This is a genomic window from Methanococcus maripaludis (assembly GCF_002945325.1).
GTDB classification, from domain to species: domain Archaea; phylum AGJL01; class Methanococci; order Methanococcales; family Methanococcaceae; genus Methanococcus; species Methanococcus maripaludis.
Map to the genome: position 1 here is coordinate 632,856 of NZ_CP026606.1, position 55,781 is coordinate 688,636.

The window sequence follows — 55,781 nt, forward strand, 5'->3', positions numbered from 1 at the left end:
CCCATAACACGCATTTGTAAAGCGTTTGTTCCAAGAGTTTCCCCTGACATAAATTTAATAGTAATATCTGTTGGAACTGATATATCCCCAATTAAATATCCGCCATTTACATACGGTATTTGAGTATTACTTGAATCTCTAACATCTAATACCTCTTTTCCTGAAAGATATATCTTAGTTGAACTTGACATAGCTTTTGGGCTAATTGTTACAGTTACAGGAACCTCTGAGTTTTTGAAAGTGTTAATATCTGTTGGAACTTGTATTGAATACATAACAGATAACGGATAAAACCGGATATCTAATGAATCAAATGATTCATCAATATTTAATGTTCGAGTTTCATTCCAGTAGCCTGATTTAACGAATTTAAATAAGTGTGAACCTCTTGGCAATTGCACGGTTTGCCCATTTGAAACCGTATTAACTAATTCATCATCGATATACATCGATACACTCGCTAATCCGCCCTCTGAATTTGTTAATGTTAATTCAACAGGTAAATGAGTTGTTTCCATATCTACTGAAACCGTCAAATCAGAACCATCTACAATTACAGTTTGGGTTACGTTATAATAACCATCTTTTAAGAAAGTCAAATAATGCGTTCCGTCAGTCAAATAAGCAGTACCTAAATTATCAAACGTACCGAGGGAATTTCCAGAATCAAATACTTCAATTCCATCTACATTTGAATCAAATGTAGCCACATACCGAGCAGGAGGCGTATATATTTCAGATATAGTAAAATCAGTCCTATTGACTGCGGAGTAAGTACTGTAATCTACATAATCAAATAATACTATTGAAGTAGTTGTTTTTTGATATCCATGTAAGTTAGTCCAAGCAATTCTCATAGTGCTATCCGCAGGAAAAACAGCCGAATCATAATAATAAGTCGTTGATTCTCCACCCGCATAAAACAACTGAACCCCATTAAGCGATATTTTCAGATAATTTCCACCGGAATAATCAGAATGGACATAAGAATACATATAACCATATTGAGTTTTGGAAGTATCAATATCAAAATCTTGATACATATCTGACGCATAAGGAGTGTAAGCCTGACCGTCAATTAATAATACCGTCATAGGAGTTAATATTCCATCAATATATACATCAAAATCCCCATTAAAAGGAATAACCTTATTTGTATAAGATACAACGGAACAGAAACGAGCCAAATCGTTTTTAGATGCAAAATACATTTTTGGGCCGTCAATTCCAGTTATGGAAGGTGCATAAACACCAAAATCATAAGCGGACATTGTAGAATTTATCAAATCCCAAGTAAGTGTATCATCAGCAAATAAAACATAATAACCAGATGTAGACCCAGTTTCGGGAATAGTACACGTTACCGCAGAAACAGAACCAATACACCCGATTAAGAGCAATAAAAAAAGGAAAAAAGATTTTTTCATGTGTTTTCCCCCTTATTCTTTAAATATAATTCCGCAGAACCAAGCACCGATCACTAATAAGCCTATCCAAATGTAATTTTCATACATATTGAAAAATCGAGTAAATTGTTCGGTTAATCCATCACCGGTGATAATTCCAACAATAGCCCCATCATCTGAGGAGTCATCTGTTGTATCATCGGTAGTGTTTGTATCATCTAAAGTTGAATCTGTTGTATTAGTATCATCAGTAGTTGTATTCTCTTCTACGGTTTCGTTAACCGTATCATCAGTAGTGTTAGTTTCTTCGGTAGTGTTAGTGTCTTCTACGGTTTCGTTAACAACCGTTTCAATCATAGTTATTGATATTGAGGAATTTTCATCGATAATCTCGAATGTATCCGTTAAATTATCGTATCCATCTTTAACAAAAGTTAAAGTTACGTTTCCAGCATCTAAAGTGATAGTTTCTGAATTGTTAAAAACTCCAATTGACGCACCATCTTTTATGATGTCTACTTCATCCACGTTTGACGTGAAAGGAATTGCTAAAGCAGATACAGAACCTACCAATAGCAAAAGCAGTATTCCAAAAATACCAAATTTTTTTACGTTCATATAACCACCAGTTAATCATTAAGAGCTAATACAATTATTGCAAGTGCATTTACGACCAAAACAGCCTTTTGGAGTGTTGGGTCTGATAAATAGCCTATTGAACCGGCTAAGAATGAATATGCCAAAAATGAAACTGCACAAACTAAAATAGAGCCAACCTCTTGGGTTTGGTAACTGTATTTGTGGGCATTTCTTCTACCTGAAAGGAGAACCATTGCAAGACCTAAAGGTCCGACTATTGTATAGAATGTTTGGCTAACGAATTGAATGTTTAATAACATCATTTTGCCAACCAAACCAAGCATAAAGAGAAAACCGCCCGTCATTTCGTAACGGTCAATCCTTTTTCCAGCTATAAAGATTTCATCACTCATTTTATCACTCAAATTTCAAAATTGTTAAGCAAACAACGTCAATTATTAAATATATCATTCCAGTTCCTGAAACGAGTAATCCACCAATTAAAGGAATCTGTCCGATTGTTGCGGTAATTATTGCTTCCGAAAGAGTCAATAATAGAACAATCATAGCACAAATTTTTACAGGACCTATTCGTTCAGTTGTTCCAAAGAGAATAGCCCCGATGACAACGCAAGAGGCCCAGCCAAATGTTGAATAAGCCGATGCAACCAAAGGACCAACACCGGGAATAAAACTCAAGAGATTAATTCCTTGACCTGAAAAAGTAATTACAATCCCAGCGAAATAGAGAAGTAAAGTTCCTTTTTCTTCGTCAATAAGTCCAAAAAGTTTTTCCTGAGTCATGATATCATCTTATTTGTATTTCGAGTATAACAGGTATCCAACAACAGCCAATAATATCATAACGGCAAGACTCACGTTATTTGGTTCCCACATACTGAAAAATGGGAACTGCAACAGATAGTTAATAATCTGCAATTTTAAATCTGCAAATGGGGTAAAACACCCAGCTAACACAAGCAGGACAACTCCGGCAAGTGCGTATTCCTCTTTTTTAGTCATTTAACCACCAGTTTACCAGTTGGATTTTTAAAAGCATACATAAAGGCAAGAACAACCAAAATTACCGCCCCATATGTCGAAAGTACCTCATACGGAATCCCTGAGAGTAGCGGAAAGCAACTCACAAGTAATGCAGTAAATTTTTGTTGAACAAGCGAAGTGTTTATCAAAATTCCCCCAGCAAGGAGAAAAATTGAAACCTCGTTAAAATCTACTTTTGACACACAATTTACACCTAAAAAATTTTTAAGGACTAAGAAATTTGAGTTCAGGCGATGATTGTTAGTGTCTTAGTCCCATAGTAATAATAATGTAAAAATAGCCTTTTATAGGTCAGTTTAAACCAGTAAAACAGAGTTTTAGAAATTTAGAAAAAAAGAAATTCAGAAAAACAGAAAAACAGAAAAAAAGAAATACTTTTATTTCTTCTTAGAACCTAATTTAGCGGATAATTCGACCTTTATATTATCAACAATACGATCGAACTCATCACTTCTGGTATTATGTTCTTTATTTTTCATTTCCATAAAGTATTCAAAATCAGGGGCCTTAACTGAAAGATTGAATATAGGGGTCATAATCGTTCCTTTTCTTAAAATAGTTGCAGGAATAAAATATTCCCTTATTCTCTTATCTACACCCTTTTCTTTTGGAGTTGTAGCAAAAACTAAAGGAATCTCAGTTCTAATGAACTGTAAAAGTTTTCCAAATTCTTTAGAAACTTTTGTTCCAAAATCCCTGGCATCAAACCATTTTCCGATATCTTCAATAACTAACATGTCGCATCTTCTAAGATCCGCAGGAGATAAAGCTAATACTGTATCATAACCTAATTTATCAAAATAATTACATAAAGCAATAGAGTGAGTTGTTTTCCATGAACCTCTTCGTCCAGTTAGTAAAAAGGCAGTATGCCCTTTTATTGGCTTATTCATTTTCAATATCATTTCGGGGTCTTTTTCCATAATAGAAGGCTTTGCTAAACTATAATCAAATCCCAAAATATTATCTAACTGATGCGAATCTTTGTTACCAAAATCATAACTTCCAAACAGGCCCATGTTAACTATAAAACTCACCTTTTACTCTTCTTTATTCATACTAAATTCTTCAAGCATTGCTTGAAACTCTTGCCAGGTTTTTTCATCCCCAATCATTGAAAGGAGAAGAGGATATTTCACAGGTTCAAAAGCAACAATCCTTTTAGCCCTTTGAACGAGCCAGTATCCATTTAATTTAGGATTACATCTCGCCATAAAGAACATGAGAACATCGGTATTAGGTGTTAGATTCTCCGGACCCACTATCTGATTGATTAGTTTCCTCATTTCCAGGTCCATCTCTGGATTCATCATCTATTTTCACATCCATCGATTTATTTTGTTCTTCGGTTTTTTTCAGTAAATCCTTAATATTTCGCATTGCAAGAGGATATACATCTCTCAAGACTTGTTCCATTGCAAGTGCCATAAGTTCTTGAGCTTCAACTCCCATAAGACCGGCTTTTTCATAGTACATACCAGCCCATTTTTTGACTGATTCGGTTATTTTTCCTAAGTTATCAGATAAAAACACGCATTCCGCAGTCGTTTTATCCATAATACAGGATTTATTTATCCAAATCTCACCGGTTACTTTGCCTACTTTTCCCATGAATAGAGTTTTTACCCACCTAAATAAATTATAAACCGTTTCTCCTATCGATTTAGATTGTTTAAGTGCTTGTTCAGATTCTTCAAGGTAATCTATAACTTGATAATCAGTTATAATTTTACATTTTCCTTTATAGTCTTTTAGAGTAGAAACGAAGTTCCATTCATCGACTTCATCATATTCTATATGCTTGTAAGTCTTATCGTGCCAAAGCACTCTTTTTTTCTCTCCATCTTGTTCGTATGGAACAGAAATATCGTACACGGTTTTATTTGCAAAATCAATACGAATATATGTTAGTAGCTTCTTAGTGTGGACGTAATAAGCCACCCGCGATGCAAGATACGGTATTAGAAAGAGATAGAAGTTATAATAAGACCAGATGTATTTAAAATCCCAGGCAAATTTTAACCAGGGAATAGTTAAAGATTTTGAATTAAATACAATAAAATCTTTCCAGGCAGTTGCTTCAAATGGAAAACCATACTTATAAAACAAGAATAATAACGCCAATCCCACATTTAAACGAGTAATAGGTAGGATTGATTGTTTAAACCTGATTAATAAGTTTTTTTCGATATATTTGTTTTTTACATGAAACATGACTAAAACAAACAAGATAATCGAAAGGATTGCACGGTCCCAGCCCATTTTTGAAATGGCCCCTTTTGTTGCATATAACAACTCATCGGGTAAATTTCCAGACTGTAAAACATCTTCAATTTGACAGAATTTATTATCATAGAGGAAAATATAATTTATATATCCGTAACTTGTGTATGGATTTGTAAAATTATATTTGTGAGTTCCTGTATCTATTCTAACCTCTGAAAACCCCGATGCACCTCTTGTGTATTTGTACTTATATCCATCATAGACAGATACCCACTTAGGATTTCCTGAATTAGTTATTTCAAATATCAAGGTCTTAGAAGTCTTATTATAGTAATAAGAATCTATTACCATATCAGAAAATGAAGTTAAACTTCCTTTTGTCATATATTCCGCAGTTAACGGATCCGCAGGTTCTATATTTTCCGCATTCACAAAAGGAATGCAGCAAATAATTAATAACAATATTATGATTTTATTCGGCATATGTTTCATAAAACAACCTACCATCGTTATTCTCAAAATCTCTCATTATTTCGGAAGAATGAACAGAAACAAGTACATACTGAGGAATATTATGTTTTGTAAGAAGTTTAACCTTTAAAGCAAGATGCTTTTTTCTTTTAGTTTGAACTCTTAATCCAAATATACCGCATTTCCAACCTTTTTTTAAAAGATACTCTTTTAAATCAACTTTTTCTATAACTTCACTCGCTCTCTGTTTAGCAATTTCGACTAAATCCTTATTTTTGACACCGTAAGTAATGTCTGAATGGATTATCAGACCGGGGTCTACCTTTGAGGTTTCTGCAATTATCACCTAAAACACCCTAAAAAATTAATAAAACAACGCAGTGTTTATTTCATCTGCAAATTTACTGATGACGGATTCACACTGCAACATTTTCTTAGGATCAAGCATTTTTCCCTCAGATGAAACTTCAATAATTATAACAACTTTTTCTTTTCTCGAATCATGTCTAACGGATGAATAAGGCTCTACTGGAGGAAAATTATTTTTCACGACCATCACCCCATTTATGGCTTTTTTGGAACGTCTTTAAACGCTTTTGATAGTATTAGTATCATTTAATCACTCTCCAACACAGAAACATTAAACGGAACATTCCTTTTGACACATTCTCTTTTCAGCATTGGAGCAACCATTTTTAAATCAATTACATACTGGCTTAATTCTTCATCCGAAGCTTCAGAAAGTATTCTTTGACGGTCATTCCGACACACATTTGCTAAATAACAGCTTCTGTAAGTCTTACCAAATTTTTTAATATTCCAAATCACTTTTTTAACAAGTTCAAATCTCATTTTCCTCACGTTCGAGCAATTTCTTCGTAGTGTCTTTTCGTTTCCTCAATATGAAGCATTATCAAAGTATGATCCATATCAAAACTAACAACATTAGGTTTTAAATGATATCTGGCATCTAACTCAACCAATACCTTACCTGCTTCTTTTTCATCCTTAACAATCAATACGACAGTATCAAAATGTTTTGTTTTACTATGACAGCCCATTCCTGCAATTATTTGATCTGGTTTGTAACCTAACTCATTAAGAGCAGCAGTTATTTCTTCCAATTCTTCTTCTGAATTGTAAATAATATCCAACATTTTTCTATCTTCGATACCCATCACTTTTTTAAAATCAACTGCAACAACTTCCATTTTAATCACCATTTAAACTTCAATTCTAAATCTATCGCTCATTATCATACAATTATGATAAATTACAGTTTTTTCTTCATTATTTGCGTGAATACAAAGCCATTTACCAGTTTTACTTACAACCGCAAGGACATTTTTGTTAATTTCGCCTTTTTCTTTCAATTGCTTGATAACTGATTGTAACTCTGCATTTTCTTTAGAAAAATTTCTTTTTCGAGTTTTTTTATTTTTAAAATGTTTTTTAGCCATTTTTCACCTACATATATGGAATATGCGAATTTTTAGAACGTGCATCATTAAAAATCCGATTTAAAACTTCAACAGGAACACCTTCTTTTATTAACTCAAACTGGAGTTTTTGTTGTTCATCGGTAATTCTCTTGTATTCTTCAAGTTTTTCGCTCGATTCCATTGAATTTCCCTCCTTAACTTTCGTCTAAACCGATTTTTCTTCTGCATTTTTCACCAGCTCAGCTTCTTTAATTATTTCTTCTGCCCAATCAGGAAATCTTTCTTTATATGTTTCAGCGGTGTCTTTCTGTTCCTGATAACTTTCAGCACCACTCATGGAGCCATCTTCAAGGGCTAACATCCAACCGCCCCAAAGTCGATTTTCATCCATAACTTTCAAGAATTCTTCTCTAGTTCTAATTTCAGGCATTTCACCACCATTTTAAACGCTCTTTATTTCCTCAAAAAGTTCTTTTGAAATCTCAATGAGTTTCACACCTTTTTCCCTAAATTCTTCAACCGTAACATTGAATAGTAAGGGCGGTAAACTGGACTCGTGAAGACAGAATATTTCAATTTCACCATCATAACGTTTTAATCCTAAATAATATCGCATTTCACCACCATTTAAACTTCAATTCTAAATCTATCGCCCATTATCATACAATTATGATAAATTACGGTTTTTTCTTCATTATTGGCATGAATACAAAGCCATTTACCAGTAGAACTCACAACAGCAAGGACATTTTTGTTAATTTCGCCTTTTTCTTTCAATTGCTTGATAACTGATTGTAACTCTGCATTTTCTTTAGAAAAATTTCTTTTTCGAGTTTTTTTATTTTTGAAATGTTTTTTAGCCATTTTTCGCATCCCCTAACGATTTAAAACCGATAACTTCAAACTGTTCATTTCCAATTGAAAATCTTGAATAGTCGTCAATTTTTCCACATTTTTCACAGATGTGCCGGTATTGGTGAGAATCGTAACGCATTAAAGAACCACATTCACAGCGGTAAACACCTTGATAAAATAATCTCATTCCCTGTACCGTATCATTCCAACGGTAAACGCCTCTTTTTCCGCCCAATTCTTTTTCAAGTGGTTCAATCAAATTATTAGCCATTAATCGCTCTCGAAGTCCTTTTGTGTGGAAATCAAAAGTTAATGAATAAGCTTTTCCAAAAAGTATAGTTTTCGCAAGGTCAAGGGAAACGTGCCACCATTCAGCACATGTTTGAACAACACTTTCCCCTTTCAACTGCAACGGCTTTAAATTCTCAAAATTGTACCCAAAATGTTTATATGACTGGTGAACTCCGTGTATTATAGAATGGTAAAGATGTTCAGGGTCTCCAACAAGCCACTTTCTAGAAATATCTCCATTCCACGTAAACTCGTGCCTGTTGATTCCTGCCCCTTTTTGGTATCTTTTCCACTGTATCGGGTTTCTTGCACTTGGTGTAGTATAATATTCAGTTTGAGTTAAATCTCCGTACACTTTGAGGTGGTTCGTCTTTCGTTCATCCGTAATAAACTGGAATTGTAAAGATTCGCAATTTAACCATTCAATATCAATTTCAGCACTTTGAACGGAAACATCCACGAGACTGTAAAGGTCTTCCATTTTACCGAGTTTTCTTGCAAGCTCTAAAACATCGAGTCCAAAAGCATTTTTCAGGTAATGAATATATTCGAACTTGAATTCTTCGATTCTTTCGCAGAACAACCTACAATACTCTTTTAAGAGAGTTCCTTTGTCGTCTTCTTCAACCCATATCGGAAGAACATTATCATCCCGAAATGAATCTTCATAAGGATCGATGCCTTTTTTTAAGAGGTAAACACGGTTCATGTTAAAATAACCCCTTGCAATATGGGGGCTTTTCATGGATATTGCGATTGATGCAACCTCTTTTCCGTCCAAGTCTTCTTCTACTGGTTTTCCGCTTCTCATTTCAGTTGGAACTTGAAAATGAAATGTCGCAGTCTTTTTAGTTCCGCTTTTTTCCACCATTCTTTTAACAAACTGGGGAAATCTGTGGTTTAAATCTTCATAAATGTCTTTTCTAAAGTGGTTTCCAAGAATCGACCAGAGAAAAGGAATTTGTAAAGTTATGTAAACTCGATCAATCAGGATTCTTCTTTTCGGGTTTTCAACGTACTTATCGGAAAGAGGACAGAACGTTTCATACATATTCTCCACCGAAAACAGCTTCGATAGTTTTATCATCGAGTTCTAAATCCCTTCCATACATTTGAACAGTTGAAAATCCTGCTCCAGTAGATTTTACTTTGATAAGTTCGTCAATTGCGTTTCTTCTAGCACCTTCAAGAATCGAATTTCTAAAGTTTTTGTTAGTTTCAAACCCTTTTACTGCATTTTTAAAATCCATATGGGTTAAAAAAACTTCTTTTGAGTTTTCTCTTGAAGGACAGTTCGCATAACTTTGAATATGAACATATCCTGTTCTTTTGGGGTCAAAAGAATGAATTACTCTTGCATCGTCTTCCTTCACTGAAATGTGGGGGTAAGATGTGATGATTGAATAACCTAAATTTATTCCTTCAGGAGTTGGTAAATTATTCAAGTCCATTACAGACATGATTTAAGCCTCCTGAGATTTTTCATTGACAATGGCGTATGCTTTTTCGATAACTTCTTCTGAAAGTCCTAAATCTTTTACATAGCCTTTTACAGTGTTTTCAGAACTTCCTTTTCGAATCATGCTTACGATTTCCCAAACTTTACCGTTTGCAACACATTTATCAAACATACTTCCGAATCCTTCTTCATTCGAATTTTTAGCATTGATTAATTCGTTTAATAATCCAATTGGCAGATTTACAATGTATTTTACCTCTCCAGTCTGTTTGTCTTTGAAGTCTTTTACCTGGTCGAGGAATAGTGTTACTTTTCCTTCCTTGTCTTCGTCGTAAACGTAATTGTTACCTTCTTTTTTCTGACCTTTTTCAACGGTTAACTGGACGTTTCCTTTGAAAATTTTTCCGTAAAATGTAGCTTTATCTTCTGTGATTTTAGCCATTTTTATCAACCTTTTTTACTTTGTAGTCTCCGTTTTCGAAGTAGACTTGAATTTTATCCCCTTCTTTGAGACTGTTTGATTTTGTTTTTAGTTCGTAGACTCTTTCTGAGAAATCATCTTTTACATAGAACTGATTTTTTAAAATGTAATTGTTCGATATTTTGTTAAATTTTGAATCGTAAATTGTTACATTGCAGTTTTCTTGCTGCCGTCTCATGACTACAGTATATTCTTTTATTTTCGAGGTCTTTGGAAGCTCAGGATACATTTAATCATCCTTGTTTTCACCTTGAATTTTGATTATAACCTTCTTACCTATCCAGCTCTTAGGTACTGTTACGTGTCCGGTGTTTCCGGAGGGTTTTACCTGTTTTATGATTGTTTTTTCTTTCATTATCGCCTCTTTTTTATTTGAAAATTTTATGAGGGAGGGTATTTTTGTTACCAAATAATTAACCGTTTCCAGTATTGGTAACAATAATAACTGTGGATATCCATCTATATAAATGTTTCCAAAAATAGTAACGGGCAGTATATTGATAATATTATAATTTATTCAAATGGGAACATAAAATACAACATTGAATAATTATGGAACTTAAAAAGGGGAAAAAATGTTCCTGAAAATTTTATCCAAATCCAATGCAAAAGAAATTTTAATGCTTTTGAACGAATATGGCGAGTTATATTTCGGGCAAATTCATAAAGAATTAGATAAACCAAAAAGTAATTTAAGCAGAGTTATATCTGAATTACAGGAAGAAGGTCTTGTAAACAAAAGAACCGAAGAAACAGACGAAGACGGAAGAATACCTAAGAATTATTATAGTTTAACCAATCTCGGTAAGATTGCTATTGAAATATATCAAAAAGAAGACAAAATGTTAAAAGAAAAAGAGTCTGGAAACGTAAATATCAATGTTGAAAATAATCATGGAATTATCGCAAACAATATTCAAAATTTGAACGTAAAAAAGTAATAAGGGTTACTATTAATTATAGATTTTATTTTTGAGAGTTTAAAGGGTTATTCAATAATTATATTTAAGTTATTTATGTTTATTGATTGAGGGAAATTTTATTAAAGGTGGGGAAATGGGAAAACTTCCAGATAATGAAATGTCTAAAATTATTAACAAAATTTTAGATTTAACTTATATTGATGAAAATAAGCTCAAAATTAGAAAAAATAAAAGCCTTTTTGAATTTGAAACTTATTTATCATTATTAAATTGTGAATTACTCAAAGATGAAAATATTTCTAAAAAAATAACGGATTTAAAATACTGTACGATGATTTCAAGTGATATTAACAATTTTGAACTTATTCTTGATGTTTTAACTGAACTAAAAACTAAAAACTTGAATAATTATAATGAATTCAAAAATATTCTTGATTTAAAAATTAAATCGTTAAAAAGTGAGTTTAAGCAGCATACCCTGTATGAAATGTACATTCCACTAAATTTAAAAACTGAATTCACCATTGAAAAAATAAAATGTAGAAATTTTTGTGCAGAAATTGTGAAACATAGAACGATAAAAGGAATTATAAATCAGCCAAAATTAAACGAAAGTATCAAAAAAGCCCATGAAATAGACTCACAATGTGAAATAAATGTGAATTTCGAAGAAAGTGAATTTTTAAAAATAACTGTTAATAGTCAAACAGATGCCCATGCATGCCTAACTGCACGTAAAATTCAAAATTTATTCATTGGCATGGTTGCATATGTTATTACCAAAAATTCAAGCTACAGAACACTTAAAGGCCCAACCGAAGCCATATTCCCAATATATCCGCAAATAATGATAGAAACAATAGGTACCCAATTTGTTACTGTATTTGTGGGAGACATAACCCGTAAAAGAATACCAAAAGACTGTATTATACCTATTGAAAAGTTTTATGAAACAGAATTAAATTATTTAATCCAATTCTATAATTCAAAACATCCTGATATTCAAAAAAAACTAGAAGAAATATTTACAAACTATGCTTGCGGGGTTTATCAAGATAAAAAGACGGATTCATTTTTTAATTTATGGGTGGCATTGGAACGAGCAACAATGGTGTCCGATATAGGAAAACATGACATGATCCCTAAAATTTCAAAAGCATTATTTAATGAAAGAAATCCATTATATGCCCACGTTATTGAAAATCTGTATAATGTTAGAAACAATTTTATTCATGAAGGCGGATCTATTTCCCAATACGATAGAAATGCATTAAAATACTGTGTTGATAATCTGATTGAATTTTTAATAAATGAGTTAAATTCGTATTCCCTTAACGAAATAAGAACAATTTATGAATATTTAACCAAAAATGGTGATAATTTAGAAAACATTCAAAAGACCATTGAACATGTCATAGAATTAAAGAATAATTGGAAAGGGGAAATTTCAGAAAAATAACCCCATTTTTAAATTTTAATAACCATTCCCATTAAATTTTAAATTACTCTTTTTAAATTGATTGAAAAAAGAAAAGAGAATATAATTTTAAAAATTATAATCCTAACGCTGATCTAGGCAACACTCGGAGCTTATTAGTTTCACTTTTAACAGAATTTACTACATTTTTTTCAAGAATGTCTGTTAATGTTTTAAGTTCTTTTTCTGACAACGTGCATATATCTGACTGGCTATTTTCTGAAAGATAAAACTTGACATTACACTTATTTTCATTATTTAATTTACCAATAAGAACTTTTGAAACTTTTTCCAATTCAATATATTTAGTATCATGTTCATTTTCAATTTTAAATAATTTCATTTTTTTCACCGTCATTTACTTCTTTTTATTATATTTCACGATAGTTTCTTTGTTTGTTCGTGTAACCGTTCCAATCTTTTTATTTTTTCTAATTATCAGAGTCGTTTTTTTCGTCATTAAATAACCTCCTTTATTTTAAGTATAAGCTTCGCTAACTTGTTAAACAACAAAATTAGGCGTAATTAGTCCCCAATATAATGAAAACTAATGAGTAATGTATAAATACAAATTTTCAAAAAGAGATATACGGGATCGATCAAAATCCGCATATCAGAATATGTCTTTTTACAATGGCATCACCTCTGATGTAAATACCTTTTTTAGATAATTTTATAGGTATTTGATTTTCTGATAAGATAAATATTATGTTAATAATTTATATACTTGTCTTTAGTGCCCTATATATACTAAACTAAACAAGACGATAGAGCTTTTTTCAATAACTGCTAAATTGCATATGAATAATGCTTTTTGCAGTAATCTACTTTTAACCCCAATCTAATTAAAAAAAGAGTTATTTAAATATTATCGTAAAATGTAAAGTAGATTAAAAATTCAAAAAATAGCCTTCTTTTTTAATTTAAAGCATATTACCCTCATTAAATTCAATTAAAATAATTATTCTTCGATAAAATATTAAACTTGCCATTCTGGTTTTAACATTAAATTTACAACATAATTATAAAATTATATATACGATTTTTAATAAATGGATATCCATTTGATTTAAAAAAGAGGGGAGTATATGTTAGGAATTATCAAATCAGCAGTTTCAAAACTTATGGATGCATTTACTAAAAAATCAAGATCTGAAAAAATCGATGAAATTAGAGAAGAAATTAAAAAAGATCCAACATCATTTGAAAAGGGAACAGCTTTTGAATTATGTTGTTTGGACATATTTTCAGAAAAGGACTTTGACTTACTTGAAATGACACATAATCCGGATTCTGCAAATGGCAGATTTGTTAAAAGTGATTTAAACCCGGATTTACAGTTTAAAAATAAAAAAACAGATAGTGTTTTTAGTGTTGAATGCAAATACAGAAGCAGTTTATATAAAGGGGCTTTTAGCTGGGCTAAAAATAAAGCTCAAGCTGACAGATACAGAGAATATGAAAAAGAAAATGAAATTTCCGTATTTGTTGCAATGGGGTTAGGTGGAACTCCTGAAAAACCAGAACAAATTTTCTTAATGCCTTTAAAAGAAATAAAATATAATTCACTCTACCCTAGTGTTTTAAACGATTATGAAATAAAAGAAGCTAAAGATGTATTTAAAATATTAAACTAATCCAAATAATTAATTATTTTTTTAATTTTTACAGTTATCTGGTGGATAAAATGGACGGCCCACATAAAATGCTCATTTGTATAGTTGTAATTCTCTCAGCATTCAGTCCTTTTATAGAAGATGCAATTTACAACTATTCTCATGACGTTAATATAGAAGAAATCAGGTTTTCATACCATCCAAATAGTGAATATTTTAATGGAACAAGCGGTGAAATGGATGAAAACGGAACTTTAAGGTTAATTGTTACACCTACCGATAAATTTAGAAATTTAACGTATGATGAACAGGTTAAATGGATGAATCGGGCAGGAAATGCATTAAGAGACGATGCAATTTTAAAAAATACAATTGAAAAGGATACTCCAGTATTTGTAACATTTGAAAGCGAGTGCTATCAAGACGGAAAAGACTGTAAAATAGATTATTTTGGAAATTGGAGTTTTGAATAAATTTTGATTTAAATTACTTTTTTTAAATTGATTGAAAAAAGAAATATTATTCAATTCTAAAAATTAAAATTAGGTAAATTAAACTCTTACCTTAGAGTGAGTTTCATATTTATTTCCCGAATGTTTAGATTCCAGATAATCATCATCCAGTATTTTAATAACTGTAGCATAGTTTTTGCTATTAATTATTAAATTATCATTCTCATCAAATTCAATTTCATCTAATTTAAATTCCGATTTTGTATCAGATATTGAATTATGATCCCAAGTTTTGTAACTTTTAGTATTCAATACCGTAGCAAATTTTTTAGTAAGATCTTTATTACGTTTGGATAAACTTACCAGTACTTCAAGATTATCTTTATCGATAATTTTTTGCTCAACCAATTTATCTTTTTTATCATCAATTTCTTTTTTGTATCCTTCATGGAAATCAAAAAATAATTCAATACCATTTTTGTTAAATACATACATAATTTCAGAGATATCTTCAGAAGCCATCTCTTTACCCTTATAAATCATTCCATCAAATTTATCTTCAAGTGCAAAAATACTATCTTCGATTTTATCGAATTTACCATTATTTCTATTAAATACCATGTTTAAAGTGCCTTTTCCAAGCAATTTAAGAGGAGAATGTTTTTTAATAAATATCAAATTTTTAGATATTTCTTTTTTGTTATCAAAGATATCAATGGTTACAATATATCCCCAAATTTTTTTTATGTTTTTTAATGCATTGCTATTTAAAAACTCGGGATCCCCGTAAGTTTTATCATAAATATCTTCAAAATGGGGAATATCTTCTGCAGACATGACTTCAATAACTTTTTTATCATATTTCGCCATTGGAGAATATTTTGGGTAAAAATATTCATCACCACATCGAATTCCCACTTCAAGTTGGGCAATTTTCAATAATTCCTGCTCTATTGCGTGATTTGAATTAAATTCTGTTCTCCAAATTTTATGTGTTATCAATTCTTTCTTTTTAGTTCGTTCTACAAAATTCAAAGTTATATTACCCAAATTAAGATTTTCGTCTTTTAACATCTTGTATATATCAGGCATTTTTAATATAGTAGCGACATTTATTTCCATAATCTACACTTCTTTAAAGATATTATTTCCATACATATGTTTTAATTGTAATTTATCATCGATTTTCAGATCTTTTTTAGTGATTATCAAAGCATCTGAATAAGTTTTAGGATTTGGTGACATATTGGCTCCTTTTTTAATGGATGCACGATACATTTTGTATCCAAAAGACGTTAAAACAGGATTTATAAACACTAAATCAGTAGAAATTGCTACCGAACGCATAATTCCTAAAAATAATATAAAAGCTAAAATATTTGTGAATTTACATAAATCAAATCCCATAAATGCAATCATATATGGCACAAAATAATCCAGCGCATCTTTTGTACGATTTTCAAAATCTACCACCACATATTCTTTTGCAGAAGTAGTTCTTGTACAATACCAAAATAAAGCCCAAAATATCAATGTAGGAGTAAAAAATACAATAATAAAAACTATTCCAATAGTTAAAGGAATTGAAACATTTCCCATACCCACAGTTTGTGGAATTGTGGAAGTACAGTTTATAAACGGCATTTCTATACAAGAGCACGTTTCTGTAAAATAAATTGCGGAAAATATCAGAAATAATGGCAAATAAGAAAACATGAATAAACCGGTATTTATGGTCCAGCCTATACTCCAGCCTATAAGTTTATCCCAACGATTTTTTTGATTTTTCCCCTCAGTCCCCATGAAAACACCTAAATTGTACCGAAGAGGTCTTTATCTCTTCATATATATGATAGTTTTCATGACGTAATATTTTAAGAATTAGTTGTACGATTGTAAAAATAATTTTAAGATAGCATTAATTTATCGAGGACCGATAAATCTATCCCCATTATAGTGTATCATGTGATCAGGATTTTCTGAAATCCAAACTTCAGTATCCCATGCAATATCTGCAACATATTTTTTGAAAGTAGCTTTATCCCTAAAGCAGCTCACATATATTTTTCCACACTTACAGTCTTCAAGCATTTCTTCAAGTTCATAGTACCGTTTATCTGAAACTGGGCCATGAGAAGTAACTGCTTCAATTAAATAAATCCAGTTATTCTTTTCATCATACAAAACAACATCTGGAAGCTTATCATGTTTAGTCATTGGAATTCCAAGCTTTTCAAGTTCTTCATCCAATTTATAAAGGTTTTTATGTGCGGTATCCCCAACATAAAGAACTTTTGAACCACCTGCAAATCTAGGTCCAAATTCTTCAATAATTTCTTTTTGTAATTCATTATGTTCTCCAGAAGAAAATTCAAGTTCCGTATCATCAACTTTAACTGAAATTTTATGAATTTCCCTAATTCCCTGATATTTTTCAGAAAGTGAAGTTTTATTCTCTAAAAACCATTCAACAGACTTTTCAAAATCATCAGTTTCGTATGTTTTTAAAACTTCTAAAAATTCAGGAGTTAAGGAATAAACTGTTTTACCACTGTTTGTAGGTCTTTTTGGATCATCTCGATTCCTTTCAACAATTCCAGCATGTTCAAACTGGTGTATTGTCTGCCGCCTTATTGTTTCCCTGCTATTTTCAGCATAAGTATATCCATAATTTTCAGAAATAAACAATAAAATATCATGAATTCTAACTAAATTATCTTCTGAATCTTTCCAATCACTGTTTTCTTGGATATTTGCAAGTGCTAAAAGAGTATATGCACTTCTATTATTTTGCTGCTTCACTGGAAGCTCAAATTTCTTTAAAATAGTTAAAGCTTCGTCTAACTTTCCCATACTACCCTTCCACAAAATTAGATATTAAATATATTATTGACAATATCATTACATTTATCAACACTTAAATCATTTTCTTTTAGAATTAAGTCTCCAATTCTGACAATGAGTTCTTTTTCGGGAAGAGGCATTGAATTTACTTCTGTAGCATTTACCTGAGTAGATCCATTTACAATTCTATAATATTTATCTAAGATATCACAATTAAAGAGAGCATAGAGACCAAATAATTCGTTTAATTCCATATTACCTGATTCTTTCACAATATAATTAAGATGATTTTCAAATCCAATCTGTGGATAATTAAATTCTTTTGAAGAATAAATTGCAGCTTGAAGCCTTCTTTTCTCTTCTTTTGAAGTAAACCGTTTCAATAATAAATAATCCTTATTTTTCAAAAGTAACTTTTTAGATTCAGAATTATTCAAAATATACGGGGGTTTTCCGTCCTTTGTAACTGGAAATCTTATTAATCCGTCATTAAAATTATGTAACCACAAAAGAGGAACAGTTTCATTCGAGGGTTCATTTTTTAAATATTCTAATGATCGAAAATCGACTACAGGCCCGGTTTTTAACTTATATCCTAGTTTAACTAAATTATACTTCCAGTTTGACATTAAATTCATGATTTTTACGTCTTCTTCGTTTGTAGGTAACAATATGAATTTATTTTCATTTTTCGTTATTACTGTATCATAAGGCATGTAAATTTGAAAAATATTTTTGGATAAATCAGAATCTGTACTTTCTGAAATACACATCATATCTTCATTTAATCTTGATTTTACAGCTTTTAAAATAATTGTTTCCTGCAATACCTGATCGTTTCCAAACACGTTTTTCCTTGAAACAAACAAATGTATTCGAGAAATATTTACATTTTCAAGGAACCATGTTCTAAATTTTTTAAAATAAAGACCCGATGTAAAGCTTCTTGGATTAATAAATATGAACTCTCCATTTTCCTTTAACAATTTTAAAGCCATTGCCATGAATAAAAAATAAATATTGGGCTGACCGTGCACAATAGAATTCATAGCTACAGCTTCTTCGCAAGACTTGCTTATTTTTTTGTAAGGTGGATTAGAGATTACAAGATCGTAACGCCCAACAGAGTCTGAATTCCAGTTATCTACATTCAATGTTACAAAATTGCCATGTATAATTTTATATGTGAATTTTATGGGCGAATTTTCTAATTTATGTTTAATATATTCCATTGATTTAGTTAAAATGGGTAAAACATCAGAATCTACTTCATAAAGATCAATATGGAGTCTTTTTAAATTTTTATGGGTTTTAAATTTATCAACAAGTGCTGTCGCTAAAATACCGGTGCCTGAACCACAATCTAAAATATTTAATTCTTCAAAATTTTCATAGTCGCCGGATAAACTAGCCATAAAGTCGGCAACAGCTGCAGGTGTAAAAAATTGGCCTATTTTCTTCCTATCTTTCTTAGACTTCTTTTCCAAATATTTATTCGTGTATTCTTGGACTTCATTTACAAGTGATTCCTGCATAATTAGACCCCATTTTAAAAATCATTTCTTATTATTCATAACTCGTAAATACTCTTTTTTCCTTGATTCCTTGTTCGAGTGAACGTATCCCGAAGTAGTATTCAAGTTTGAATGACCCATTATTTTTGAAAGAACAATCAAGTTCATTTCATCTTCACAGGCTAAAGTTCCAAAGGTATGCCTGAAAACGTGTGGAGTAACATCAAAAGGAATTTTATCTTTTGTAACTTCCTTTAAATAGTCTCTAAATTTATCTATTGCGTAATTTGTAACCTTTTTACCATTCTTAGTTACAAAAAAGCAGTCTGTTTTTAAATTTAAATTCTCTCTGTATTCGATATAATTTTTAAGATATCCTAAAAGTTCGTTATCGATAAATACATATCTATCTTTTCCGCCTTTTCCATCCCGAATGTAAATTGAGCGGTCTTCTAAATCTACATCATTTAAAAGTATGTTTTGAAATTCAGAAATCCTAACACCCGTTTTTAAAAGAAATAGTGTGTAAACATAATAATCATAGTCCATTACTTTTGCTAAAACTGTTTGAACTTGTTTTTCACTTAAATTCAATCTCTCCTTTTTTTCAAATTTGAGAGTTTTTACAAAGGTTTTCACTGGATTTTTAAATAAATACTGATGTTCTACCGCCCATTCATAAAATCGATTAACATCATTTAATCTTTTGATTTTAGTATTCTTATTTACAGGCCTTCCATCTTCGGCTTTGTTATATCCATTATAGAAGTTTATTGCATCTTCTATTGTGATATTTTCCCAGGTTTTATTTTCGTCAAAATATCTTGTAAATGCCTTTAAACCGGATTTATAGTATTTTACAGTATTTTGACTGTGACCTGAATGAAATTTTAAGAATTTTTCAACAAGTTTTTCTGAAGATTCATCCATGGTATCCCTTAATTTCTAGTAATTATTTCGTATTCTTCACCCATTGGAAGCATTACTTCCCTAAGTCTAAAATATACTTTACCGTCTTCAACTCTTTGCTCTACAGTGGCCCCAAATTCTCTATGATTTGCTAAAATATATTTGAAAAGGTTAATTTTACGATCATCAGTTGCATAATTTAGTACAACAAGAATTTCATCCCAAGCTGTCCATACATCGTCATCTTTACTTCTTAAATAATCCTTAATTTTTACGTACATATCTTGAATTTCAGTATCAGTATAAATTGATACTAAATAATCAGATAGATCTTGTAAAGCAGTTGTAACTTTATCGTTTGATTCTTTTGTTGCAAATTGTGCATTTTCTAAAAGTGAGATAATTTTATCTAATTTTGAATCGGTACTTTCGTTACCTTTTTCATAAATTCTATCTACCATGTTCATGCAAAATTTTGCATATGATCCAACACTTGAAAAACCCTTTTCTTTTGCCATCTCTTGATACTTTTTACGTTCACTATCATCAGTACAATATACTTGCAAAAGTACAGCCAAAAAACCACCCCTTTATATATCAAATCCTGTTTAATATATTGGATGAAATGAATATTTAATTATATATTAATATAATATATAAACCACTCGATGATGATTGTCATCCCTGCTGACTTTAATTTGTAGTATTAGTTGCAAATTAAAGAAATGATGAATACAGGGTTACTGAGAGTTGCTTTATTTTCCGATATATTAAAAAATTTAAAAAGTTAATTATTTTACCATTGAACCAACAATCACGTTGTCTTTTACGCGGAGAACTTTTACTTTTACCCTTTTTCCAATCAATTTATTTACGTCTGTTTTACAGTCGATTATTTGAATTACCCGATTTTTTGATGCACCTATAACTTCTCCATTAACCCGTCCGTCCATTAAAACGGTTACAGAAATCGTTTCATTTAATTTAAATGGGCATGGCAGTCTTTTCCTGCTGTGACTTCCAAAAAATCCGTGTAATGGAACTTCTAAATCCACGTTTATTCCTTTTTTGGAATATTCTTTATGATAAACATCCAAAAGATTGTAAAACTTTGGAAAATCCCAAACTCTCATTTTTGGAATTTTTCTTCCAAATTGGTAAGTTAAACATAATTGTGGACCTACAATCGGATTTTTCTTGTTTGTTATCGGGTTTATCGTGGTTTGAGGAGTTTTTTGTTCTAATTCAACTGCAAAATCGAGCACTTTTTTAAATTCCTCGTCATTGTAATTTGGAAGTAGAAGTGGTGCAATTAACAGGTGAATTTTTGAATTTTTTATGTACTCTGCAATTTCCATAATTTTTTCAATATCGTAATTTTTGCTTCCTGAAAGCCCTTTTGAGAATTTCTCATCCATTGCATTGATTGAAAGATTAATTCTGTGAAGTCCTGCAACTTCTAAATCATCAATTAGTTTTTCGGTTAAATGAACCCCGTTTGTTTGAATTGAAACTATTCCTTTGTTTTTCGAATTTATTTCGTTTAAATTTTGAACTAAGTCGGGAAGTGGATAGTATAGTGAAGGCTCCCCCTGTCCATCGAGGTGTGCTTCAAGCTTTGTATATCCTTTAAACTCTGCAATTTTTTCGTATTCCGAAACTAAATAATCCATATCAACATAATAGTCGTTTTTTCTAGATTTTGAGTGAATTCCTTCATCAACAGAACAGAACGGGCAGCTTATATTACACCCGCTAAGCCCCCTTACTTGAATTACATTTGTTCCCCTATCAATCAGCCCAAATGCAGTATGTCCGATTAAAGGCGTTGGTTCTGTGATATAGTAAGTTCTCCGGTTTGTAGTTTTATTTAAAAGTCCTTCTGAAATGCTCTGAGACATTTTATTCAATATTCCTGTTTTCAATGAACCGGTAAGCACTGTTGCAGATTTAGAATTATCATTTACAAAATCTTTGAAAGTTAAAATTCCGTTTTCAAGTGATACGTCGTAATCCATCAAAACGCTTACTTCGTAATTTTGGTTTATTTCAAGAACAAGTGTATTTTCGTCTAATATTGAATCGGTAATCATTCTAAATTGATTTAAATCAAAAATCCAACACTTTTCGCATTCCTTATTATTGTTATTTGCATTTCTCGTCACATTTACACCGGAGATTTTTAAATATGTAAAAGTAGTAAGTATCCATATAATATAACTATATTTGATTAGTTAAAAAGTGATTTTATGATAAAAATACTCGATGCTTCAGCATTTATACATGGATACAATCCATCAATTGAAGAAGGAGAGCACTACACTACAAACGGAATTGTTTCAGAAGTCGTTTCAAAAGAGGATATTGTAAAATTGGCAATTGAATACGGAAAATTAAAAATACTCGATCCAAAACCCGAAACGATTGAAAAAGTAGTCAAAACTTCAATAGAAACTGGCGACACCATTTCAAACAATGATATCGAAATACTTGCGCTTGCAATCGACCTTGGCGGAATTTTGTATACTGACGATTACGGCCTTCAGAATGTTTCAAAAAAATTAAAAATTGTTTACGAAAATATCGTTTCAGCTGGTTCAAAAGATGATTTCATCTGGAAAAAAATCTGTAAAGGCTGTAAAAAGATGTATCCGATAAATTACCTTGATGATGAATGCGAAGTCTGCGGAAGCCCGCTTTATCGAAAAATGGTAAAAAATAGACTTAAAAAAGGTAAGAATTTTTATGATAAAAAGAAAAAGCCAAAAAAATTATTTTAATTATATAATAATTTTATTTTTTTAATTTAAAATTGACATTAAATTTTCAATTTTTCTTCGACTTTTTCTGCAGCTTCACTTACTTCTTCGGGAACTTCTATGATGTTTTCAGGAATTTCTTCTGCTTTTTTTTCAGGGTTTATGCTTCTGAAACTGATTCCAAGTTCCCCATTTATGTCCATCGAACCAATTTTAAAGTTAATAACTTTTATATTCTGTTTTAAGTCCACGCGAAGTATTACTTCTTTGTCACTTAATGAATTAATTATTTTTTCGAAGTCGTCCATAAAATTCCCCTCCGTTTGAATAAATTAAATCTCTTTTACGCTCTTATATCTGTATTTGGCATTATTTATACCTTTATTTTTTACCACCATAATTCTGTAATTACACTTATTAATACGGGTAATAAAGATTTCAAATAGCAATTAATATATGCCCCTGAATTCAAAGGTAATACGGAAAGGAAATAATATCTTTCGGTGATATAATGGTTGTAAAAATAGGTATTTTAAAATGTGGAAACATAGGAATGTCCCCTGTAGTTGATCTTTGCTTAGACGAAAGAGCTGACAGAAACGACATTGATGTTAGAGTTTTAGGTAGCGGAGCTAAAATGGGCCCTGAACAAGTAGAAGAAGTTGCTAAAAAAATGGTTGAAGAAATAAAACCAGACTTCATTGTATACATTGGTCCAAATCCTGCTGCACCAGGTCCAAAAAAAGCTAGAGAAATCTTAAGCGCTGGCGGAATCCCTGCAGTTATCATTGGTGACGCACCAGGTATCAAAGACAAAGACGCTATGGCAGAAGAAGGACTCGGATACGTTTTAATCAAATGCGACCCTATGATCGGTGCTAGAAGACAGTTCTTAGACCCTGTTGAAATGGCAATGTTCAATGCTGATGTAATCAGAGTTTTAGCTGGAACCGGTGCTTTAAGAGTTGTACAAAACGCTATTGATGATATGGTATTTGCAGTTGAAGAAGGAAAAGAAATACCATTACCAAAAATCGTAATCACCGAACAAAAAGCAGTTGAAGCAATGGACTTTGCAAACCCATACGCAAAAGCAAAAGCTATGGCTGCATTTGTAATGGCTGAAAAAGTAGCAGATATTGATGTTAAAGGATGTTTCATGACCAAAGAAATGGAAAAATACATCCCAATCGTTGCATCCGCACACGAAACAATAAGATACGCTGCAAAATTAGTTGACGAAGCTAGAGAGTTAGAAAAAGCAACAGACGCTGTTTCAAGAAAACCTCACGCAGGCGACGGAAAAATCTTAAACAAATGTAAATTAATGACAAAACCAGAATAAATTTACATTTAAATTAAAAAATTTACCAAACCATTTCTCTTTTTTTGATTTTTAAAAAAATTTTAGATGTTTTATAGATATTATTTTTGTTCGCTGTAAAATTTTGGAAGGCTCCATTTACACAGCATTGCAACAATTCTAATCATTAAAACAACGATGCTGCAAATAACTGCACTCGTCTCAAGACTTAAGTTTGATAAAATAGCCAAATAAAATGCAATTGCTCCAATTATCGAACAGCTTGCGTAAAAGTCTTCGGTTAATGCAGAAGGTGTTTTTTGTAACAATATATCGCTTATAATTCCACCACCAACTCCCGTTAACGTTGCAAGTATAATTATTCCAAAAAATGATACATCAAAGTTATATGCAATCATTGCACCTGTTGTTGTAAATGCAGAAAGGCCAACTGCATCGGGAACTTGTATGATATATTTGTTGCTTACATCCTCATTAAAAACCTTAAAAATTACTATTGCAAACCATACTCCAATTAATGCAACACCCATATCGTTTGGAGATCTTAATGCATAGGGAATTGTATTTACAAGTAAATCCCTTGTAATTCCCCCGCCAAGTGCAGTCATAATTCCAAGAACTATTATTCCAAGTAAATCTAAGCCTTTTTTAATTCCTTTTAATGCGCCAACTACTGCAAATGCTAAAAGACCGATTATATTCATTATAAAAAATATGTTTTCTGTAATCATGTTTTTTCCACGTGTTTTAAATGATAAATACACTCAAAGCATTGCAGTTATATATTTTTAATGCCCGTATACCTGTAACATATAATATACTTGATAAATTTATAATTATAATGATTTTAAATAGTATTAAACTTAAAAAATGATGAAAAATAATATTCAAAGATTTGCGAAGTATTATAATTATTACTCGGGTGTAAAAATGATTTTAAGTATTGATATAGGTTCAACTACAACAAAATTTGTACTGATGGAAAATAATGAAATAATAGATTATAAAATAAAAGATTTGGGCGTAGTAATCGAGGAAAGTGACGTTTTAAAAATGGTTGAAGAATTTAAAAAAGGAAGAAATATCGAAAAAACTGTTGCGACAGGTTACGGAAGGCATAAAATATCTTTTGCAGATAAGGTTGTTCCAGAAGTAATTGCCCTTGGAAAAGGTGCAAACTATTTTTTTAAAGATGCTGATGGATTAATTGATATTGGAGGACAGGACAGCAAAGTTTTAAAACTAAAAGATGGACAGGTCGTCGATTTTATTCTATCGGACAAGTGTGCTGCTGGAACTGGAAAATTTTTAGAAAAATGCATAGATATTTTAAATTTAGATAAAGAATTAAATGAATATTCCTCTACCAATTATGCAAAAATATCCTCCATGTGCGCTGTTTTTGCGGAAAGTGAGATAATATCCCTCCTTTCTAAAAAAATACCCAAAGAAGAAATTATAATGGGAATATATGACAGTATATCAAATAGAATCGTTCCAATGGTTAAAAGAATGAAGCTTGAAAATATTGTATTTAGTGGAGGGGTTGCTAAAAACAAAATTTTAATTCAAGTACTTGAAAAACACCTTGGAAAAACACTGTTAATTCCGGAAGAACCGCAAATTGTTTGCGCAGTTGGAGCCTGTATTATGGCTTTGGAAAAACCTTAAATTTCATTGTTTTTTTAATTTTTTAGTATATTTTTATTTTTCAAATTGCATGTTTATCATTTTTAATAACCATATGAATATATACCAGAATCTATAATGATTAATCATGATAGATTGAGGTAAAACCATGCAAGAAAAGTACACGACAATATTTGATACAAGTGCAAATCCTGCCCCACTTGGACTCATGGGTTTTGGAATGACGACCGTGTTGTTAAATTTACACAATATTGGGTTATTTGAACTTAGCTCGATGATTCTTGCAATGGGAATATGTTACGGAGGATTAGCACAGGTAATCGTCGGAATAATGGAATGGAAAAAAGGAAATACGTTTGGAACATTAGCATTTACATCATATGGGCTATTCTGGCTCAGTCTTGTCGTAATTTTAACGTTACCAAAATTAGGACTTGGAAATGCACCTTCACCCCTTGAAATGGCATTTTATTTAGGTTTATGGGGACTATTCACATTAGGAATGTTTTTTGGAACATTCAAAACAAACAGGGCCCTTCAATTTGTATTTGGAACCCTTACAATATTATTCTTATTACTTGCAACAGGAGATATTACTGGAAATTTAACAGTAACTCGTGTTGCAGGACTGGTAGGAATAATCTGCGGATCTTCTGCAATCTATACTGGATTTGCAGAAGTTTTAAATGAAACATATCAAAAAACAGTGCTCCCAATATTCCCTGTAACTAAAAAACCTTAACTTTCATTGTTCTTTTTCGATTAGCTTAATTATATATAAGCGATTTTAAAAAATTAATATTGTGCATTCAAATATTTGGGGGAATATCTATGAATGGGGAATTATTTCTAATCTTAATTATAAGTCAACTTGTTTTATGGATTTTTGTAACTAAAATAAGACTTGGAAAATCTGTTTCTTTTGTTTTTGGATCTATTTTGATAATTTTAGCATATTACCGACTATTATTTATGGATCCAGATATAGAGCTGGTTTGTTCAGCAAACAATTTTGGAATTATTAAAAATGGAATTATTAACTGTAGTTTATCTTCAAAAGAATTATTTCTTGTTGCAATTGTCCCTTGGGTTGGGTATCTATGCAATGCATATATTCTAAAGGTAAAACAGTTCACTAAATTTTAAATTTTTAACTTTTTTGAATTATTTTTTGGATTTTTTCGTTTTTTAAGTTTTTATCGAGGTACTATCGTTATTTTTAATCTTTCTAATCGTATATTTGCCATTAACTAATTTAATAGATACGTTTATATTTTATAAATAAAAGCTTATAGATAAGGTAAACCTTGGCTAAATGCCGTATCATTAATAAATCTAATAACTAACTTTCAATTAAAAATGGTGAAAATAATGGAAGAACTAAAATCCATAAAAAAAATTAGCGAAGCATTCGCAGGCAGAAAAAATGAATTATACGGCCAAAAAGATGAAGGAAGAAAAGTATTTGGATTATTTTGTACATTTGTTCCAACAGAATTAATTTTAGCAGCTAATGCAGTTCCTGTAGGGCTTTGCGGTGGAAAAGAAAGTACAATACCATCAGCAGAAGAAATTTTACCAAGAAATATCTGTCCTTTGATAAAATCATCATTTGGATTTAAAAAAGACAAAGCTTGCCCGTACATTGAAGCATCTGACGTGATAATTGGAGAAACTACGTGCGATGGAAAGAAAAAAATGTTTGAACACCTCGCTGAAATGACCAAACTCCACATAATGCAGTTACCACACTTTAGAGACGACAGATCTGCAAAACTGTGGCTTGCTGAAGTTGAAGAGTTGAAAAAATTAATTGAAGAAGAAACCGGAAACGAAATTACTGAAGAAAAATTAAAAGAAGCTATCGATAAAGTGAACAATGTAAGAAAGCTTTTTTACAAAATTTACGAATTAAGAGCAAACAATCCATCCCCGATAAATGGAAAAGATTCTTTAAAATTATTCCAACTTTCATATCTGTTAGACATAAACACTATCGAATCAGTTCTTGAAGATTTAGTTGAAGAACTTGAAGAAAGAGTTAAAAAAGGCGAAGGATATTCCGGAAAAAGAATTTTAATTGCAGGTTGTCCAATGGTTGCAGGAAACACGAAAATCCCTGAACTCATTGAAGATACAGGTGCAGTAGTTGTTGGAGAAGAAAGCTGTACTGGAACAAGACAGTATGAAAACTACGTTGAAGGATACACGATTGAAAAATTAGCTGACAGGTACTTTAAAATCCCTTGTGCATGCAAATTCAGCAACGAAGAAAGAATTGAAAGAATTAAAGAACTTGTAAAAGAACAGAACGCTGACGGTGTTGTATACTACACCCTCCAGTACTGCCACACATTTAACGTGGAAGGTGCTTTAATTGAAAAAGAACTCAAAAAAGCAGGAATTCCAATCATTAGAGTAGAAACTGACTACTCAGAAAGCGATAAAGAACAGTTAAAAACAAGAATTGAAGCATTTGTTGAAATGATTTAATGATTTAAAAATTATTTTTTTCTTAATTTTTCAGGTGGTATTTTGAACTTTCAAAAAATAGCGCTGTTTTTGGTATTGTTACTTTCAATATCCTGTTTCAGCGGCTGTATGGATAATTCTGGCGAAGTTTCAGAGCCAGTTACAATTAAAATGGCAGGTGGAACTGCATTAATACCAATAATCGAAGATATTTCAAAAGAATATATGTTAGAAAATAATAATGTCCAGATAGAAGTTACAGGTGGCGGTTCTGGTTTTGGAGTTAAAGAAACTGGTGAGGGCCATTTAACAATTGGAATGGCAGGAAGAAACTTAAAATCTGAAGAAAAAGAACTTTATAATGATATTACTGTTTATAAAATTGGTCTTGATGGAATTGCAATAATTACAAGCAATGAAAATAATATTTCGGATTTAACTACTGAACAGGTACAAAAAATTTATTCTGGTGAAATTACTAACTGGAAAAATGTTGGTGGAAGTGACCATACTATAAATGTATACACCAGAGAAGAAGATAGCGGTACAAGAGATACTTTCTGGAAAGAAGGACTTTTGAAAAGCAATATCTCTAAAAAAGCACTGATGGTCGCATCGAATGGAGAAATGAAATCAAAAGTTTCTTTAGATGAAAACGGAATAGGATACGTTTCAATAGGATACGTTGATGAGTCGATCAATACTGTAAAATTCAATGGAATAGATCCCACTCAAGAAAATGTTAAAGAAGGGCTTTATACCATATATCGGCCTTTAAATTTGCTTACAAAAGGGGAACCTGACGAAAATGTTAAAAAATTCATCGAATATGTTTTAAGTGAAAAAGGTCAAGAAATCGTGAAAAACGATGGATTTTTACCAGTAAATTAAAATTTACCTTTTTATTTTTCTATTTTTTTAGTAGTAATTAGTGACTCTTTTTTTAATGATTCATAACAATTCAAAAATTTAAAATAATTTAAATTCAATAGTCTAAACTGTAAATTTTAAAAGGGGATATATTATGGTTAAAAAAATTGTTATCGGAGTTTTTTGCATGATATCTCTTCTGTTGCTATGCGGATGCACAGAAACAGATAGTGGAGATCAAGCACTCGATGAAGTTGATTCTGGTGATGAAAATATTGTTTCTGATGACGCAGAATATATTGGTACATTTTACGCTGCAAAAACTGACGATTCATTGAAATTCACGTTAATTTTTAACGATGCGGAAAATAAACTTGTAACTACAACAGGTACTGCAAAATTAACAATATATGATGAGTATGATAACAAAATCTTTGAAAAAGAATACGTTGTTGACCCATCAAAAGCAGGAACCAACAGTAAATATACACTTATTGTTTCATTAGGGGATATTGAAAAAGGAATGACTGAATCAGGGTATGCTGAAGTAATATTTACTTCAAAAACGGGTAATGTTATAAATAAAATTACAAACTCGATTCAAATCCCATACCTTACTGAAGAAGAAATTTTAAACATTGCTGAACAGGAATTCCTTGAAAATGCAGTTGAAAGCGGAGATTCGTACGAACTTGACGATATTAAAATAACTGCATTGAGAAGCGGATTCTACACAATACCTGGAGAAAAATCTAAAAAAATATTCCGTGTAGACCTTAAAATAGAAAATAAATACGGACAGCCAAAAGATTTCACACCTTCAGAAGTTATGGTGTATTCGGGCACTAAAGAATATCCATTTACCTCTGGCGGTTCTTTGAATAATGTTTCCAAAATCCCTGCTTTAGGTTCAGTAAAAGGTTACTGGTTATTTGAAGATATTCCTGATAATATTGAAGAAGCACGAGTATACTTTAAAAATGGCCGAGATAATAATGGAGAATGGAGACTATTTGACCTCAGCCTCGAATAATTATTTAAACTATTTTTACTTTTTTATTTTAAAAGATTTTAAGTGAAATTTATGAAGATTGCATCGCTTTATTCTGGTGGAAAAGATTCTGCCTACGCACTATTTTGGGCCCTAAATCAGGGATGGGATGTTAATTATTTGGTAAACGTGGCCTCAAAAAATAAAGAAAGCTACATGTTCCATATTCCAAACGTTGAATTGACAGACCTTGTATCAGAAAGTACTGGAATTGAAATGATAAAAGTAATTACTAAAGGCGAAAAAGAAAAAGAAATTCTTGATTTGCAAAAAAACCTTGAAAAACTGGATATTGATGGAATTGTAAGCGGAGCTCTTGCAAGCGAATATCAAAGAGCAAGAATTGATCACATCTGTGAAGAAATTGGAATAAAATCATTTTCACCACTCTGGCACAAAGATCAGGAATTGATTTTACGGGATACTTCAAAATTCTTTGATTTTAGGATGGTTAGTGTTGCAGCTTACGGGCTGGACAAAAAATGGCTTGGAAAAAGAATTGATGAAACAAATATTGAAGAATTATTAAAGATAATGGAAAAATACCAAATTAATAAAGCTTTTGAAGGCGGAGAAGCGGAAACGTTTGTATTTGATGCCCCGTTTTTTGAAAAAAAAATAGAAGTTTTGGATTATGAAATTACATGGGATGGAATTTCTGGAAGCTACAATATAAATGATGCAGAGCTTGTTTCTAAAAAGTAATTAATTAACATCAATTGTTTTTACAAAAGTTGTTCCAAATTCTCCCGAAACTAACACTCTTTTATCATCAATTGTTGTTGAATTGTAAATTGTTTCAATATATATTTGCGTTCTTGAAAGGGGTTCAACGTATGTTTTTTCAATTAAGGGGTTGTTTACCACATCCCCTTCAAAAATAACCGTCCATTTTGAAGCATCTTCCAATATATTTCCATTATTTACTACAGTTATATTTAAAATTCCAGAATCAGAATCAATTCCTTCGTACTGAACCGTAAGATTTTCCTTAGATTTTTTTAACAAGTTGTAAGCATGGTCGTCATTTGCACTTAAAATATTGTTTAAATTCGAATCAACAGTTCCATAAATTACTGTTAATGAAATTAACAAAATTATTGAAAGAAATGCAACACCGTAAATTTCTGAAAAACCCATATTCTCACAAGTCCTAAGTTTGATATTAAAAAAAGGTTTTTCAATATTTAAATAGAGTTTGTGTATATGTATCTATTTAAATTTATAAATATTACGTTCTAAAATAAAAATGGTGAGTCCGGGGAGATTCGAACTCCCGATCACCGCCGTGTCAGGGCGGTATCATAGCCAACTAGACCACGAACTCACTTAATCACTATATAAAGATAATTTATTTAGTATTTATATTTTTCTATTATTCATAAAATTAAGTGGATGATTTAATATCTTTGAAGTAATTACAATCAGCCACTTAATTTTTATCGTATTTATCCTTATTTTTATTTGAAAGGCTTGTTATGTATGCATTTAAACCGCCTGCAATCGCAATGACCTTTTTATTACCGTGAAATACTTTTTCACTGAATATTTTTTCCCTATCTTTTGCTTCTAAAGCATAATTTACCATTGCTTTTCTAAATGAGCATAGATTATCTTCAACGTAGTGCGTTGAAAGGTTTCCTTTTAAAAAGTTGTCCTCTTCAATTACTGCCCTGTGGAAAGGTATATTTGTAATTATACCAAGAACCATGTATTCAGAAAGTGCCCTTTTCATCCTTTCAATTGCTTCTTCTCTTGTAAGACCGTACGTAATTATCTTTGCAACCATGGAATCATAATAAGGTGGAATTTCAGCTCCCCCGAATACACCACTATCAAGCCTTACACCCGGGCCTCCAGGAGACCTGTAATATTTTATTTTTCCAGGAGCTGGAACAAAATCATTTATTGCATCTTCTGCATTTACCCTACATTCTATTGCATGTCCCCTGAAGGTAATTTCATCTTGTTTGTAGGATAATTTTTTTCCAGCTGCAATTTTTATCTGTTCTTTTACGATATCAACACCAGTAACAACTTCGGTTATTGGGTGTTCTACCTGAACTCTTGTATTCATTTCAAGGAAGTAAAATTCGCCTTTGCTGTATAAAAATTCAACTGTCCCAACGCTGTGGTAATTTATGGCCTTAGCAGCTTTTACAGCTGCATTTCCCATTCTTTCCCTTAATTCTTCAGTCATGATTGGGGAAGGGGACTCTTCAATTAATTTTTGGTGCCTTCTTTGAATTGAACACTCCCTATCACCAAGGTGAATCACATTTCCAAATTTATCTGCAACCACCTGTATTTCAATGTGCCTTGGTTTTTCGAGGTATTTTTCAATGAATACTGTTGAATCACCAAAAGCACTCTGTGCAATGGATTTTGTAGACTGTATCGTATCAACGAGTTCTTCTTTATTGTAAACCACGTTCATTCCGATACCGCCACCACCTGCAGATGCTTTTATGATTACAGGGTATCCAATTTCATCTGCAACTTCGATTGCTTCTTCTTCGCTTTCGATTGCTTCTTCCCTTCCAGGCAGTACAGGAACTCCTGCTGTTTTCATTGCTTTCTTAGCATTGATTTTACTGCCCATAACATCAATTGCATTTGTTGGAGGTCCGATAAATTCAATGCCTCTTTTGTGACATTCATCTGCAAATTTTACATTTTCAGATAAAAAACCATATCCTGGGTGAACTGCATCCACACCTGCTTTTTCAGCCACTTTTAAGATCCTTTCCATGTTAAGGTAGCTTTTTGACGCAGGAGGTTCCCCTATTGGATAACATTCATCTGCAATATTTCTATAGAGTGAGTGTTCATCAGCTTCAGAAAAAACTGCAACAGTCTTTATTCCGAGTTCTTTACATGCTCGAATTACTCTGACTGCAATTTCTCCCCTATTGGCTATCAATACTTTTTTAAACATAATATTACCTTCTGGAATTGCTGTATCATTAATTAAATGCTTAATTTATTTTATAATCATCAATATGTCGCCCACGTTTACAGATTGACCTTCTTTAACGATTATTTTTTCAACAGTTCCATCTACAGGACATTCTACAGGGTTTTCCATCTTCATAGCTTCTAAAACTAAAATCTGATCGCCTTGTTTAACACTTGCGCCCGTACTAACTTTTATTTTTGTAACAATACCCCTAAATGGTGAAGTTACTGCACCCTCAGTTTCTGCAGTTATTATCTCTTTTTTCTCTTCTTTTTTAATTCCTGAACTGTATACGGGTTCCACTTTTACGTTGAAAGAATCCCCATCAACTTCAACAATGTATTCGTTTGGAATTTCCATGAATTTCGAAACATCCTTTTCTTGAGGTATTGTTTCTGCTTTTAACTCCCCTCTCAGGAATTTGACTGCAACTTGCGGGTATAAAGCATAAGTTAAAATATCTTCTTCTTTTGAAACTATTCCTTTCGCAAAAGCTTCTTTTTCCATTATTTCGTATTCTGGTTCGAGTAAATCTGCAGGCCTGCATGTAATCTGCTTTTCACCATCTTGAAGTACCCGTTTAACGAGATCTTTGCTGATTGGTGCAGGGGATTTTCCATAATATCCTTTTAAGTAGTTAGATACTTCGTTTGTGATGATTTTGTATCTTTCATCAGTTAATACATTCATTACAGCCTGGGTTCCAACAATCTGGGACGTTGGAGTTACTAATGGAGGGTATCCAAGGTCTTTTCTCACGTTTGGAATTTCGTTTAAAACTTCCTCAAATTTATCGAGTGCACCCTGTTCTTTTAATTGGGATACGAGGTTTGAAAGCATTCCTCCAGGAACCTGGTATCTTAAAATTCTAGCGTCAACTCTTTCAGAGATTGGATTTATCAGGCATTTGTATTTGTTTCTAATCTCGTCAAAATAGTCCCTAATTTCTGTTAATAATACAAGATCCAGGTTTGTATCGTATTTTGTGCCTTTTAATGCTGCCACAATACTTTCTACAGGGGGCTGAGATGTACCCATTGAAAGAGGGGACATTGCACAATTTAATATATCAATTCCTGCCTCTACAGAAGACATATATGCTAATGGAGCAATTCCTGCAGTACAATGGCTGTGTAAATCGATTGGAATTGATAATTCTTCTTTCAACATTCCAACAAGTTCTTTAGCGTCAAAAGGTCTTAAAAGTCCCGCCATGTCTTTAATACATAAAGAATCACATCCCAACTCTTCAAACTGTTTTGCAAGCTCTACAAACTGTTCAGTCGTGTGAACTGGGCTTGTAGTATACGATATAGCACCTTGAACTTCAGCACCGTATTTTTTAACAGCTTTTATGGAATATTCAACATTTCTAATATCGTTTAGAGCATCGAATATTCTCACAATATCTATCCCATTCTCGATAGATTTTTGAATAAACTTGTCTACAACGTCATCAGGGTAATGCCTGTATCCTACTAAGTTTTGTCCCCTTAAAAGCATTTGTAAGGGCGTGTTTTGAATTTTTCCTTTTAGTTCCCTTAATCTTTCCCATGGGTCCTCATTTAAATACCTAATACATGAATCAAAAGTAGCACCACCCCATACTTCCATCGAATAGAATCCTACTTCGTCCATTTTCTCTGCAATCGGTAACATGTCTTCGGTTCTTAACCTTGTTGCCATTAAAGATTGATGCGCATCCCTAAAGGAGGTATCGGTTATTTTTACCATGGTTATCCCTCGCTTAATAACATAATATTAGTAAAAAAGATAGAAACGAGTTTCCTCTTGTTTTGATTAGATTCTCTTTTGGTTATATTAAATTAGATATTTATATGTTTTTAAGGATATCATCGAAAAAAAATACGCCTTTTGTCGAAAAGGATTTATATATAACTTATTAATTTAAATGTATGAATTAATTTAACCAATATTAAAAAAAGTGCTCCAGCCGGGATTTGAACCCGAGTCCCGGCCTCGAAAGGGCCGGATGATTGGCCGGACTACACCACTGGAGCATTTGCATAAATCTTGAAAAGTAGTAATGGCGGACCCGGAGGGATTCGAACCCCCGATCCCCGGCTTAGAAGGCCGGTGCCGTATCCAGACTAGGCCACGGGCCCCCGTCTCCATTTAGTGTTTCAAGAGCATAGTATAGGAAGGGTATTCTAGTATATAAATGTTTCCCTTAATCTAATTCGTAGATTTAGATACTTCATATAGAATATACTGGCTAATCAAATATATAATGAATTGAATCATCTATCAATTTTTTGTGATCAAATGCAAAATCAACCCCATTTAATTCATCCAAATTAAATATTCTTGCATCTTTTGCATCACTTCCACTTTTTAAAGTTCCGATCCCATCAGCCAAAAATGCAACCGTTACTGTATGGCCCCGTGAATCCCTACTTGGATCGCTGTAAACTCCAATAAGCTTTAAATTATCAATATCAAGACCTGTCTCTTCTTTAGATTCTCTTTTTGCAGCTTCTTCAACCCGTTCGCCATATTCAACAAAACCGCCAGGTACTGCCCAATAATCCTTGTAAGGCTCATTTTTTCGTTTTATAAGAACGATTCCTGACTTATATTTAATCAAAATATCCACTGTTAAGTTTATGCGGCGGTAGGGTTCTGCAACAACTTTTCCTGCATATTTTTTATCTAAAAAATTAAGGAGTTCATCCAGTACTTCTTTTTCCATTGATTCGTCCTTTATTTTTAATAATAAATTATATTCCATAAAATCACCGTGTTAACAGTTTCTAAAAACTCCCATAATAATTTAACACAAAAAGAAAAATAGAAAACAAAGTAAAGTATGAGATGGAAGATATATTAAATAAATTTAAAAGGAGAAATCATGCCAATTATCTCAATTAACGAAAACGGATTTTTAGATAAACTTAAAGGAACCAATGGATTATTTTCATGCGTTATATCTTCAATAGAAACTACAAAATATGTGGGAATATCTGGAGTCAATAAAAGTGTCATAGATTACACGCCTGCAGCAGACATGGAACTTGTAACTATAGGGGAAAGTTTATCATTAAACCACCCGCCAATAGATGCTACAGGATGCCCAAGCCCTGCAACAATTACAAGAGCGGCAGTTGATCTTTTAAATATTCCTGTAATGACTGTTGACGCTGGAAGCTACATAAAACCAAAAATACCATACATTTCAGTAGATCAAAAACCAACAGGAGATATCCAAAAAGGTCTTGGAATGGATAACTCAAAAGAATTATTAAATTTAGGAAAAATAATTGGAAATAACAATATTTATGATAGTTTAATAATTGGTGAAAGCGTTCCTGGAGGAACCACGACTGCACTTGGTGTTCTTTTAGGTTTAGGCTATGATGCAAGAGATAAGATAAGCTCAGGTTCAGTCGAAAACCCGAAAGACTTGAAATTAAGGGTCGTCGAAAGCGGACTTAAAAATTCTAAATCAAATGATGTTTTTGATGTTTTAAATGCAGTTGGGGATAAAATGATGCCAGTTGTAGCAGGTATGGCCATATCTGCAGTATCAAAAGGTAAACCCGTGTTACTTGCTGGAGGAACGCAGATGGCATCTGTTTTAGCAGCCATTAAAGAAATTAGTCCTGAAACAGTGAAAAGTGGACTTTTAGGGATAAGTACCACAGAATTTGTATTAAATGATAGAAATGCAGATTTAAAAGATATTATTGAACAGATTGGGGATATTCCGCTGTATGCATCCAAATTTGGATATGAAAATTCAAAAATTGACGGCTTAAAAGCATACTGTAATGGTTCAGTTAAGGAAGGTGTTGGAGCAGGAGGAATTGCAACTTACTGCTACTCAAATGGTTTAAACCCAGAAGACATAAGAGAATATGTAGAAAAAAATTATGAAATATGGTATTCAAAACTTATTCAATAATTCCCAAATTAAGACTTATGGTGTTAATCATGAAATCTAAAGTCATAGTTCTTGCAGAAGATTCTAAAACATCGCCTTCAAGGCTTTTTAGATATTTAAACTCACTTGAATATGATATTAATGTGAAAGAAACGTGTTTTGGGGCATTTATCGAAGGCGAGGATGGCGTTGTCGATGAAGTAGTTAAATTAGTAAGAAATCTTGAAAAAAATAAGATTTTTTGTAAAGATAGGGGATTTCCAATATGGGATCAAAGACGATGTAGGGCATTTAGAAAAGGGGGCCCAAGAGAAGGTTTTCACCAGCTCGAAGCAGAACAGAAAATACTTGACAGGATTTCAAAAGCCCTTGATGCAGTAGAAAATGAAGAAATTAGCGAAGATGAACTCGAAGAAGAATTTAAAAATTTGAAAAATAAAAAATTAAAAGTCGATGCTTTTGAAAAAATTGCAGACGAAGTATTAAAAGAAAACTAAATATTTTTGGGAAATTATGGCGCATAAATATCAAAAAGGATCTACTTTTGAAAGAGAATTAAAGAAAAAACTTGAAAATCATGGATTTGCAGTTATCAGGAGTGCTGGAAGTCACGGCGTTGATTTAGTTGCAGGAAAAAAAGGAAAAAAACCAATTATAATTGAATGCAAATCAACTTCAAAAGATAAATATTACATTCCAAATGAAGATGTTGAAAAATTATTAGAGTTTTCCAACACTTTTGACGGGATTCCGTTTATTGCATTGAAAATTAATAGAAAATGCTTATTTATAAATCCTCACCTTTTAACTTCGGCGGGTAAAAATTACGCACTTGATTATGAAAAATTGTGCCCCATCGCACTTGATATTAAAGATGTTGCAGAAGACAGTATTCAAAAAAAGTTGGATTCTGAAATGTAATATAATGCAATTATTTACTTTTTTTAATCATTAAATAACGTCTGAAATTATTCCATTGTATTTATCAGCATTTTCGTTATGGAAATGCTTAGATATGCTGCTCTTTTTGGTTTTATTATTATTGATGAGTGTTCATCTTCCTTGTGAATGCCTATCAATATCGAGGCAGTTCTTTTTTCGTCTGCTGGGAGTATTGCAATTGAGACCCTACTTTCATTTGCAAAACACGTTCCAACATCCTGTATCTTTTGAAGTTTTATACCTTCTTTTTTGAATTTACGGTTTATTTCTTCAGCAGAAACTACACCGTGATTTAAAAGTGTTACAAACAGTGCAGAAGTTTCTAAATCCATCGAAACAGTATCCAATAAACCTTCTTCCTCATTGCTTAAATTAAAAATGATTTCGTTGTTTTCATACTTCAAAACCAAAGACTTTCCCTGTGCACCAGATATACTCATTCCCCTCACCTTTTCCGCCATACTATTGATAATATTATTATTCTTTGCACGGTTTAAAAAACTTTCCATATTATTTCGGGCATTTATCTTTAAAAACACATATTAAGGAATTTGCTTCTTTTCCCGAAATAAACGCCCTGCCAACAATTCTTTTAAAAATTGTCTTGCATATGTCTTTTCTATAGTCTGGCACATCTTTTGAACGATCTACAAACTCGTTGAAAAATCTAAGAAGTGCATTTTTTTCATCGACTGATGCGTTTTTCATGTTTAAATCGTAAGGAATATCTTCTGAAAATGATTCGAAGTAAATTTCGTATAGTATTACCGAAACGGCGTGAGAAAGATTCAATATTGGGTATTTGTTTGAAGTTGGAACAGAAACCAAAATATCGCAGAGTTCTACATCTTCATTTTTTAGACCATCATCTTCCCGCCCAAAGACTATTCCCAATGTTCCATTTATACCAAAATGTTTTTTAGCAAGTTCTCGAGGAGTAATTGGAACCCGGTTTACGTTTCTATCGCCACAAACTGCCCCCGTTGTTGCCACAGTAAAATCAATATCTGAAATTGCATCTTCAAGTTTTGAATAAAATTTAGCATTGTTTAGGATATTTTTCGCATGAACTGCTCGAATATATGCTTCATCATCTAAAATTTCAGGTGTTCCAACTATTCTTAATTCTTCAACATCAAAATTCATCATATTTCTTGCAATAGCCCCTAAATTCCCACCATATTTTGGATTAACCAATATAACTACTGTTTTCACATTATCACAAGTTTTCACTTTAATTTTTTATTCCGATTCAATTTTATAATTATTATAGATTCTGATTAAATATTAACTATCGTTAAAAATATTGATCTTTGAAAAACTTAAAAATAATTTAATTATTACCTCACCCGAAAAACAGAAAAGCCAGCTTTATTTTAAAGTACAAGCTGGTAAAATAAAACTGCAAATGTTCCGCCACTTAACGTTGCCATGAAATTTACGTGTTCGTTATTTAATATTCCTTTTCGCTCGAAAAATGCACCAAGGAAGCTATCTGCAAAGTTTCCAATCATTCCCGAAATTGTTGCGGTCCAAAACATCAATATATCGTTAAAAAGGGCATATGCAAGTAAACCTATCAAAAAAGATCCAAGTAACCCTGCAAATGTACCGCATACGGTTATTCCACCATCGGTTCCAGTTTTAACGGTTTTAAAATTTGATATGAGCCTTGGAGTTTCTCTTGAAAGCATTCCAAGTTCTGATGAAAATGTATCAGAATTTGCAGCTGCAATTGTTCCAACGTATCCTACAAGGGCTATTTCTTCGGTAATAAATCCTGAAGAATACGCTAAAACAAACAATATTGCCATAAGCCCATTTGCAAGAACATTTTTCAAAGAACGTCTTGATTCAGCCATTTTTATTGTCTTTTTAAAACCATAACCCATTTTACTTACGAGACTGCCCAGAACTAAAAACGAGATAAGGAGCAGTAGCCATTTTAAATCTGCCAAAAACAATATTGTAAATGCCATTACCGAAGATCCGAATATCCCCCATTTGTCGAGATACTTCTTTTTATAAATTAGTGCCGCGAGTAGTCCCGTGATTGCTGCCGAATAAATTATCTTCAATAACATGTCCATTAAATTCACCATACATTCCTAAACACAAAAGATTATTAAATCTTACGATACCTAGCCTAACCTTACCTTCATTATTATATTATAATACGGGAAAAATCAGATAATTTTTGTATTAACCTTTTTTTCATTAAAATTCTTAAATATACCATGAATATTATTAATATTAAAACAATCATTCAGATTTATTTACAGCATTCTTAAATAATCCACCCAATAGCTGCATCAATATGGTAAAAACTGTAATTTCGAAAAATAATTATGTCTAACCCAGTATATAAAGTATTGCGGTCCAACACCCCGTAAAAATTGGTAACAGCTATTTTTAAAATTTTTTGAGGTTATTACCTTTTGATATTTTGAGTAGTTTTAAAATATCATTTTTATATACCATTTAAACCATATCGGTTATTCGAAATAAACTTAGGTGATTTTAATCATGTGTATTTTTTGCGATATTGTTAAAGGAGATATTCCTGCAAGAATAATTTACGAAGACGACAAATTTTTAGCATTTATGGATGCATTTCCAAGAGCAGTTGGCCATACTTTAATAATTCCAAAAGAACATTTTGAAACATTTGACGAACTTCCAAAAGAACTTGCATGCGAAATGATGGAAGTTATCCACAAAATTGTAAAAAAACTTGAAAAATTAGAAATGGATGGCTACAACCTTTTAAATAATAACAAACAGGTTTCAGGTCAAGAAGTCCCGCACGTTCACTTCCACATCATCCCAAGATATGAAAACGAAGGTTACCCAGTTTATGTGTTAAAAGACCCGATAAACGTTGACCTTGATTCAATTTACGATAGAATAATGGAATAATTTAAATTCTTTCATTTTTACTAAGCGCAATGATTCCGTTAATTGCTGAAACTGCGACAGGAGTTCCACCTTTTGGACCCATTGTAGAAATTGATGGGATTTTTGTCGTTCTTAATAATTCTTTTGATTCTGCTGCTTTTACAAAACCAACCGGAGCTCCGATAACCAGTTTTGGAGTTATTCCTTCTTCTTTATTTAATCTTATGACTTCAAGAAGTGCAGTTGGCGCATTACCAATAACTACAATACCCCCATCAATTAACTCTTTTGAAGCCCTGATTGATGCGACGGCCCTTGTTACCTGCTCTTTTTTTGCAACTTCAAAGACTTTCTTTTCAGAAATTGTACATAATACGTCTTCGTAACGTATTCCTGCTTTTACCATCGAAATATCTGCAATTATCGGACTTTCATTAGTTATTGCTTTTAAACCATTTTCAATTGGTTTATTATCAAAGTTAACGAGTTTTGAATACTCTGGATCGGCAGTTGCATGAACTACTCTTTCAATTATTCCCATTTCTTCGTCAGAATACAATATAACATTTTTTCCCAAAACTTCGCTTATTTTTGTTTTTACTATTTCTCTTGATCGGTCTGCGATGTCTTTTCCGTCCTTGGTTACTGCTCCCATAAACATATTATCACTTACAGAACTGAAAGTATGATTTTTTTATTGCTGTTTTCAGGAATGTGCGCTACTTCTAAAACATCCCTTGAAATATTTTCAATATCAAATTCCATCAATCCAAATGTTTTATTATCCGTATCAACTCGATAATGAGTCCCATCTTTTGCATCGATGGTTCCTTCAACATGGCACCTTCCAAAGTAAACTTCTATGTAGTCCCCTTCATCTACTTCGTTATCCATGTATTCTCTCATCTTTTCTTCCGTAACTTCCATATTGATTTCTTCGTTGTATTCTGGTTCAGCCATATTTTCACCTAATTTAAACTCCCATTACTGTCCTAAATAGGTTTCTAAGACCTGGTGCAAGCCCTAAAGCCATTACTGTTATTTTTAATATATTTCTTAAATTATCGTCTTTAACTTCTTTGTTAAATATATCTAAAACCAAAAGCACTACAAGCATTTTTAAAGGTATTATGCTGTAAGGTCCGAAGTAATCCATAAAAAACCTCGGAACAGGGTGCTGCTCCCAATAATGGTATATGCCAATTCCTACAGATGTTGCCGATGCATCTACAAGCTGTGAAAATATAGCGTATTTATCTATCCGCTCAATTTTTACCTTTTTCAGCTTTTCGACGATGTAAATCAATAAATAATAACTTAAAAGCAATATTCCGGATACGTAAACTATTGCTTCGGGGTGAGTTATCCTACTCGAAAACTCGAAAAGCATGTAAAGAATTGGAACTACTGCCATTGCTATTGAAAGTAAATAATATCTCTTTTTTAAAAGAATTCCTGAAATAATTATTGAAATCATGTAGTAAATACCAACTGCAACAACTATTCCCGGCGTAACTGTGTAATAAAGCCTTGGAAAAAGTCCTGCATCAACTAGCGCCCTCATCAAGGTTATCAAAATTACATAAAATACAGTAACTTCTGCAAATCTGCGGTCAATTGCGATTTTAAGTTTTAAACAAATTTTGTAAAACGTGTAAACCATTACAAAGAGCAAAATCCCATATGTGATTTCCTGAATTAAATTATAGCCCTGTTTTGTATCTATCGGGTAAATATAGTACCGGTAAATAAATTCTCGGATTAAAAGCATTCCATTCATTAAGTCACCGCAGTTAAATCTAGATAAAATAAGACTAAATCAGTAAACATTTCTAAAAAATAACTATGAATAATTCTATTTAATTCTACCTATATTAAAAAATTAAAAGTTAGAATTTACTTATCCTTTCAATAAGCATTCCTTCAACTTTTACAGGATAAACTCTTCTCGCAAGATTTACTGCTGACACAAGCCTTTCTTCAGAGCCAGAATAGATTGTATACAACACATCTCCTTTTTTAACCTTGTTTCCAATCTTTGAATTTAGTAAAAGTCCTGCTTTTTTATCCCTTGGAGCTCCAGCCTCTTTGACTACGTTTGTAATTCCAGTATTACTTATATCTGTAACGTAGCCATCTATTGGAGCAATTATCTCTTCAATATATTCTCCAAGTTCTATTTCCTCAGGTTTTTTTGGAGTTCCGCCCTGTTCAATTATGATCTGGTTGAATTTTTCAAGTGCCCGTCCAGACTCTAACATTTCCCATGCTAAATTTTGCCCTTCACCAATCTGTGCGGCACCGCCAAGTTCAAGCAGAATTCCTGCAAGAGATAAGGCTTTTTCAATCAAACTTTTTGGAGCATTTTTTGGATCTTGAAGTGCTTCAATTGCTTCTTTTGCTTCGAGTGCAGGTCCAATTGCCCTTCCAAGTGGCTGTCCACCATATGTTAAAACACATTCTACTTTAATATTTAGCAATTCTCCAAGTTCAATGAATTTCCTCGCTAATTTTGCCCCTTCTGCTTCATTTTTGATTTTTACGCCTTTTCCAACAGGAATATCGATTACAGTATATTTAATTCCAGTTGCAATCTTTTTTGCCATAACACTTGCAAGAAGCTGGGGTTGGGGGTCAATTGAAACTGGTCTTTCCACATTTATGATAATATCATCTGCAGGAGCTAAATTTACGCCTCCACCCCATGCAAGACACCCGTTTGTGGTTTTAACTATCCTTTTTATCTCTTCTTCTTTTAATTCAACATTTGTGAGCACTTCCATTACATCAGCAGTTCCTGCAGGCGAAGTTATCGCCCTTGATGAGGTTTTTGGAATTGTGATTCCCGCTGCTGCAAGTATCGGGATTGAAAGAAGTGCATATTTGTTTCCAGGAACTCCTCCGATACTGTGGATATCGACAACCAGATTTTTCTCCCAAGAAATCATGTCCCCGGTTTCTGCAATTCTCTTGGTCATCTCGCTTATTTCATCCATATTCATTCCATTAATGTAAGTAGATGAAACAAATGCGGATAATTCAATGTTTGAGAGTTTTTTAGATACGATTTCATCGATTATCGTTCTTATTTCGTGAGGATTTAGAACTTGTCCATCCATTTTCTTTTTTATAAATGGAACGGATTCGGGCTTTTCTGCGTGTCTTAATTTTACTTCTTCTCCGTCTGAAATTGAAATTTCTGCAAGTTCACTTACAAGCATTCCAACTTCGCCTTTTTGAACCATGGTTTTTGTAGAATAGATGTTTCCGATGACAGAACCTGCGTGTGACTCTATCAATACCCTATCCTGCGGGTAGTAAGAAGTTCCTTTTAAATCTTCTTCGTTAACAATTACCGCATTTTCGCCCAGATCAAGGTCTATAAATTTTGCATTTAAAAATAGCATGATGTCCCTCCCGCAGATTATTATTAAAATTAATAAATTAACTCTAATCAGTTTATATCTAACTTAAAATAAAAACTTTTTTAAAAAATTTTATAAAAAAAGAAATTTAACAAAAAATAATAATTTTAAAGAATATTAGTGGATTTTGCTTCCAACTGGAAGGTCCCTGTCAAGCGCCAATAAACTTACAATACTGTCGTCTTCTGCTGCTAAAAGCATTCCTTGTGACTCAACACCGCATAATTTTGCAGGTTTTAAGTTGCAGATGATAATTACTTTTTTTCCAACGAGTTCTTCTGCTTCATAAGCCCCTTTCAATCCAGAAACAATTTGTCTTTTTTCATCGCCCAAATCAGCAATAATTTTGTAGAGTTTTTTTGATCTTGGAACTTCTTCAACCTCTAAAATCTGTCCAACTCTCAAATCAATGTTTCCAAAGTAATCAATGTCAATAATATCCATTTTTTCACCAGATTTTACTTTTTTGGACTTTTCGTCCGCTTTTGTTTCGGCCTTTTTCGTAGCTTTTAAAAGATTTTCTTTCATTCTCGAAATATCTTCATCGCTTACCTTGGTAAATATAACTTTCGGTTTTTTAAGAGGATTTCCCCTAACTTCTAAATCGAGTTCTTCGTTCATGTATTCTAAAAGAAGAGCCGTTTTTTCAGGCATGAAGGAACTTAAAAGGTAAATTATGTACTTTAAAACAACAGAACATGTGTACATTACTTCTTTTAATCTTTCTTCATCTTTAATTGCCCATGGCGCCATTCCCTGGAAGTAACCGTTTCCATCTTTTGCCAAATGAATAATTTCCATTAATGCATCTTTAAAGTTGTATTCCCTAATTAATGAATCAACAAGTTTTTCTGTATCTTCACATTTTGAAATTAACTTTTTATCTTCGCCTTTTAACTGGTTTAAGTCCACAATTGGAGTACTGCCAAATTTACGTTCCGTAAATACTAAAGTTCTGTGTGTAAAGTTTCCGATAATATCAATTAATTCAGTATTAATCCTTTTTTGGAAATCGTCCCATGAAAAGTCGGTATCCCTATTTAATGGAGCATTTATCATGAAGAAATATCTTAAATAGTCAGAACTAAAGTTTTCAACAAAATCTTTAACCCATACAACCCAGTTTTTACTTGTACTCATTTTTTTGTTTTCAAGAGTTAAGTAACCGCCGCTAACAACCGCGTTTGGCATTTTGTATCCGCCGATTCCTTTTAAAATTCCCGGCCAAAATACCGCATGGTGTACAGTGATATCCTTTCCAATAAAGTGTGAAATTTTTGATTCATCTGTATTTTCAAGCCAGTAGCTTTTCCAGATATTTCCAAGCTGTTTTGTAAAAGATACATATCCAATTGGAGCTTCAATCCAGACATACATCACCTGATCGTCGCATCCTGGGATTGGGACACCCCATTTTATGTTTCTTGAAACGTCCCAGTCGTGAAGTTCTTCAATCCATCTTAAAGCCATATTTTTTACGTGTTCCGGCATTTCTGGAGAATTTTCAATGTATTCTTTTAAAACATCTTGCATTGCACTTAATTTAAAGAAATAGTGTGTAGTTCTTTTGATTTCGGGTTTTGAATTACAGTGTATACAGTACGGGTTTACAAGTTCTGTTGGTTCAAGGTGTCTTCCGCAAACCTCACAGTGGTCGCCTCTTGCTTCGCCTTCACAAAATGGACAGATTCCTTCAACGTACCTGTCTGCAAGGTACATGTCACATTTTTCGCAGTAAAATTGTTCAATTTCCTTTTCGTAAATGTATCCATTTTCTTTTAATTTTGAATAAAATTCTTGAGCAGTTTCGATGTGTATATCACTGTGTGTCCTTCCAAAATTATCAAAACAAATGTTTAAACTGTCAAGGTCTGCTTTTATTGCATTATGGTATCTGTCAACAATATCTATCGGTTTTACGCCTTCTTTTTCGGCAGTTAGTGTAATGGGAACTCCGTGGTTATCTGTTCCCCCGATATGGATTACTTCTTCCCCTTTAAGTTTTAAATATCTTGTATAAATGTCTGCAGGGATGTAAGTACTTCTCGCGTGCCCAAGATGAAGGGGCCCATTTGTATATGCCAATGCAGTTGTAACTAAATGCCTCATCTTAATCCTCCAAATAATCGTAAAATTTATTAACATTCGTACAAAATGAATTGTAAACATTTTATTAATAGATTATTAATAGATATTTGTGAAATTCAAAACCGATTTTCAAAAACGATATATAAATTAATATAGATAATATTTATATCTAAGTTAAAACTTTCTAAAAATAAATATTTTCTAAATAGGGGTAAAAATAGATATAAACTGGTGATTTTATGGCAAATGTATTGATAAACGGATACGGCTCTATCGGTAAAAGGGTTGCCGATGCAGTAGCTAAACAGGACGACATGAAAGTTATTGGAGTTACAAAAACGAAACCTGACTTTGAAGCCAGAATGGCTGTTGAAAAGGGATACAAATTATTTGCAGCAATTCCTGAAAGAAAACATCTTTTTGAAGAAGCAGGAATTCCTGTTGAAGGAACACTTGACGATATTATTGAAGATGCAGATATTGTAGTTGACGGAGCCCCTAAAAAAATTGGAAAAGCAAATCTCGAAAACGTATACAAAAAACACGGCGTAAAAGCAATAATCCAAGGTGGAGAAAAAGCAGGCGACGCACAAGACTCATTTAACTCACTATGGAGCTACGAAAGATGCTACGGAAAAGACTACATCAGACTCGTATCATGCAACACCACAGGACTTTGTAGATCAATGTACGCAATTAATTCAGTTGCTGACATTTTAAAAGCAAGAATCGTACTCATAAGAAGAGCTGCTGATCCTAACGACATAAAAACAGGACCAGTAAATGCAATCGTTCCAAATCCAGTATCAGTTCCATCACACCACGGACCAGACGTTGTTTCAGTTATTCCCGAACTCGATGGAAAAATCATGACTTCAGCAGTTATCGTTCCAACAACACTGATGCACATGCACTCAATAATGGTAGAAACTTCAGGTACCACAAGAGACGAAATAATTGATGCACTTGCAAAAACACCAAGAATATTAACCGTGAAAGCTTCAGAAGGATTTGATTCGACTGCAAAAATTATTGAATACGCAAGAGACCTTGGAAGAAGCAGATACGATTTAAACGAAATTGCAGTATGGGAAGAAAGCGTAAACGTTGTAGACAACGAAGTTTACATGATGCAGGCAATACACCAGGAAAGCGATGTTATCCCTGAAAACGTGGACTGTATTAGAGCAATGCTCGAAATGGAAAGCGACAACTTAAAATCAATTGAAAAAACCAATAAAGCAATGGGTTTAATTAAATAACTTATTTAAATCTGCTTTTTTACATATTTTAACACAAATATCAAACTTGAATTTACACGTGATTTTATGAAATACCTAAGAGGGCATTCTTTTGAAGAATTTGTCGAAAAAATAGAGAATTTAGACGCTGAAGAGGATGCAATATATATAAACACAGAACTCTCTAAAAACATCATAATTGAAATTTTGGAGAGCTGTGAGGTTAAAAAAATTATTTTGCCTGAATCTAAATTTAAAAGGACCAATAAAAAAGTACTCGGGGCTTTAAAAGAAATTGGAATTGAAGTAAAATCAATTAAACCAACTACTGGACGACCCACAAGTAAAAAAGAAATTGTGGAGAGATATATTGAAAAAACTCCAAAAGAAATTTCTGAAATTACACAAATTCCAATAAAAACTGTTGAATATCATTATTATAAAATTAAAAAGGCCATTTCACAGTAAATCGAATTAATTAACAATCATATATCATTTCTAATAATATCTATAAATTTCTAAATATTGGTGAAATATTGGTATTCTGCATCAAAGTTAATTTCAAACTGGGCGAAAAAGCACGAAAAATCATGCTTGATAATGATTTACTTAGTAAAAGCTATAAATTAAAAAAAGAAGGGGAATTTTTATACATTCCGTTAACTTCCAGTAATTTCGATAAAAAAATTTTTGAAGATGAAAATATCGATTTTGAACTTTCTAAAATCGACGAAAATGAAATTTCAAAGATAAACTCTGAAAAAAAGACAAGTTTTAAGGATTATCTTTTAAAAAATTTTAAAAATGAAGTTGATGGAAATTTAATCGCTCACGCGTATGACATAATTGGAGATATCGTAATTTTACAGATTTCAGAAGAAATTGCCCCAGAAATTAGGAAAAAAATTGGAGAAAATGCTTTAAAATTAATTCCTTCGGTAAAAGCAGTTTTTAGGCGAGAAAGCGATGTGAAAGGGGATTTCAGGGTTAGGGATCTTGAACATCTCGCAGGCAAAGAAAAAACACTTACATTATACAAAGAAAATGGATACCGGCTTTTAGTTGATGTTGCTAAAGTTTACTTCTCACCAAGGCTCGGGTGGGAGAGAAAAAGAATAATGGACCTTGTAACCATTGATGACATTGTAGTTGACATGTTCTGCGGAGTTGGACCATATTCTATTGCTTGTAAAAATGCGGAAAAAATATATTCAGTCGATATAAACCCGGATGGAATTGAACTTTTAAAACAAAACATCGTGCTAAATAATCTCGAAAATAAAATAGTCCCAATTTTAGAAGATGTAAGAAATGTGGATCTGAAGGGAACCCGCGTTATAATGAATTTGCCAAAATACGCCCATGAATTCGTAGATAAAGCCCTTGAAATCGTTGAAGATGGCGGAACAATTCACTACTACACGGTAGGTGCAGAGTTTGATGAAGGAATTGAACTTTTCAAATCAAAGTGCGATTGTGAAGTTGTTGATAAAAGAATCGTGAAATCATATTCCCCAAGAGAATACGTATTTGTAATTGATTTTAAAATACTAAAAAAGAATTAACTTAAATTTTTAAAAGAAGCTGTCCAAAGTTGCCTGTTTTTTTGGATCTTTTTTCTTTTCTTCTTCTTTTTTATTTACTTTTTCAGAAGGTTGAACGGTTTCTTCGATTACCTCTTTTAAAGGTTCTTTTGGAGTTTCTGAAATTCTAGGACGTTTTGGAATAACGGGCATTACTTCTTTGGGAGTTTCTTTTTTCTTCGGGGTTTCTTTTTTAACTTTTGGTTTTTTACCAGCAATTACTGAAAGTATTTTTTTTGTAATTGTTTTGTTGGTTAAAAACTCCATTTCATCCTTTGTAAGTTCATAATATTCCACAAGTTCTGCAGAAACTTCCGGATTTGATTCAAAAATTACAGTCAAATAATCCACGGTATTTCTTGCTCTTTTTGTTGAAGTATGGGTCTTTAAAGCTATTTTTTTCAAAATATCTTTCATTTTCTGTCTGCTACCCTTAGTCCTGCTTAATTTTGTAAAGATAGCAGGTGGCCCATATCGGGTAAATCCTCGATACTTTTCTTCTTTTGCTAAAGCAGTTCCAGCAGTCATTAAAGCTGAAGCATATCTCCAAAGTCCAAAATACTGTCTTCGGTAAACCCTTCCCAAAAATACATCTGATTTTGAAAGGTAGTCATACCCTTCTGCAAGATCCTTGTATTTTAAATATTCTTTTGGTAAATTTTCAGAAATCCACTCTTCAATGGTTCCGATATCTTCTTTTACATCCCTTGTAGCACTTGTTGCAATGTCGTAGTGGGTTGTTTTCATTATTATTCTCATTGCATCAAAAATACTCTTTTCACTGTCCCTATCGGGAAGTTCTTTTGCATCTTCGATTTCAATCGATCCGCCCGTTGCTAATGACTGTAAATCATTTATTGCAGCCCTTAAATCTCCGCCAGAGTGACTTGCAATCATTTTAATTATTTTTTCATCGATTTCAAAACCTTCTTTTAGTGCAATTCTTCTTAAAACCGGTGGAATCGAGTTTGTGTGAACTGAACCGACATTTATCAAATTTACAGAATTTCTAAGCGTCATTAAAGCAGGTTTGTATACATCGTTTGCAGTTAAAATTACGGGGTTTTCTGCTGTTTTTAAAACTTTTATTATTTCAGCTACCCCTCCTCGGTCATCATTTCCAGAGAGCCCGTCAACCTCATCTAAAACGATTAACGTCCTTCTTCCAGTAAGTGATTTTGAAGTTGCCGCAGTTCCAACAACTTGTGAAATTACATCCTTATTTCGCTTGTCACTCGCGTTAAGTTCGATTACATCAAAAGCATAATCGTTTGCAATCGCGTAAGCTAAAGTAGTTTTACCCGATCCAGGAGGCCCTGCTAAAAGTATTGGTTTTTGATTTTGACCGCCTATAATAGATTCTATCCATTCAACAAGTGTTTGTTTAGTTTTATTGTGCCCTGCGACATCATTTAATGATTTTGGCCTGTATTTTTCAACCCACTCTTCCATTTAAACACCTAACTTTTTTGCAAGTTCGATATGATTTTTACTGCCGACTTTTTTAATAATTTTCATTAATCTAGTCATTTCTTCTTTCATTTCTTCTTTTGAAATCATATTTTTCCGGGAATATAAAACTGCCATTTCAACAACAGCACCATCTGCACGGTTATAAGCAGAAATATTACAATTTAATATTTTTTCAAAAATAGGTTTTCCTTCGACAATCATGAGTTTAGAACTTCCAAATTCATTTTTTGTTTCCACGATTTTTCGGTTTTTGATTTCAATTAATTCTATTTTGTAAGAATCCCTTAAATATGGAATTTTTGTTCCGTCATTATCTAAATATTCGTAATCTCCAGCATCATCGAGAACGGATTTTGCAATTAAATAAGGACTGCAAGTATTTAGAATATAGAACTCATCTTTTTGTAAATTTTCAAAAGTGTGTGAACCATCATACAAATGCAAAGTTACGAAATCACCTTTAAAAAAAGCTCCAATTGGCGCCTGATTAGAATTTCCCGAAGTTATAACGACTTCATACTTCATAGATACCCACTGTAATCATTCAAACATACTATTTTCAACTATAATATTATATTACTACATTGATTTTATATGTTAGTATCACTTATTAAATTTAAAAGGTTCAACTACTCATTTAATTCTTTTGGTGACATTATGCGATGTTCTGCAGTTTCTTTAGGGTCAGGAACAATAATTAATGCAATTGCAACAGGTTTTGGCTCTGCTTTCGGTGTTGATTTGAAAATAAAAGCTGATGTTGAGTTAATAGATAATGGGAAAAAAATTATAAACGGAATTTCAATAGATAACCCTACTTTAAAACCCAGTCTTGTAGAAAGATGCGTTAAAAACGTATTTGACCACTTTGAAGTTGATTATTCTGCAAAAATTTCAACAATTGGGGATATACCGATAAAATCAGGCCTAAGCAGCAGCAGTGCAGCTTCAAATGCGGCAGTTTTAGCAACAATCGGCGCACTTGGTGAAAAAGTAGATCCTGATTTGGTTTTGGATCTTGCAATAAAATCATCTTTTGAAGAAAATTTAACTGTTACTGGGGCATATGATGATGCTACTGCATCTTATTTTGGTGGAATTACCGTATGTAATAATATGGAAAGAAAAATACTGAAAAAAGATAAATTTAAAGAAGATATAAAAGTTATTGTATTAATGCCCGAATTTAAAAAGAATGTTGATGTAAACAGAATGAAATTGATTAAAGATTACGTTGATATGGCTTTTGAAAAGTGTATGAATGGAGATTACTATAAAGCACTGTTTTTAAATGGATTACTTTATTCTTCTGCATTAAATTTTCCATCAAACATTTCTGTTGATGCTTTAGAAGCTGGTGCAGTTACTGCGGGGCTTTCAGGAACCGGTCCTTCTTATGTTGCTCTCTGCTACCCTGAAGATGAAAAAAACGTTGAAAATGCACTCAAAAAATATGGGGAAACCACAATTACAAAACCTAGTAATGACGGAGCTAAAATACTTTATTAACTAATTAACTGGTGAAAATATGGTCGATAAAATATATGGAATAGGTGTTGGTCCAGGGGATACAGATTTATTAACTTTAAAAGCGGTAAATGTAATTCAAAATGCAGATACCATATTTGTTCCAATTTCAAAGGAAGGAAAAGCTTCTGTTGCATATGACATTATAAAAACTATAATTCCAGAAAACAAAAAAGTGGTAGAACTTTTGTTTCCAATGAGTAAAGATGTTGAATTTTTACAAAAACACTGGAATAATGCCGCAGAAAAAGTAATGAAAGAAAATGGAACTGTTGCAGTTGTAACGATTGGGGATGCAACACTTTACAGTACTTTTTCATATGTTTGGCATATATTCACTGAAAATAAAATTGATGTAGAAATTATAAACGGAATTTCATCACCATTTGCCGCTGCAGGCGTTTTAAATATCCCTCTAGTTGAAGGGGATGAAAAATTAGCAATTTTACCACAAGGAAAAGATTTAGAAAGATATTTAGAAGAATTCGATACTTTAATTGTGATGAAAACTAACGATTTGGAAGAAAAATTGAAAAATTTAAAAGATAAAAAAGATAACTATTTAGTTGGTGTTGTAAACCGAGTTACATCGAATACTCAAAAAACTGCGTTAGGAAAAATCGATGAAATTGATTTTGAACCGTTTAAAGATTATTTATCCTTAGCAATTATTAAAAAATTGAAATAAGTTTCATTAATTTATACATCGATACTTTTTTATTTAATTTGCTCGAATATTAGCTTAATCGTTAATGGTGGTAAGATATGATAAGTGATAACGTCAAAAAGGGAGTTATAAGAACTCCAAACCGGGCTCTTTTAAAAGCTTGCGGATATACAGACGAAGACATGGAAAAACCATTTATTGGAATTGTAAACAGCTTTACAGAAGTTGTTCCTGGCCACATTCACTTAAGAACATTATCGGAAGCGGCCAAACATGGTGTTTATGCAAACGGTGGAACGCCATTTGAATTTAATACCATTGGAATTTGCGACGGTATTGCAATGGGCCACGAAGGTATGAAATACTCTTTACCTTCAAGAGAAATTATTGCAGACGCTGTTGAATCAATGGCAAGAGCACATGGATTTGATGGTCTTGTTTTAATTCCTACGTGTGATAAAATCGTTCCTGGAATGATAATGGGTGCCATACGACTAAACATTCCATTTATTGTAGTTACTGGAGGACCAATGCTTCCGGGAGAATTCCAAGGTAAAAAATACGAACTTATCAGCCTTTTTGAAGGTGTCGGAGAATACCAAGTTGGAAAAATTACTGAAGAAGAATTAAAGTGCATTGAAGACTGTGCATGTTCAGGTGCTGGAAGTTGTGCAGGGCTTTACACTGCAAACAGTATGGCCTGCCTTACAGAAGCTTTGGGACTCTCTCTTCCAATGTGTGCAACAACGCATGCAGTTGATGCTCAAAAGGTTAGGCTTGCTAAAAAAAGTGGCTCAAAAATTGTTGATATGGTAAAAGAAGACTTAAAACCAACAGACATATTAACAAAAGAAGCTTTTGAAAACGCTATTTTGGTCGATCTTGCACTTGGTGGATCAACAAACACAACATTACACATTCCTGCAATTGCAAATGAAATTGAAAATAAATTCATAACTCTCGATGACTTTGACAGGTTAAGCAATGAAGTTCCGCATATTGCATCAATCAAACCGGGTGGAGAACACTACATGATTGATTTACATAATGCTGGAGGTATTCCTGCGGTATTGAATGTGTTAAAAGAAAAAATTAGAGATACAAAAACGGTTGACGGAAGAAGCCTATTAGAAATTGCAGAATCTGTTAAATACATAAATTACGACGTTATAAGAAAAGTAGAAGCTCCAGTTCACGAAACTGCTGGTTTAAGAGTTTTAAAAGGAAATCTTGCTCCAAACGGTTGCGTTGTAAAAATTGGTGCAGTAAATCCAAAAATGTACAAACACGATGGACCTGCAAAAGTTTACAATTCCGAAGATGAAGCAATTTCTGCGATACTTGGTGGAAAAATTGTAGAAGGCGACGTTATAGTCATCAGATACGAAGGACCATCAGGAGGTCCAGGAATGAGAGAAATGCTCTCCCCAACTTCAGCAATCTGCGGAATGGGTCTTGATGACAGTGTTGCATTGATTACTGATGGAAGATTCAGCGGAGGAAGTAGAGGCCCATGTATCGGACACGTTTCTCCAGAAGCAGCAGCTGGTGGAGTAATTGCTGCAATTGAAAATGGAGATATTATCAAAATTGACATGATTGAAAAAGAAATAAATGTTGATTTAGATGAATCAGTCATTAAAGAAAGACTCTCAAAACTGGGAGAATTTGGGCCTAAAATCAAAAAAGGCTATTTATCAAGATACTCAAAACTAGTCTCGTCTGCTGATGAAGGGGCAGTTTTAAAATAATTAAAAAATAACTAAAATACTTTTTTTTAAATTTTAGATTTTACATTTCAATTTTAAAAAATGATTAAAAAAATAGTAATTCATGGAAAAATTATTCCATGTCTCCTCTTTCTCTTATTTCGTCGAGTTTGCATTCGCATCCTTCGTCCATTTCGAGGAATCTGTCTTTTAACTGAGCTAAAACTTTTGGAACTGACGTGTATTCCATCATTGATTCAGGTAATCTGTGTGGCATGAATGGACCCATTGATCTCATCATTTCAGCCATGTCGAGTGCTTTTTCTCTTGCTTTATCGAATGATTTGTCTGCGAAGAGGTCGTTTGGTCCAACTAATCTTCCTTTTGATAACTGGAATCCTAAAGCCATAACTCTTGCAGGACCGTCAAATCTTGCAGGCATTGCATCTTCTTCGGCAACAGGCATGATAGGTCCAAAGTGGCATCCTCTCATCCATCCTGCAACGAGGTGTGGGTTTGCAAATCCTTCTAAAACCTCCCCTACTGCAGGGAATCCACTTTGAGCTCTTACAATTGCTACTGGATCGTCTTTTCCAACGTATTCTCCAGCAATCATGTTTAATTTTTCTGATGAACATACTGCTGCAATTTCGTTGTCTTTTCTTCTGTAAACTCTTTTTACAGCGTATTTTTCAGTGTTTCCGATTAATGCGAGTAATGAGTACATTTCTTCTGGAGCATCTAAAAATACTCTTTTGTGTGCAAAAACATCTAAGATTTCGTATCTGAATCCTGATGTCATTGAAGGATCATATACTAATCCTGCAGTGCTGAATGGGTCTGCAAACATTTTATAGAATGGTAAATTGAATGCTGCAGGGTCTGTTTTGTCACAGCAGAAAACTACAACTGGTTCACTTGGTCTTTCAACAAATTCCATTTCTGCGCAGCCTGGACCGAGTCCTTTAACGTTTCCGGAAAATGAGTTTGAAAGTAAGTCTTGTCCTGCACCGTATAATTTTAACTCTTTTGCAACTTCTGTTGCTGCTTCAAGAGCGTCCCATGCAAGTTTGTGTACTTCTTCGTTGTCTGTTCCCTTATCGTGGGTCATGATCATGTCGATATCGTCACCACAGTTTGTAACATAATAATCAATTAATGTTTCATCGAGCGCATTTTCGAGAACATACTCTGCAGCGTCTAATAATTCTTCTGGAGCTAATGTGTGT

Annotated in this window: 71 protein-coding genes and 3 tRNA genes (2 of these 74 cut by a window edge); 23 read left to right on the plus strand and 51 right to left on the minus strand. The window is 32.6% G+C overall.

Translation table 11 applies throughout. The features are described 5' to 3' along the window. The 23 genes from MMJJ_RS03325 to MMJJ_RS09425 all read right to left on the minus strand — a co-directional run. Positions 1-1,427 carry the 5' portion of a hypothetical protein gene (locus tag MMJJ_RS03325; protein ID WP_104837677.1) on the minus strand. It extends 832 nt beyond the left edge of the window, so 1,427 of the gene's 2,259 nt are visible here — the first part of the coding sequence; it begins with the start codon at positions 1,425-1,427; its stop codon lies beyond the left edge, outside the window. 12 nt (positions 1,428-1,439) lie between these two features. After that, entirely contained in the window at positions 1,440-2,024 is a 585-nt protein-coding gene (locus tag MMJJ_RS03330; RefSeq protein ID WP_104837678.1) for a hypothetical protein, read from the minus strand. A gap of 11 nt (positions 2,025-2,035) precedes the next feature. Beyond that, positions 2,036-2,329: a hypothetical protein gene (locus MMJJ_RS03335; protein WP_158658966.1), complete on the minus strand. Its 294-nt coding sequence runs from the start codon at positions 2,327-2,329 to the stop codon at positions 2,036-2,038. Positions 2,330-2,402: 73 nt separating this feature from the next. Then, positions 2,403-2,789: a hypothetical protein gene (locus MMJJ_RS03340; RefSeq protein WP_104837680.1), complete on the minus strand. Its 387-nt coding sequence runs from the start codon at positions 2,787-2,789 to the stop codon at positions 2,403-2,405. Positions 2,790-2,798: 9 nt separating this feature from the next. Further along, positions 2,799-3,008 (minus strand): hypothetical protein, encoded by a 210-nt coding sequence (locus tag MMJJ_RS03345; RefSeq protein WP_104837681.1) that lies wholly within the window; start codon positions 3,006-3,008, stop codon positions 2,799-2,801. Beyond that, positions 3,005-3,232 (minus strand): hypothetical protein, encoded by a 228-nt coding sequence (locus MMJJ_RS03350; RefSeq protein WP_104837682.1) that lies wholly within the window; start codon positions 3,230-3,232, stop codon positions 3,005-3,007. The genes MMJJ_RS03345 and MMJJ_RS03350 overlap by 4 nt, the downstream gene beginning before the upstream one ends. A 195-nt stretch (positions 3,233-3,427) precedes the next feature. After that, entirely contained in the window at positions 3,428-4,069 is a 642-nt protein-coding gene (locus MMJJ_RS03355; protein WP_104837683.1) for a hypothetical protein, read from the minus strand. A 21-nt stretch (positions 4,070-4,090) separates the two neighbouring features. Next, the gene (locus MMJJ_RS03360; protein WP_104837684.1) at positions 4,091-4,273 is read right to left on the minus strand and encodes a hypothetical protein; all 183 of its coding nucleotides are present in this window, start codon (positions 4,271-4,273) and stop codon (positions 4,091-4,093) included. Positions 4,274-4,286: 13 nt separating this feature from the next. Next, positions 4,287-5,768, minus strand: a complete 1,482-nt coding sequence (locus MMJJ_RS03365; protein ID WP_104837685.1) for a hypothetical protein — start codon at positions 5,766-5,768, stop codon at positions 4,287-4,289. Beyond that, the gene (locus MMJJ_RS03370) at positions 5,749-6,093 is read right to left on the minus strand and encodes a hypothetical protein (protein ID WP_104837686.1); all 345 of its coding nucleotides are present in this window, start codon (positions 6,091-6,093) and stop codon (positions 5,749-5,751) included. Before MMJJ_RS03370 ends, MMJJ_RS03365 begins: the two co-directional genes overlap by 20 nt. Positions 6,094-6,111: 18 nt before the next feature. Then, the gene (locus MMJJ_RS03375; protein ID WP_104837687.1) at positions 6,112-6,297 is read right to left on the minus strand and encodes a hypothetical protein; all 186 of its coding nucleotides are present in this window, start codon (positions 6,295-6,297) and stop codon (positions 6,112-6,114) included. A gap of 65 nt (positions 6,298-6,362) precedes the next feature. Beyond that, the gene (locus MMJJ_RS03380; protein ID WP_104837688.1) at positions 6,363-6,599 is read right to left on the minus strand and encodes a hypothetical protein; all 237 of its coding nucleotides are present in this window, start codon (positions 6,597-6,599) and stop codon (positions 6,363-6,365) included. Positions 6,600-6,604: 5 nt separating this feature from the next. Further along, positions 6,605-6,970 carry a hypothetical protein gene (locus MMJJ_RS03385; protein WP_158658967.1) on the minus strand — a complete coding sequence of 122 codons (366 nt, stop codon included), beginning with the start codon at positions 6,968-6,970 and terminating at the stop codon, positions 6,605-6,607. Further along, on the minus strand, positions 6,971-7,207 hold the full coding sequence (locus tag MMJJ_RS03390; protein ID WP_104837690.1) for a hypothetical protein: 237 nt from the start codon (positions 7,205-7,207) through the stop codon (positions 6,971-6,973). Between the two features lie 7 nt (positions 7,208-7,214). Next, entirely contained in the window at positions 7,215-7,370 is a 156-nt protein-coding gene (locus MMJJ_RS09295) for a hypothetical protein (RefSeq protein WP_158658968.1), read from the minus strand. 24 nt (positions 7,371-7,394) lie between these two features. After that, the gene (locus MMJJ_RS03395; RefSeq protein WP_104837691.1) at positions 7,395-7,619 is read right to left on the minus strand and encodes a hypothetical protein; all 225 of its coding nucleotides are present in this window, start codon (positions 7,617-7,619) and stop codon (positions 7,395-7,397) included. A gap of 12 nt (positions 7,620-7,631) precedes the next feature. Then, positions 7,632-7,805, minus strand: a complete 174-nt coding sequence (locus MMJJ_RS09300; protein ID WP_158658969.1) for a hypothetical protein — start codon at positions 7,803-7,805, stop codon at positions 7,632-7,634. An 11-nt stretch (positions 7,806-7,816) separates the two neighbouring features. Beyond that, on the minus strand, positions 7,817-8,053 hold the full coding sequence (locus tag MMJJ_RS03400; protein WP_104837692.1) for a hypothetical protein: 237 nt from the start codon (positions 8,051-8,053) through the stop codon (positions 7,817-7,819). Next, complete coding sequence (locus MMJJ_RS03405) at positions 8,046-9,386, minus strand: hypothetical protein (RefSeq protein ID WP_104837693.1); 1,341 nt, start codon at positions 9,384-9,386, stop codon at positions 8,046-8,048. Before MMJJ_RS03405 ends, MMJJ_RS03400 begins: the two co-directional genes overlap by 8 nt. Beyond that, positions 9,379-9,795, minus strand: coding sequence for a hypothetical protein (locus MMJJ_RS03410; protein ID WP_104837694.1), 417 nt, complete (start codon positions 9,793-9,795; stop codon positions 9,379-9,381). Before MMJJ_RS03410 ends, MMJJ_RS03405 begins: the two co-directional genes overlap by 8 nt. Positions 9,796-9,798: 3 nt before the next feature. After that, complete coding sequence (locus MMJJ_RS03415) at positions 9,799-10,236, minus strand: hypothetical protein (protein ID WP_104837695.1); 438 nt, start codon at positions 10,234-10,236, stop codon at positions 9,799-9,801. Next, positions 10,229-10,504, minus strand: a complete 276-nt coding sequence (locus tag MMJJ_RS03420) for a hypothetical protein (RefSeq protein ID WP_104837696.1) — start codon at positions 10,502-10,504, stop codon at positions 10,229-10,231. The genes MMJJ_RS03415 and MMJJ_RS03420 overlap by 8 nt, the downstream gene beginning before the upstream one ends. Continuing rightward, positions 10,505-10,714 carry a DUF2080 family transposase-associated protein gene (locus tag MMJJ_RS09425; RefSeq protein WP_244901562.1) on the minus strand — a complete coding sequence of 70 codons (210 nt, stop codon included), beginning with the start codon at positions 10,712-10,714 and terminating at the stop codon, positions 10,505-10,507. It lies immediately after the preceding gene. A gap of 136 nt (positions 10,715-10,850) precedes the next feature. On the opposite strand from MMJJ_RS09425, the gene MMJJ_RS03430 reads away from it, so the two are divergent. Further along, positions 10,851-11,216 (plus strand): winged helix-turn-helix domain-containing protein, encoded by a 366-nt coding sequence (locus tag MMJJ_RS03430; protein ID WP_012193441.1) that lies wholly within the window; start codon positions 10,851-10,853, stop codon positions 11,214-11,216. Positions 11,217-11,331: 115 nt separating this feature from the next. Then, complete coding sequence (locus MMJJ_RS03435) at positions 11,332-12,657, plus strand: hypothetical protein (protein WP_012193442.1); 1,326 nt, start codon at positions 11,332-11,334, stop codon at positions 12,655-12,657. Between the two features lie 94 nt (positions 12,658-12,751). On the opposite strand, the gene MMJJ_RS03440 is transcribed toward MMJJ_RS03435, so the two are convergent. After that, positions 12,752-13,018: a hypothetical protein gene (locus MMJJ_RS03440; RefSeq protein WP_104837698.1), complete on the minus strand. Its 267-nt coding sequence runs from the start codon at positions 13,016-13,018 to the stop codon at positions 12,752-12,754. 745 nt (positions 13,019-13,763) lie between these two features. Between MMJJ_RS03440 and MMJJ_RS03445 the strand changes: the two genes are divergently transcribed. Together MMJJ_RS03445 and MMJJ_RS03450 are read left to right on the plus strand one after the other, a co-directional pair. Continuing rightward, on the plus strand, positions 13,764-14,312 hold the full coding sequence (locus tag MMJJ_RS03445; protein WP_104837699.1) for a hypothetical protein: 549 nt from the start codon (positions 13,764-13,766) through the stop codon (positions 14,310-14,312). 50 nt (positions 14,313-14,362) lie between these two features. After that, positions 14,363-14,764, plus strand: a complete 402-nt coding sequence (locus MMJJ_RS03450) for a hypothetical protein (RefSeq protein WP_104837700.1) — start codon at positions 14,363-14,365, stop codon at positions 14,762-14,764. A 78-nt stretch (positions 14,765-14,842) separates the two neighbouring features. On the opposite strand, the gene MMJJ_RS03455 is transcribed toward MMJJ_RS03450, so the two are convergent. From MMJJ_RS03455 to MMJJ_RS03485, 7 genes are all read right to left on the minus strand, one after another. Beyond that, complete coding sequence (locus MMJJ_RS03455; protein WP_104837701.1) at positions 14,843-15,865, minus strand: Kiwa anti-phage protein KwaB-like domain-containing protein; 1,023 nt, start codon at positions 15,863-15,865, stop codon at positions 14,843-14,845. Positions 15,866-15,868: 3 nt separating this feature from the next. Beyond that, positions 15,869-16,546 carry a hypothetical protein gene (locus MMJJ_RS03460; RefSeq protein ID WP_104837702.1) on the minus strand — a complete coding sequence of 226 codons (678 nt, stop codon included), beginning with the start codon at positions 16,544-16,546 and terminating at the stop codon, positions 15,869-15,871. A 120-nt stretch (positions 16,547-16,666) separates the two neighbouring features. Beyond that, a complete protein-coding gene (locus MMJJ_RS03465; RefSeq protein WP_104837703.1) occupies positions 16,667-17,596 on the minus strand; it encodes a BsuBI/PstI family type II restriction endonuclease in 930 nt (309 codons plus the stop codon). A gap of 17 nt (positions 17,597-17,613) precedes the next feature. Next, entirely contained in the window at positions 17,614-19,122 is a 1,509-nt protein-coding gene (locus MMJJ_RS03470; protein WP_104837704.1) for an Eco57I restriction-modification methylase domain-containing protein, read from the minus strand. A gap of 21 nt (positions 19,123-19,143) precedes the next feature. Then, positions 19,144-20,031: a tyrosine-type recombinase/integrase gene (locus MMJJ_RS03475; protein WP_104837705.1), complete on the minus strand. Its 888-nt coding sequence runs from the start codon at positions 20,029-20,031 to the stop codon at positions 19,144-19,146. 8 nt (positions 20,032-20,039) lie between these two features. Beyond that, positions 20,040-20,588, minus strand: coding sequence for a hypothetical protein (locus MMJJ_RS03480; protein WP_104837706.1), 549 nt, complete (start codon positions 20,586-20,588; stop codon positions 20,040-20,042). A 213-nt stretch (positions 20,589-20,801) separates the two neighbouring features. Then, a complete protein-coding gene (locus MMJJ_RS03485; RefSeq protein WP_104837707.1) occupies positions 20,802-22,175 on the minus strand; it encodes a radical SAM protein in 1,374 nt (457 codons plus the stop codon). Between the two features lie 84 nt (positions 22,176-22,259). Between MMJJ_RS03485 and MMJJ_RS03490 the strand changes: the two genes are divergently transcribed. Then, positions 22,260-22,790 (plus strand): type II toxin-antitoxin system VapC family toxin, encoded by a 531-nt coding sequence (locus tag MMJJ_RS03490; protein ID WP_104837708.1) that lies wholly within the window; start codon positions 22,260-22,262, stop codon positions 22,788-22,790. A 38-nt stretch (positions 22,791-22,828) separates the two neighbouring features. On the opposite strand, the gene MMJJ_RS03495 is transcribed toward MMJJ_RS03490, so the two are convergent. Next, positions 22,829-23,077, minus strand: coding sequence for a hypothetical protein (locus tag MMJJ_RS03495; RefSeq protein WP_011170317.1), 249 nt, complete (start codon positions 23,075-23,077; stop codon positions 22,829-22,831). Positions 23,078-23,280: 203 nt separating this feature from the next. Between MMJJ_RS03495 and MMJJ_RS03500 the strand changes: the two genes are divergently transcribed. Beyond that, positions 23,281-24,114 (plus strand): F420-dependent methylenetetrahydromethanopterin dehydrogenase, encoded by an 834-nt coding sequence (locus MMJJ_RS03500; protein WP_104837709.1) that lies wholly within the window; start codon positions 23,281-23,283, stop codon positions 24,112-24,114. Positions 24,115-24,194: 80 nt separating this feature from the next. Here the strand turns inward: MMJJ_RS03500 and MMJJ_RS03505 are convergent, their stop codons facing one another. Further along, positions 24,195-24,824, minus strand: a complete 630-nt coding sequence (locus tag MMJJ_RS03505; protein ID WP_181505237.1) for a trimeric intracellular cation channel family protein — start codon at positions 24,822-24,824, stop codon at positions 24,195-24,197. Positions 24,825-25,023: 199 nt separating this feature from the next. Here MMJJ_RS03505 and MMJJ_RS03510 point away from each other — a divergent pair, with 199 nt between their 5' ends. The 7 genes from MMJJ_RS03510 to MMJJ_RS03540 all read left to right on the plus strand — a co-directional run bounded on the left by MMJJ_RS03510 (position 25,024) and on the right by MMJJ_RS03540 (position 30,841). Continuing rightward, on the plus strand, positions 25,024-25,764 hold the full coding sequence (locus MMJJ_RS03510) for an acyl-CoA dehydratase activase (protein WP_104837710.1): 741 nt from the start codon (positions 25,024-25,026) through the stop codon (positions 25,762-25,764). Between the two features lie 127 nt (positions 25,765-25,891). Further along, positions 25,892-26,485 carry an acetate uptake transporter gene (locus tag MMJJ_RS03515; protein ID WP_011170292.1) on the plus strand — a complete coding sequence of 198 codons (594 nt, stop codon included), beginning with the start codon at positions 25,892-25,894 and terminating at the stop codon, positions 26,483-26,485. Between the two features lie 89 nt (positions 26,486-26,574). Continuing rightward, positions 26,575-26,889, plus strand: a complete 315-nt coding sequence (locus tag MMJJ_RS03520) for a hypothetical protein (RefSeq protein ID WP_104837711.1) — start codon at positions 26,575-26,577, stop codon at positions 26,887-26,889. A 225-nt stretch (positions 26,890-27,114) separates the two neighbouring features. Continuing rightward, a complete protein-coding gene (locus MMJJ_RS03525) occupies positions 27,115-28,236 on the plus strand; it encodes a double-cubane-cluster-containing anaerobic reductase (RefSeq protein WP_104837712.1) in 1,122 nt (373 codons plus the stop codon). Positions 28,237-28,278: 42 nt separating this feature from the next. Then, on the plus strand, positions 28,279-29,106 hold the full coding sequence (locus tag MMJJ_RS03530; RefSeq protein WP_104837713.1) for a phosphate ABC transporter substrate-binding protein: 828 nt from the start codon (positions 28,279-28,281) through the stop codon (positions 29,104-29,106). A 133-nt stretch (positions 29,107-29,239) separates the two neighbouring features. Beyond that, positions 29,240-30,118: a hypothetical protein gene (locus MMJJ_RS03535; RefSeq protein ID WP_104837714.1), complete on the plus strand. Its 879-nt coding sequence runs from the start codon at positions 29,240-29,242 to the stop codon at positions 30,116-30,118. A gap of 51 nt (positions 30,119-30,169) precedes the next feature. Further along, positions 30,170-30,841, plus strand: a complete 672-nt coding sequence (locus MMJJ_RS03540; RefSeq protein WP_104837715.1) for a diphthine--ammonia ligase — start codon at positions 30,170-30,172, stop codon at positions 30,839-30,841. Here MMJJ_RS03540 and MMJJ_RS03545 read toward each other — a convergent pair whose 3' ends face one another. The 7 genes from MMJJ_RS03545 to MMJJ_RS03575 all read right to left on the minus strand — a co-directional run bounded on the left by MMJJ_RS03545 (position 30,842) and on the right by MMJJ_RS03575 (position 35,847). Continuing rightward, entirely contained in the window at positions 30,842-31,276 is a 435-nt protein-coding gene (locus tag MMJJ_RS03545) for a flagella protein F (RefSeq protein ID WP_104837716.1), read from the minus strand. A 110-nt stretch (positions 31,277-31,386) separates the two neighbouring features. Then, positions 31,387-31,463: transfer RNA gene (locus tag MMJJ_RS03550), tRNA-Val, on the minus strand. Positions 31,464-31,568: 105 nt separating this feature from the next. Further along, the gene (locus MMJJ_RS03555) at positions 31,569-33,074 is read right to left on the minus strand and encodes an acetyl-CoA carboxylase biotin carboxylase subunit (protein ID WP_013998766.1); all 1,506 of its coding nucleotides are present in this window, start codon (positions 33,072-33,074) and stop codon (positions 31,569-31,571) included. Between the two features lie 45 nt (positions 33,075-33,119). Further along, entirely contained in the window at positions 33,120-34,829 is a 1,710-nt protein-coding gene (oadA, locus tag MMJJ_RS03560) for a sodium-extruding oxaloacetate decarboxylase subunit alpha (RefSeq protein ID WP_104837717.1), read from the minus strand. 212 nt (positions 34,830-35,041) lie between these two features. Continuing rightward, positions 35,042-35,116, minus strand: a tRNA-Glu gene (locus MMJJ_RS03565). Positions 35,117-35,143: 27 nt separating this feature from the next. Continuing rightward, positions 35,144-35,221, minus strand: a tRNA-Arg gene (locus tag MMJJ_RS03570). 110 nt (positions 35,222-35,331) lie between these two features. Further along, positions 35,332-35,847 carry an NUDIX domain-containing protein gene (locus MMJJ_RS03575; RefSeq protein ID WP_104837718.1) on the minus strand — a complete coding sequence of 172 codons (516 nt, stop codon included), beginning with the start codon at positions 35,845-35,847 and terminating at the stop codon, positions 35,332-35,334. A 120-nt stretch (positions 35,848-35,967) separates the two neighbouring features. On the opposite strand from MMJJ_RS03575, the gene cobT reads away from it, so the two are divergent. The 3 genes from cobT to hjc are packed head-to-tail and all read left to right on the plus strand — an operon-like array spanning position 35,968 to position 37,920. Further along, positions 35,968-37,020, plus strand: a complete 1,053-nt coding sequence (cobT, locus tag MMJJ_RS03580; protein WP_104837719.1) for a nicotinate mononucleotide-dependent phosphoribosyltransferase CobT — start codon at positions 35,968-35,970, stop codon at positions 37,018-37,020. 29 nt (positions 37,021-37,049) lie between these two features. Continuing rightward, positions 37,050-37,496 carry a methanogenesis marker 6 protein gene (locus tag MMJJ_RS03585; protein ID WP_104837720.1) on the plus strand — a complete coding sequence of 149 codons (447 nt, stop codon included), beginning with the start codon at positions 37,050-37,052 and terminating at the stop codon, positions 37,494-37,496. Between the two features lie 16 nt (positions 37,497-37,512). Further along, entirely contained in the window at positions 37,513-37,920 is a 408-nt protein-coding gene (gene hjc / locus MMJJ_RS03590; RefSeq protein ID WP_104837721.1) for a Holliday junction resolvase Hjc, read from the plus strand. A 47-nt stretch (positions 37,921-37,967) separates the two neighbouring features. On the opposite strand, the gene MMJJ_RS03595 is transcribed toward hjc, so the two are convergent. The 3 genes from MMJJ_RS03595 to MMJJ_RS03605 form a co-directional block, all read right to left on the minus strand. Beyond that, complete coding sequence (locus MMJJ_RS03595; RefSeq protein WP_011170279.1) at positions 37,968-38,381, minus strand: hypothetical protein; 414 nt, start codon at positions 38,379-38,381, stop codon at positions 37,968-37,970. 70 nt (positions 38,382-38,451) lie between these two features. Then, entirely contained in the window at positions 38,452-39,156 is a 705-nt protein-coding gene (locus tag MMJJ_RS03600; protein WP_104837722.1) for a TrmJ/YjtD family RNA methyltransferase, read from the minus strand. Between the two features lie 161 nt (positions 39,157-39,317). Continuing rightward, a complete protein-coding gene (locus tag MMJJ_RS03605) occupies positions 39,318-40,031 on the minus strand; it encodes a TIGR00297 family protein (protein WP_104837723.1) in 714 nt (237 codons plus the stop codon). Between the two features lie 436 nt (positions 40,032-40,467). Between MMJJ_RS03605 and MMJJ_RS03610 the strand changes: the two genes are divergently transcribed. Next, positions 40,468-40,860, plus strand: a complete 393-nt coding sequence (locus MMJJ_RS03610) for an HIT family protein (protein ID WP_011170275.1) — start codon at positions 40,468-40,470, stop codon at positions 40,858-40,860. Between the two features lies 1 nt (position 40,861). On the opposite strand, the gene MMJJ_RS03615 is transcribed toward MMJJ_RS03610, so the two are convergent. From MMJJ_RS03615 to metG, 5 genes are all read right to left on the minus strand, one after another. Continuing rightward, on the minus strand, positions 40,862-41,494 hold the full coding sequence (locus MMJJ_RS03615; RefSeq protein WP_104838582.1) for a cobalt-precorrin-8 methylmutase: 633 nt from the start codon (positions 41,492-41,494) through the stop codon (positions 40,862-40,864). A 14-nt stretch (positions 41,495-41,508) separates the two neighbouring features. Then, a complete protein-coding gene (locus tag MMJJ_RS03620) occupies positions 41,509-41,799 on the minus strand; it encodes a DUF2097 domain-containing protein (RefSeq protein ID WP_104837724.1) in 291 nt (96 codons plus the stop codon). Positions 41,800-41,812: 13 nt separating this feature from the next. Then, a complete protein-coding gene (locus MMJJ_RS03625) occupies positions 41,813-42,619 on the minus strand; it encodes a DUF63 family protein (protein ID WP_104837725.1) in 807 nt (268 codons plus the stop codon). 109 nt (positions 42,620-42,728) lie between these two features. Further along, on the minus strand, positions 42,729-44,246 hold the full coding sequence (locus MMJJ_RS03630; protein ID WP_104837726.1) for an AMP phosphorylase: 1,518 nt from the start codon (positions 44,244-44,246) through the stop codon (positions 42,729-42,731). A gap of 135 nt (positions 44,247-44,381) precedes the next feature. Then, the gene (gene metG / locus MMJJ_RS03635) at positions 44,382-46,373 is read right to left on the minus strand and encodes a methionine--tRNA ligase (protein WP_104837727.1); all 1,992 of its coding nucleotides are present in this window, start codon (positions 46,371-46,373) and stop codon (positions 44,382-44,384) included. A 218-nt stretch (positions 46,374-46,591) separates the two neighbouring features. On the opposite strand from metG, the gene MMJJ_RS03640 reads away from it, so the two are divergent. The 3 genes from MMJJ_RS03640 (at position 46,592) to trm5b (ending at position 49,158) form a co-directional block, all read left to right on the plus strand. Continuing rightward, positions 46,592-47,614, plus strand: coding sequence for a type II glyceraldehyde-3-phosphate dehydrogenase (locus MMJJ_RS03640; RefSeq protein WP_104837728.1), 1,023 nt, complete (start codon positions 46,592-46,594; stop codon positions 47,612-47,614). 66 nt (positions 47,615-47,680) lie between these two features. Then, entirely contained in the window at positions 47,681-48,061 is a 381-nt protein-coding gene (locus tag MMJJ_RS03645; RefSeq protein WP_104837729.1) for a hypothetical protein, read from the plus strand. Between the two features lie 68 nt (positions 48,062-48,129). Then, positions 48,130-49,158 (plus strand): tRNA (guanine(37)-N1)-methyltransferase Trm5b, encoded by a 1,029-nt coding sequence (gene trm5b, locus MMJJ_RS03650; protein ID WP_104837730.1) that lies wholly within the window; start codon positions 48,130-48,132, stop codon positions 49,156-49,158. 9 nt (positions 49,159-49,167) lie between these two features. Here trm5b and MMJJ_RS03655 read toward each other — a convergent pair whose 3' ends face one another. Both MMJJ_RS03655 and MMJJ_RS03660 read right to left on the minus strand, forming a co-directional pair. Beyond that, positions 49,168-50,628, minus strand: coding sequence for a replication factor C large subunit (locus tag MMJJ_RS03655; RefSeq protein ID WP_104837731.1), 1,461 nt, complete (start codon positions 50,626-50,628; stop codon positions 49,168-49,170). Beyond that, positions 50,629-51,174, minus strand: a complete 546-nt coding sequence (locus tag MMJJ_RS03660) for a DUF447 domain-containing protein (RefSeq protein WP_104837732.1) — start codon at positions 51,172-51,174, stop codon at positions 50,629-50,631. A 132-nt stretch (positions 51,175-51,306) separates the two neighbouring features. On the opposite strand from MMJJ_RS03660, the gene MMJJ_RS03665 reads away from it, so the two are divergent. From MMJJ_RS03665 to ilvD, 3 genes are all read left to right on the plus strand, one after another. Continuing rightward, positions 51,307-52,158: a shikimate kinase gene (locus MMJJ_RS03665; protein ID WP_104837733.1), complete on the plus strand. Its 852-nt coding sequence runs from the start codon at positions 51,307-51,309 to the stop codon at positions 52,156-52,158. Positions 52,159-52,177: 19 nt separating this feature from the next. Further along, positions 52,178-52,864, plus strand: a complete 687-nt coding sequence (gene cobI / locus MMJJ_RS03670) for a precorrin-2 C(20)-methyltransferase (protein WP_104837734.1) — start codon at positions 52,178-52,180, stop codon at positions 52,862-52,864. A gap of 77 nt (positions 52,865-52,941) precedes the next feature. Next, positions 52,942-54,594: a dihydroxy-acid dehydratase gene (ilvD, locus tag MMJJ_RS03675; protein WP_104837735.1), complete on the plus strand. Its 1,653-nt coding sequence runs from the start codon at positions 52,942-52,944 to the stop codon at positions 54,592-54,594. Between the two features lie 91 nt (positions 54,595-54,685). Here the strand turns inward: ilvD and fbp are convergent, their stop codons facing one another. Beyond that, a protein-coding gene (gene fbp, locus MMJJ_RS03680) for a fructose-1,6-bisphosphate aldolase/phosphatase (protein WP_013998745.1) crosses the window boundary here: on the minus strand, positions 54,686-55,781 show its 3' portion. The gene runs 56 nt beyond the window's last position; the window shows 1,096 of its 1,152 coding nt (coding positions 57-1,152); its start codon lies off the right edge, out of view; the stop codon is at positions 54,686-54,688.

Excerpts from the sequence above, each read along its gene's own strand:
- MMJJ_RS03525 (WP_104837712.1), top strand. The coding sequence starts at position 27,115 with ATGGAAGAACTAAAATCCATAAAAAAAATTAGCGAAGCATTCGCAGGC.
- MMJJ_RS03495 (WP_011170317.1), bottom strand. The coding sequence starts at position 23,077 with ATGGACGACTTCGAAAAAATAATTAATTCATTAAGTGACAAAGAAGTA.
- MMJJ_RS03465 (WP_104837703.1), bottom strand. The coding sequence starts at position 17,596 with ATGGGAAAGTTAGACGAAGCTTTAACTATTTTAAAGAAATTTGAGCTT.
- MMJJ_RS03660 (WP_104837732.1), bottom strand. The coding sequence starts at position 51,174 with ATGAAGTATGAAGTCGTTATAACTTCGGGAAATTCTAATCAGGCGCCA.
- cobT (WP_104837719.1), top strand. The coding sequence starts at position 35,968 with ATGCCAATTATCTCAATTAACGAAAACGGATTTTTAGATAAACTTAAA.
- MMJJ_RS03435 (WP_012193442.1), top strand. The coding sequence starts at position 11,332 with ATGGGAAAACTTCCAGATAATGAAATGTCTAAAATTATTAACAAAATT.
- MMJJ_RS03605 (WP_104837723.1), bottom strand. The coding sequence starts at position 40,031 with ATGGACATGTTATTGAAGATAATTTATTCGGCAGCAATCACGGGACTA.
- hjc (WP_104837721.1), top strand. The coding sequence starts at position 37,513 with ATGGCGCATAAATATCAAAAAGGATCTACTTTTGAAAGAGAATTAAAG.
- MMJJ_RS03460 (WP_104837702.1), bottom strand. The coding sequence starts at position 16,546 with ATGGGGACTGAGGGGAAAAATCAAAAAAATCGTTGGGATAAACTTATA.
- MMJJ_RS03335 (WP_158658966.1), bottom strand. The coding sequence starts at position 2,329 with ATGCTTGGTTTGGTTGGCAAAATGATGTTATTAAACATTCAATTCGTT.
- MMJJ_RS03450 (WP_104837700.1), top strand. The coding sequence starts at position 14,363 with ATGGACGGCCCACATAAAATGCTCATTTGTATAGTTGTAATTCTCTCA.
- MMJJ_RS03430 (WP_012193441.1), top strand. The coding sequence starts at position 10,851 with ATGTTCCTGAAAATTTTATCCAAATCCAATGCAAAAGAAATTTTAATG.
- MMJJ_RS03595 (WP_011170279.1), bottom strand. The coding sequence starts at position 38,381 with ATGAGTATATCTGGTGCACAGGGAAAGTCTTTGGTTTTGAAGTATGAA.
- MMJJ_RS03390 (WP_104837690.1), bottom strand. The coding sequence starts at position 7,207 with ATGGCTAAAAAACATTTTAAAAATAAAAAAACTCGAAAAAGAAATTTT.
- MMJJ_RS03445 (WP_104837699.1), top strand. The coding sequence starts at position 13,764 with ATGTTAGGAATTATCAAATCAGCAGTTTCAAAACTTATGGATGCATTT.
- MMJJ_RS03665 (WP_104837733.1), top strand. The coding sequence starts at position 51,307 with ATGCGATGTTCTGCAGTTTCTTTAGGGTCAGGAACAATAATTAATGCA.
- MMJJ_RS09300 (WP_158658969.1), bottom strand. The coding sequence starts at position 7,805 with ATGCGATATTATTTAGGATTAAAACGTTATGATGGTGAAATTGAAATA.
- MMJJ_RS03500 (WP_104837709.1), top strand. The coding sequence starts at position 23,281 with ATGGTTGTAAAAATAGGTATTTTAAAATGTGGAAACATAGGAATGTCC.
- oadA (WP_104837717.1), bottom strand. The coding sequence starts at position 34,829 with ATGGTAAAAATAACCGATACCTCCTTTAGGGATGCGCATCAATCTTTA.
- MMJJ_RS03420 (WP_104837696.1), bottom strand. The coding sequence starts at position 10,504 with ATGTATCCTGAGCTTCCAAAGACCTCGAAAATAAAAGAATATACTGTA.
- MMJJ_RS03505 (WP_181505237.1), bottom strand. The coding sequence starts at position 24,824 with ATGATTACAGAAAACATATTTTTTATAATGAATATAATCGGTCTTTTA.
- MMJJ_RS03475 (WP_104837705.1), bottom strand. The coding sequence starts at position 20,031 with ATGGATGAATCTTCAGAAAAACTTGTTGAAAAATTCTTAAAATTTCAT.
- MMJJ_RS03470 (WP_104837704.1), bottom strand. The coding sequence starts at position 19,122 with ATGCAGGAATCACTTGTAAATGAAGTCCAAGAATACACGAATAAATAT.
- MMJJ_RS03630 (WP_104837726.1), bottom strand. The coding sequence starts at position 44,246 with ATGCTATTTTTAAATGCAAAATTTATAGACCTTGATCTGGGCGAAAAT.
- MMJJ_RS03510 (WP_104837710.1), top strand. The coding sequence starts at position 25,024 with ATGATTTTAAGTATTGATATAGGTTCAACTACAACAAAATTTGTACTG.
- metG (WP_104837727.1), bottom strand. The coding sequence starts at position 46,373 with ATGAGGCATTTAGTTACAACTGCATTGGCATATACAAATGGGCCCCTT.
- MMJJ_RS03655 (WP_104837731.1), bottom strand. The coding sequence starts at position 50,628 with ATGGAAGAGTGGGTTGAAAAATACAGGCCAAAATCATTAAATGATGTC.
- MMJJ_RS03440 (WP_104837698.1), bottom strand. The coding sequence starts at position 13,018 with ATGAAATTATTTAAAATTGAAAATGAACATGATACTAAATATATTGAA.
- MMJJ_RS03360 (WP_104837684.1), bottom strand. The coding sequence starts at position 4,273 with ATGTTCTTTATGGCGAGATGTAATCCTAAATTAAATGGATACTGGCTC.
- MMJJ_RS03415 (WP_104837695.1), bottom strand. The coding sequence starts at position 10,236 with ATGGCTAAAATCACAGAAGATAAAGCTACATTTTACGGAAAAATTTTC.
- MMJJ_RS03520 (WP_104837711.1), top strand. The coding sequence starts at position 26,575 with ATGAATGGGGAATTATTTCTAATCTTAATTATAAGTCAACTTGTTTTA.
- ilvD (WP_104837735.1), top strand. The coding sequence starts at position 52,942 with ATGATAAGTGATAACGTCAAAAAGGGAGTTATAAGAACTCCAAACCGG.
- MMJJ_RS03545 (WP_104837716.1), bottom strand. The coding sequence starts at position 31,276 with ATGGGTTTTTCAGAAATTTACGGTGTTGCATTTCTTTCAATAATTTTG.
- MMJJ_RS03585 (WP_104837720.1), top strand. The coding sequence starts at position 37,050 with ATGAAATCTAAAGTCATAGTTCTTGCAGAAGATTCTAAAACATCGCCT.
- MMJJ_RS03340 (WP_104837680.1), bottom strand. The coding sequence starts at position 2,789 with ATGACTCAGGAAAAACTTTTTGGACTTATTGACGAAGAAAAAGGAACT.
- MMJJ_RS03645 (WP_104837729.1), top strand. The coding sequence starts at position 47,681 with ATGAAATACCTAAGAGGGCATTCTTTTGAAGAATTTGTCGAAAAAATA.
- MMJJ_RS03455 (WP_104837701.1), bottom strand. The coding sequence starts at position 15,865 with ATGGAAATAAATGTCGCTACTATATTAAAAATGCCTGATATATACAAG.
- MMJJ_RS03540 (WP_104837715.1), top strand. The coding sequence starts at position 30,170 with ATGAAGATTGCATCGCTTTATTCTGGTGGAAAAGATTCTGCCTACGCA.
- MMJJ_RS03355 (WP_104837683.1), bottom strand. The coding sequence starts at position 4,069 with ATGGGCCTGTTTGGAAGTTATGATTTTGGTAACAAAGATTCGCATCAG.
- MMJJ_RS03410 (WP_104837694.1), bottom strand. The coding sequence starts at position 9,795 with ATGTCTGTAATGGACTTGAATAATTTACCAACTCCTGAAGGAATAAAT.
- MMJJ_RS03555 (WP_013998766.1), bottom strand. The coding sequence starts at position 33,074 with ATGTTTAAAAAAGTATTGATAGCCAATAGGGGAGAAATTGCAGTCAGA.
- MMJJ_RS09295 (WP_158658968.1), bottom strand. The coding sequence starts at position 7,370 with ATGGAATCGAGCGAAAAACTTGAAGAATACAAGAGAATTACCGATGAA.
- MMJJ_RS03330 (WP_104837678.1), bottom strand. The coding sequence starts at position 2,024 with ATGAACGTAAAAAAATTTGGTATTTTTGGAATACTGCTTTTGCTATTG.
- MMJJ_RS03615 (WP_104838582.1), bottom strand. The coding sequence starts at position 41,494 with ATGGGAGCAGTAACCAAGGACGGAAAAGACATCGCAGACCGATCAAGA.
- MMJJ_RS03395 (WP_104837691.1), bottom strand. The coding sequence starts at position 7,619 with ATGCCTGAAATTAGAACTAGAGAAGAATTCTTGAAAGTTATGGATGAA.
- MMJJ_RS03625 (WP_104837725.1), bottom strand. The coding sequence starts at position 42,619 with ATGAATGGAATGCTTTTAATCCGAGAATTTATTTACCGGTACTATATT.
- MMJJ_RS03640 (WP_104837728.1), top strand. The coding sequence starts at position 46,592 with ATGGCAAATGTATTGATAAACGGATACGGCTCTATCGGTAAAAGGGTT.
- MMJJ_RS03535 (WP_104837714.1), top strand. The coding sequence starts at position 29,240 with ATGGTTAAAAAAATTGTTATCGGAGTTTTTTGCATGATATCTCTTCTG.
- MMJJ_RS03345 (WP_104837681.1), bottom strand. The coding sequence starts at position 3,008 with ATGACTAAAAAAGAGGAATACGCACTTGCCGGAGTTGTCCTGCTTGTG.
- MMJJ_RS03490 (WP_104837708.1), top strand. The coding sequence starts at position 22,260 with ATGATAAAAATACTCGATGCTTCAGCATTTATACATGGATACAATCCA.
- MMJJ_RS03515 (WP_011170292.1), top strand. The coding sequence starts at position 25,892 with ATGCAAGAAAAGTACACGACAATATTTGATACAAGTGCAAATCCTGCC.
- MMJJ_RS03400 (WP_104837692.1), bottom strand. The coding sequence starts at position 8,053 with ATGGCTAAAAAACATTTCAAAAATAAAAAAACTCGAAAAAGAAATTTT.
- cobI (WP_104837734.1), top strand. The coding sequence starts at position 52,178 with ATGGTCGATAAAATATATGGAATAGGTGTTGGTCCAGGGGATACAGAT.
- MMJJ_RS03610 (WP_011170275.1), top strand. The coding sequence starts at position 40,468 with ATGTGTATTTTTTGCGATATTGTTAAAGGAGATATTCCTGCAAGAATA.
- MMJJ_RS03380 (WP_104837688.1), bottom strand. The coding sequence starts at position 6,599 with ATGAGATTTGAACTTGTTAAAAAAGTGATTTGGAATATTAAAAAATTT.
- MMJJ_RS03620 (WP_104837724.1), bottom strand. The coding sequence starts at position 41,799 with ATGGCTGAACCAGAATACAACGAAGAAATCAATATGGAAGTTACGGAA.
- MMJJ_RS03575 (WP_104837718.1), bottom strand. The coding sequence starts at position 35,847 with ATGGAATATAATTTATTATTAAAAATAAAGGACGAATCAATGGAAAAA.
- MMJJ_RS03405 (WP_104837693.1), bottom strand. The coding sequence starts at position 9,386 with ATGTATGAAACGTTCTGTCCTCTTTCCGATAAGTACGTTGAAAACCCG.
- MMJJ_RS03385 (WP_158658967.1), bottom strand. The coding sequence starts at position 6,970 with ATGGTGATTAAAATGGAAGTTGTTGCAGTTGATTTTAAAAAAGTGATG.
- MMJJ_RS03365 (WP_104837685.1), bottom strand. The coding sequence starts at position 5,768 with ATGAAACATATGCCGAATAAAATCATAATATTGTTATTAATTATTTGC.